The 57,671-nt window shown below is 59.4% G+C and carries 50 protein-coding genes and 2 tRNA genes (1 of these 52 running past the window's edge); 19 read left to right on the forward strand and 33 right to left on the reverse strand.

What is annotated here, in order from left to right; all coding sequences use genetic code 11:
- Window positions 1-81: 81 nt before the first annotated feature.
- The 9 genes from msrQ to mrcB all read right to left on the reverse strand — a co-directional run bounded on the left by msrQ (window position 82) and on the right by mrcB (window position 9,908).
- Window positions 82-702: a protein-methionine-sulfoxide reductase heme-binding subunit MsrQ gene (gene msrQ / locus ACW9I6_RS00005; protein ID WP_102368092.1), complete on the reverse strand. Its 621-nt coding sequence runs from the start codon at window positions 700-702 to the stop codon at window positions 82-84.
- The gene (gene msrP / locus ACW9I6_RS00010; protein ID WP_457338625.1) at window positions 702-1,715 is read right to left on the reverse strand and encodes a protein-methionine-sulfoxide reductase catalytic subunit MsrP; all 1,014 of its coding nucleotides are present in this window, start codon (window positions 1,713-1,715) and stop codon (window positions 702-704) included. Before msrP ends, msrQ begins: the two co-directional genes overlap by 1 nt.
- Window positions 1,716-1,778: 63 nt before the next feature.
- Window positions 1,779-2,636 (reverse strand): CDP-diacylglycerol--serine O-phosphatidyltransferase, encoded by an 858-nt coding sequence (pssA, locus tag ACW9I6_RS00015; RefSeq protein ID WP_003212123.1) that lies wholly within the window; start codon window positions 2,634-2,636, stop codon window positions 1,779-1,781.
- Between the two features lie 144 nt (window positions 2,637-2,780).
- Window positions 2,781-3,797, reverse strand: coding sequence for a ketol-acid reductoisomerase (ilvC, locus tag ACW9I6_RS00020; protein WP_003212125.1), 1,017 nt, complete (start codon window positions 3,795-3,797; stop codon window positions 2,781-2,783).
- Window positions 3,798-3,847: 50 nt separating this feature from the next.
- The gene (gene ilvN, locus ACW9I6_RS00025; RefSeq protein ID WP_003176102.1) at window positions 3,848-4,339 is read right to left on the reverse strand and encodes an acetolactate synthase small subunit; all 492 of its coding nucleotides are present in this window, start codon (window positions 4,337-4,339) and stop codon (window positions 3,848-3,850) included.
- A gap of 2 nt (window positions 4,340-4,341) precedes the next feature.
- A complete protein-coding gene (locus tag ACW9I6_RS00030) occupies window positions 4,342-6,066 on the reverse strand; it encodes an acetolactate synthase 3 large subunit (RefSeq protein WP_008436892.1) in 1,725 nt (574 codons plus the stop codon).
- Between the two features lie 431 nt (window positions 6,067-6,497).
- Complete coding sequence (locus ACW9I6_RS00035) at window positions 6,498-6,827, reverse strand: YqcC family protein (RefSeq protein WP_003212129.1); 330 nt, start codon at window positions 6,825-6,827, stop codon at window positions 6,498-6,500.
- On the reverse strand, window positions 6,827-7,567 hold the full coding sequence (locus tag ACW9I6_RS00040; RefSeq protein WP_008436887.1) for a tetratricopeptide repeat protein: 741 nt from the start codon (window positions 7,565-7,567) through the stop codon (window positions 6,827-6,829). Before ACW9I6_RS00040 ends, ACW9I6_RS00035 begins: the two co-directional genes overlap by 1 nt.
- 16 nt (window positions 7,568-7,583) lie before the next feature.
- Window positions 7,584-9,908, reverse strand: a complete 2,325-nt coding sequence (gene mrcB, locus ACW9I6_RS00045; RefSeq protein WP_457338626.1) for a penicillin-binding protein 1B — start codon at window positions 9,906-9,908, stop codon at window positions 7,584-7,586.
- Between the two features lie 118 nt (window positions 9,909-10,026).
- Here mrcB and ACW9I6_RS00050 point away from each other — a divergent pair, with 118 nt between their 5' ends.
- The 3 genes from ACW9I6_RS00050 to ACW9I6_RS00060 all read left to right on the forward strand — a co-directional run bounded on the left by ACW9I6_RS00050 (window position 10,027) and on the right by ACW9I6_RS00060 (window position 12,493).
- A complete protein-coding gene (locus tag ACW9I6_RS00050; protein ID WP_457338627.1) occupies window positions 10,027-11,583 on the forward strand; it encodes a bifunctional aminoglycoside phosphotransferase/ATP-binding protein in 1,557 nt (518 codons plus the stop codon).
- 94 nt (window positions 11,584-11,677) lie between these two features.
- Window positions 11,678-12,022, forward strand: coding sequence for a pentapeptide repeat-containing protein (locus ACW9I6_RS00055; RefSeq protein ID WP_008436884.1), 345 nt, complete (start codon window positions 11,678-11,680; stop codon window positions 12,020-12,022).
- A 198-nt stretch (window positions 12,023-12,220) separates the two neighbouring features.
- Window positions 12,221-12,493 carry a TfoX/Sxy family protein gene (locus tag ACW9I6_RS00060; RefSeq protein WP_003212140.1) on the forward strand — a complete coding sequence of 91 codons (273 nt, stop codon included), beginning with the start codon at window positions 12,221-12,223 and terminating at the stop codon, window positions 12,491-12,493.
- 249 nt (window positions 12,494-12,742) lie between these two features.
- On the opposite strand, the gene ACW9I6_RS00065 is transcribed toward ACW9I6_RS00060, so the two are convergent.
- Genes ACW9I6_RS00065 through ACW9I6_RS00075 form a run of 3 tightly spaced genes read right to left on the reverse strand, consistent with a single transcriptional unit; the run spans window position 12,743 to window position 15,422 of the window.
- Window positions 12,743-13,510 carry a heme ABC transporter ATP-binding protein gene (locus ACW9I6_RS00065; RefSeq protein WP_457338628.1) on the reverse strand — a complete coding sequence of 256 codons (768 nt, stop codon included), beginning with the start codon at window positions 13,508-13,510 and terminating at the stop codon, window positions 12,743-12,745.
- The gene (locus tag ACW9I6_RS00070; RefSeq protein ID WP_003212144.1) at window positions 13,510-14,547 is read right to left on the reverse strand and encodes a FecCD family ABC transporter permease; all 1,038 of its coding nucleotides are present in this window, start codon (window positions 14,545-14,547) and stop codon (window positions 13,510-13,512) included. The genes ACW9I6_RS00065 and ACW9I6_RS00070 overlap by 1 nt, the downstream gene beginning before the upstream one ends.
- Complete coding sequence (locus ACW9I6_RS00075) at window positions 14,544-15,422, reverse strand: heme/hemin ABC transporter substrate-binding protein (protein WP_177021517.1); 879 nt, start codon at window positions 15,420-15,422, stop codon at window positions 14,544-14,546. The genes ACW9I6_RS00070 and ACW9I6_RS00075 overlap by 4 nt, the downstream gene beginning before the upstream one ends.
- Before the next feature lie 207 nt (window positions 15,423-15,629).
- On the opposite strand from ACW9I6_RS00075, the gene ACW9I6_RS00080 reads away from it, so the two are divergent.
- Window positions 15,630-15,947 carry a Rieske (2Fe-2S) protein gene (locus ACW9I6_RS00080; protein WP_003212149.1) on the forward strand — a complete coding sequence of 106 codons (318 nt, stop codon included), beginning with the start codon at window positions 15,630-15,632 and terminating at the stop codon, window positions 15,945-15,947.
- Here ACW9I6_RS00080 and sfsA read toward each other — a convergent pair.
- Window positions 15,944-16,657 (reverse strand): DNA/RNA nuclease SfsA, encoded by a 714-nt coding sequence (gene sfsA / locus ACW9I6_RS00085; RefSeq protein ID WP_003212151.1) that lies wholly within the window; start codon window positions 16,655-16,657, stop codon window positions 15,944-15,946. The genes ACW9I6_RS00080 and sfsA overlap by 4 nt on opposite strands.
- Window positions 16,657-17,829 carry a pyridoxal phosphate-dependent aminotransferase gene (locus ACW9I6_RS00090; RefSeq protein ID WP_008436881.1) on the reverse strand — a complete coding sequence of 391 codons (1,173 nt, stop codon included), beginning with the start codon at window positions 17,827-17,829 and terminating at the stop codon, window positions 16,657-16,659. Before ACW9I6_RS00090 ends, sfsA begins: the two co-directional genes overlap by 1 nt.
- A 321-nt stretch (window positions 17,830-18,150) precedes the next feature.
- Between ACW9I6_RS00090 and dksA the strand changes: the two genes are divergently transcribed.
- The 14 genes from dksA (at window position 18,151) to ACW9I6_RS00160 (ending at window position 37,806) form a co-directional block, all read left to right on the forward strand.
- Window positions 18,151-18,585, forward strand: coding sequence for an RNA polymerase-binding protein DksA (gene dksA, locus ACW9I6_RS00095; RefSeq protein ID WP_003212154.1), 435 nt, complete (start codon window positions 18,151-18,153; stop codon window positions 18,583-18,585).
- Between the two features lie 84 nt (window positions 18,586-18,669).
- Window positions 18,670-19,557, forward strand: coding sequence for a tRNA glutamyl-Q(34) synthetase GluQRS (gene gluQRS, locus ACW9I6_RS00100; RefSeq protein WP_457338629.1), 888 nt, complete (start codon window positions 18,670-18,672; stop codon window positions 19,555-19,557).
- A gap of 62 nt (window positions 19,558-19,619) precedes the next feature.
- Entirely contained in the window at window positions 19,620-19,796 is a 177-nt protein-coding gene (locus ACW9I6_RS00105; RefSeq protein ID WP_003176118.1) for a hypothetical protein, read from the forward strand.
- Window positions 19,780-22,734 carry a sensor histidine kinase gene (locus ACW9I6_RS00110; RefSeq protein WP_023659379.1) on the forward strand — a complete coding sequence of 985 codons (2,955 nt, stop codon included), beginning with the start codon at window positions 19,780-19,782 and terminating at the stop codon, window positions 22,732-22,734. The genes ACW9I6_RS00105 and ACW9I6_RS00110 overlap by 17 nt, the downstream gene beginning before the upstream one ends.
- Before the next feature lie 22 nt (window positions 22,735-22,756).
- Entirely contained in the window at window positions 22,757-24,196 is a 1,440-nt protein-coding gene (locus ACW9I6_RS00115; protein WP_003212159.1) for a sigma-54-dependent transcriptional regulator, read from the forward strand.
- A gap of 711 nt (window positions 24,197-24,907) precedes the next feature.
- Window positions 24,908-26,314 (forward strand): polynucleotide adenylyltransferase PcnB, encoded by a 1,407-nt coding sequence (locus tag ACW9I6_RS00120; protein WP_003212161.1) that lies wholly within the window; start codon window positions 24,908-24,910, stop codon window positions 26,312-26,314.
- A gap of 4 nt (window positions 26,315-26,318) precedes the next feature.
- The gene (gene folK, locus ACW9I6_RS00125; RefSeq protein ID WP_087693395.1) at window positions 26,319-26,807 is read left to right on the forward strand and encodes a 2-amino-4-hydroxy-6-hydroxymethyldihydropteridine diphosphokinase; all 489 of its coding nucleotides are present in this window, start codon (window positions 26,319-26,321) and stop codon (window positions 26,805-26,807) included.
- A gap of 348 nt (window positions 26,808-27,155) precedes the next feature.
- Window positions 27,156-27,956, forward strand: coding sequence for a 3-methyl-2-oxobutanoate hydroxymethyltransferase (gene panB, locus ACW9I6_RS00130; RefSeq protein WP_457338630.1), 801 nt, complete (start codon window positions 27,156-27,158; stop codon window positions 27,954-27,956).
- On the forward strand, window positions 27,953-28,804 hold the full coding sequence (gene panC, locus ACW9I6_RS00135) for a pantoate--beta-alanine ligase (RefSeq protein WP_457338631.1): 852 nt from the start codon (window positions 27,953-27,955) through the stop codon (window positions 28,802-28,804). Before panB ends, panC begins: the two co-directional genes overlap by 4 nt.
- A 225-nt stretch (window positions 28,805-29,029) precedes the next feature.
- The gene (gene pgi / locus ACW9I6_RS00140) at window positions 29,030-30,694 is read left to right on the forward strand and encodes a glucose-6-phosphate isomerase (RefSeq protein ID WP_076013744.1); all 1,665 of its coding nucleotides are present in this window, start codon (window positions 29,030-29,032) and stop codon (window positions 30,692-30,694) included.
- Between the two features lie 184 nt (window positions 30,695-30,878).
- Complete coding sequence (gene acs / locus ACW9I6_RS00145) at window positions 30,879-32,816, forward strand: acetate--CoA ligase (protein ID WP_457338632.1); 1,938 nt, start codon at window positions 30,879-30,881, stop codon at window positions 32,814-32,816.
- Window positions 32,817-32,822: 6 nt separating this feature from the next.
- Complete coding sequence (locus ACW9I6_RS00150; RefSeq protein WP_177037060.1) at window positions 32,823-33,698, forward strand: oxygenase MpaB family protein; 876 nt, start codon at window positions 32,823-32,825, stop codon at window positions 33,696-33,698.
- A 43-nt stretch (window positions 33,699-33,741) separates the two neighbouring features.
- On the forward strand, window positions 33,742-34,758 hold the full coding sequence (locus ACW9I6_RS00155; protein ID WP_102368082.1) for a class I SAM-dependent rRNA methyltransferase: 1,017 nt from the start codon (window positions 33,742-33,744) through the stop codon (window positions 34,756-34,758).
- A 108-nt stretch (window positions 34,759-34,866) separates the two neighbouring features.
- Window positions 34,867-37,806, forward strand: coding sequence for a DUF748 domain-containing protein (locus ACW9I6_RS00160; protein ID WP_008436847.1), 2,940 nt, complete (start codon window positions 34,867-34,869; stop codon window positions 37,804-37,806).
- Between the two features lie 330 nt (window positions 37,807-38,136).
- Here the strand turns inward: ACW9I6_RS00160 and ACW9I6_RS00165 are convergent, their stop codons facing one another.
- From ACW9I6_RS00165 to rlmE, 16 genes are all read right to left on the reverse strand, one after another.
- Window positions 38,137-38,757 (reverse strand): BON domain-containing protein, encoded by a 621-nt coding sequence (locus tag ACW9I6_RS00165; protein WP_093201985.1) that lies wholly within the window; start codon window positions 38,755-38,757, stop codon window positions 38,137-38,139.
- 295 nt (window positions 38,758-39,052) lie between these two features.
- Window positions 39,053-41,158, reverse strand: a complete 2,106-nt coding sequence (pnp, locus tag ACW9I6_RS00170; RefSeq protein WP_003212180.1) for a polyribonucleotide nucleotidyltransferase — start codon at window positions 41,156-41,158, stop codon at window positions 39,053-39,055.
- Between the two features lie 194 nt (window positions 41,159-41,352).
- A complete protein-coding gene (gene rpsO, locus ACW9I6_RS00175; protein ID WP_003177875.1) occupies window positions 41,353-41,622 on the reverse strand; it encodes a 30S ribosomal protein S15 in 270 nt (89 codons plus the stop codon).
- Window positions 41,623-41,781: 159 nt separating this feature from the next.
- The gene (truB, locus tag ACW9I6_RS00180; RefSeq protein ID WP_003212182.1) at window positions 41,782-42,699 is read right to left on the reverse strand and encodes a tRNA pseudouridine(55) synthase TruB; all 918 of its coding nucleotides are present in this window, start codon (window positions 42,697-42,699) and stop codon (window positions 41,782-41,784) included.
- 3 nt (window positions 42,700-42,702) lie between these two features.
- Window positions 42,703-43,104 (reverse strand): 30S ribosome-binding factor RbfA, encoded by a 402-nt coding sequence (gene rbfA / locus ACW9I6_RS00185; protein ID WP_457338633.1) that lies wholly within the window; start codon window positions 43,102-43,104, stop codon window positions 42,703-42,705.
- Between the two features lie 159 nt (window positions 43,105-43,263).
- On the reverse strand, window positions 43,264-45,786 hold the full coding sequence (gene infB / locus ACW9I6_RS00190) for a translation initiation factor IF-2 (protein ID WP_003212186.1): 2,523 nt from the start codon (window positions 45,784-45,786) through the stop codon (window positions 43,264-43,266).
- A gap of 27 nt (window positions 45,787-45,813) precedes the next feature.
- Window positions 45,814-47,295, reverse strand: a complete 1,482-nt coding sequence (nusA, locus tag ACW9I6_RS00195; protein ID WP_003212187.1) for a transcription termination factor NusA — start codon at window positions 47,293-47,295, stop codon at window positions 45,814-45,816.
- 47 nt (window positions 47,296-47,342) lie between these two features.
- Window positions 47,343-47,801 (reverse strand): ribosome maturation factor RimP, encoded by a 459-nt coding sequence (gene rimP, locus ACW9I6_RS00200; RefSeq protein WP_003235029.1) that lies wholly within the window; start codon window positions 47,799-47,801, stop codon window positions 47,343-47,345.
- A gap of 140 nt (window positions 47,802-47,941) precedes the next feature.
- A tRNA-Met gene (locus ACW9I6_RS00205) sits at window positions 47,942-48,018 on the reverse strand.
- A 96-nt stretch (window positions 48,019-48,114) separates the two neighbouring features.
- Window positions 48,115-48,200, reverse strand: a tRNA-Leu gene (locus ACW9I6_RS00210).
- Window positions 48,201-48,221: 21 nt separating this feature from the next.
- Window positions 48,222-48,605 carry a preprotein translocase subunit SecG gene (secG, locus tag ACW9I6_RS00215; protein WP_026078118.1) on the reverse strand — a complete coding sequence of 128 codons (384 nt, stop codon included), beginning with the start codon at window positions 48,603-48,605 and terminating at the stop codon, window positions 48,222-48,224.
- A 4-nt stretch (window positions 48,606-48,609) separates the two neighbouring features.
- Entirely contained in the window at window positions 48,610-49,365 is a 756-nt protein-coding gene (gene tpiA / locus ACW9I6_RS00220) for a triose-phosphate isomerase (protein ID WP_008436843.1), read from the reverse strand.
- Between the two features lie 66 nt (window positions 49,366-49,431).
- Window positions 49,432-50,769, reverse strand: a complete 1,338-nt coding sequence (gene glmM / locus ACW9I6_RS00225; protein WP_457338634.1) for a phosphoglucosamine mutase — start codon at window positions 50,767-50,769, stop codon at window positions 49,432-49,434.
- 16 nt (window positions 50,770-50,785) lie between these two features.
- Window positions 50,786-51,637, reverse strand: coding sequence for a dihydropteroate synthase (folP, locus tag ACW9I6_RS00230; RefSeq protein ID WP_087693399.1), 852 nt, complete (start codon window positions 51,635-51,637; stop codon window positions 50,786-50,788).
- 8 nt (window positions 51,638-51,645) lie between these two features.
- Window positions 51,646-53,556 carry an ATP-dependent zinc metalloprotease FtsH gene (gene ftsH / locus ACW9I6_RS00235; protein ID WP_008436840.1) on the reverse strand — a complete coding sequence of 637 codons (1,911 nt, stop codon included), beginning with the start codon at window positions 53,554-53,556 and terminating at the stop codon, window positions 51,646-51,648.
- 200 nt (window positions 53,557-53,756) lie between these two features.
- Window positions 53,757-54,407, reverse strand: coding sequence for a 23S rRNA (uridine(2552)-2'-O)-methyltransferase RlmE (gene rlmE, locus ACW9I6_RS00240; protein WP_003212203.1), 651 nt, complete (start codon window positions 54,405-54,407; stop codon window positions 53,757-53,759).
- Between the two features lie 105 nt (window positions 54,408-54,512).
- Between rlmE and yhbY the strand changes: the two genes are divergently transcribed.
- Window positions 54,513-54,821: a ribosome assembly RNA-binding protein YhbY gene (yhbY, locus tag ACW9I6_RS00245; protein WP_003212205.1), complete on the forward strand. Its 309-nt coding sequence runs from the start codon at window positions 54,513-54,515 to the stop codon at window positions 54,819-54,821.
- Between the two features lie 8 nt (window positions 54,822-54,829).
- Here the strand turns inward: yhbY and ACW9I6_RS00250 are convergent, their stop codons facing one another.
- The 3 genes in view from ACW9I6_RS00250 to carB are tightly spaced (at most 28 nt apart) and all read right to left on the reverse strand, a layout consistent with a single transcriptional unit that may run on beyond the window.
- Complete coding sequence (locus tag ACW9I6_RS00250) at window positions 54,830-55,234, reverse strand: hypothetical protein (protein WP_003212207.1); 405 nt, start codon at window positions 55,232-55,234, stop codon at window positions 54,830-54,832.
- A gap of 28 nt (window positions 55,235-55,262) precedes the next feature.
- Window positions 55,263-55,739, reverse strand: coding sequence for a transcription elongation factor GreA (gene greA, locus ACW9I6_RS00255; protein WP_003212209.1), 477 nt, complete (start codon window positions 55,737-55,739; stop codon window positions 55,263-55,265).
- Window positions 55,736-57,671 carry the 3' portion of a carbamoyl-phosphate synthase large subunit gene (carB, locus tag ACW9I6_RS00260; RefSeq protein ID WP_003212212.1) on the reverse strand. The gene runs 1,286 nt beyond the window's last position, so the window shows 1,936 of its 3,222 coding nt (coding positions 1,287-3,222); its start codon lies off the right edge, out of view — the gene reads right to left on this strand; its stop codon occupies window positions 55,736-55,738. Before carB ends, greA begins: the two co-directional genes overlap by 4 nt.

A 57,671-nucleotide genomic window follows, 5' to 3' on the forward strand; every position in this document is an offset into this window, starting at 1 on the left:
GTTTACCAAGGAGTTTTCCGTTTCGACTGCGCCGGAAGTGGGGCGAATTATAGACTTCCAGAATCTGCCGTCAAGGGTTAATTACGCTTTTGTTGCAGAAGATGGTTTTTTAGCAATAAGACGGGGAATTCGGCGCATCACCGGCGGTATACGCAGGACCAGAAGCAGCGCCCCTATAGATGCATAGATAGCCCACTCCTTGAGATCTGCCCGCACGATCCACAGCATATGCAGCAAACCAAGCCCGAGAATCACGTAAACCAAACGATGCAGTTTCTTCCAGCGCACACCAAGGCGACGCTGGCTGTATCGGTTGGAGGTGACTGCCAGCACCAATAGAGAAAGGAATCCCAAGGTACCCACAATAATGTAAGGCCGCTTCCGTAGCTCAACCCCCAACTGCGACCAATCCAACCCAAGGATAAACACGCAGTAAGCAGCGAGATGCAAAACCACATAGGCAAAGCACCACAATCCCAGTTGCCGTCGCACGGCGATCCACCCCGCCCAACCACTGAGCTTCTGCAACGGTGTCATACCCAGGGTTATTAACAACAGAATCAAGGTGCCAAGCCCGAGCCGATCCATCAGCACCTTGCCCGGATCAGGTCCCAGCGCAAAGCTCCAGGCCTCGTACAGCCAGAACAGCGGCCACACCGCCGCTGCTATAAAGACGCCGATGCGCCAGATCGGATAGCGCATCAATAGTTCTTCCGCAGATCGAGGCCCGTATAAAGAGAGGCGACTTCATCGGCGTAGCCGTTGAACATTTGTGTCTCACGCACATTGGGACTGAACAGCCCACTGGGCAACCGCCGCTCCCGCGCCTGGGTCCAACGCGGATGGTCGACGGTAGGATTCACATTTGCGTAAAACCCATACTCACTCGCGGCAATACTTTGCCAGGTGGTTTTCGGCTGCTCGCTGACCAGGCTGATGCGCACGATCGACTTGACGCTCTTGAATCCGTACTTCCACGGCACCACCAACCGCAACGGCGCGCCGTTCTGGTTCGGCAGCTCCCGCCCATACATGCCCACCGCAAGGATCGCCAGGGGATTCATCGCCTCATCCAATCGCAGCCCTTCTACATAAGGCCAGTCGATCAAAGCGAAGTTGGACCGCTGCCCCGGCATGCTCTTGGGGTCCTGCAGGGTTTCAAAACGAATGTACTTGGCGTTCGAGGTCGGCTCGACGTGCTTGAGCAGTTCCGATATAGGGAACCCTATCCACGGAATGACCATCGACCAGGCCTCTACACAGCGCAGTCGATAGATTCGCTCTTCCAACTGATAGGGCTTCATGAAGTCTTCAAGCGCATAGCGCCCAGGTTTGGCGACCTCACCATCTATCACCACACTCCACGGCTCAGTCTTCAGAGACCCGGCATTGGCTGCAGGGTCGCCCTTATCCGTACCGAACTCATAGAAGTTGTTGTAGTGGGTTGCGTCCTTGAAAGGGGTGATGGCCTCGTCCTTGACGGTAATCGCCTGCCATTTGGTACCCGGGAGCTTTTCGGCAAACCAGCCAGGTGCATTGCCCGGATCGACATCGGCATAACGTGCCGCATCATCCGCACTGGCCCAACGCGGCAGGCTGCTGGCAGCCAGGCCGGCAAGCGCACCACCGAGCAAGCTGCGGCGAGAGAAATAGAGGGATTCAGGCGTGACATCCGATTCTTGGCAATCAGACGCTTTGGGAAACTTGATTAACATGGCAACTCCGCAGCTTTGGAGGACAGATGCACCAATAGACTGCGGAGTATGGGGGAAATTACATTAAGGCAACGTTTTGCGCTGACGAAGATGCAGCAAGTACTGCACCGGGCCGGACGCGGCATACACAAGGAAAGCCAGCAGCAGGATTCGCGGCGGATCACTGAAGACCACGGCAAACACCAGCACCACTGCCAGGATAGCCACAAACGGCACACGCCCTTTGAGATCCAGCTCCTTGAAGCTGTTGTACTTGATATTGCTGACCATCAGCATGCCGGCCGCCGCAACCATCAAGGCCACCAGGAACGACATCTTGGAACCCTGGATACCGTAGTCGCTGAATGCCCAGACAATACCGGCTACCACACCCGCCGCAGCCGGGCTGGCCAGGCCAATGAAGTAGCGCTTGTCGGCAGTCCCCACCTGGGTATTAAAGCGCGCCAGACGCAATGCCGCGCCCGCCACATAGATGAAGGCAACCATCCAGCCAACCTTGCCCATATCACCCAGCGCCCAGGCAAATGCGAGCAACGCCGGCGCCACACCGAAGGCAACCATGTCCGACAGCGAGTCATACTCGGCGCCAAAGGCACTCTGGGTGTTGGTCATCCGCGCAACCCGGCCATCCAGGCCATCAAGGACCATGGCGACGAAGATCGCTATCGCGGCAAAACCAAAGTACTTGCTGGCCCCGGCCGCATCGCCGGCCGCCAACGCACTCTGGGCACTCATGGAATTGATGATGGAGTAGAACCCCGCGAACAGGTTCGCAGTGGTGAACAGATTGGGCAGAAGATAGATGCCACGATGCCGGACTTTACGGCCTTCAGCATCGTGCCCTTCTTCGACATGTTCATCGATCGGTAGCAGGCTTTCGGCGTCAGAGGCCTGGTTTGGCTCTTCGGGACGTTCGCTCATGGACTTTACCTTGCAACGGTGTGAAAAATTTCGACAGAAACTTGCGGCGAGTGTTCGCCCGCAAACGATGCAGCTTTATACCAGAACCTGCCCCGCAAACGAAAAAACGCGGCCTAAGCCGCGTTTTCCCTTGATCCGTACGACTTAGTTTTTGGCTTTGTCGACGATCTTGTTGGCACCGATCCACGGCATCATGGAGCGCAGTTGCTCGCCGATGATCTCGATACCGTGAGCGGCGTTGTTACGACGCTTGGCGGTCATCGAAGGGTAGCCGGTTGCACCTTCGCTGATGAACATTTTGGCGTATTCGCCGTCCTGAATACGTTTCAGGGCGTTGCGCATGGCCTGACGGGACTCGGCGTTGATCACTTCCGGGCCAGTCACGTACTCGCCGTATTCGGCGTTGTTGGAGATCGAGTAGTTCATGTTGGCGATACCGCCTTCGTACATGAGGTCAACGATCAGCTTCAGTTCGTGCAGGCATTCGAAGTAGGCCATTTCTGGCGCGTAGCCAGCTTCAACCAGGGTTTCGAAACCGGCTTTGACCAGCTCAACGGTACCGCCGCACAGAACGGCTTGTTCGCCGAACAGGTCGGTTTCAGTCTCGTCCTTGAAGGTGGTTTCGATGATGCCGGTACGACCGCCACCCACGCCAGCAGCGTAGGACAGTGCGACGTTCTTGGCGTTGCCCGAGGCGTCCTGGTAGATCGCGATCAGGTCAGGGATACCGCCGCCTTTGACGAACTCGGAGCGCACGGTGTGGCCCGGTGCTTTCGGCGCGATCATGATCACGTCGAGGTCGGCGCGCGGCACAACCTGGTTGTAGTGGATCGCGAAGCCGTGGGAGAAGGCCAGGGTGGCGCCCTTCTTGATGTTCGGCTCGATCTCGTTCTTGTACAGCGCGGACTGGAACTCGTCCGGGGTCAGGATCATGACCAGGTCGGCAGCAGCAACAGCAGAAGCAACGTCAGTCACTTTCAGGCCGTGGGCTTCAGCCTTGGCAACAGTGGCCGAGCCTTTGCGCAGGCCAACGGTCACGTCAACGCCGGAATCTTTCAGGTTGCACGCTTGGGCGTGGCCCTGGGAACCGTAGCCGATGATGGCGACTTTTTTGCCCTGGATGATCGACAGGTCACAATCTTTATCGTAATAAACTTTCATGAGGTTCCTCTATATATCCAGGCCGTTTAAGGCCATTCGCTAAATTTGAGTTAGATGCTGAGTACTTTGTCGCCACGAGCAATCCCGGTGACGCCACTGCGTACAGTTTCCAGAATCGAGGCCGTCCCGATCGACTGGATGAAGCTGTCCAGCTTGTCGCTTGTACCGGTCAGTTGAACGGTATAAACGCTGGCGCTCACATCGACGATCTGCCCGCGATAAATGTCGGTAGTGCGCTTGATCTCGGCCCGTTGTGCACCCGTGGCCTTGACCTTGACCAGCATCAGCTCACGCTCGATGTGGGCACTTTCCGACAAGTCGACCAGCTTGACCACTTCGATCAGCTTGTTGAGGTTCTTGGTGATCTGCTCGATCACCTCATCATGGCCAACGGTGGTCAACGTCAGACGCGACAAGGTCGGGTCTTCGGTCGGCGCCACGGTCAGGCTTTCGATGTTGTAGTTGCGTTGCGAAAACAGTCCGACCACACGTGACAGAGCGCCCGGTTCGTTCTCCAGAAGCAGGGAGATAATGTGCCGCATGATTAGGTACGCTCCGTCTTGTTCAGCCACATATCGCGCATGGAGCCGTCTTTGATCTGCATCGGGTAGACGTGCTCGCTGGTGTCGACCTGAATATCGAGGAACACCAGGCGGTCCTTCATGGCGAACGCCTCTTCCATCATCGGCTTCAAATCCTTCAGATCGGTGATGCGCATGCCGACATGGCCATAGGCTTCAACCAATTTGACGAAGTCAGGCAGAGACTCCATGTAGGAATGGGAGTGACGGCTGCCGTAGCTCATGTCCTGCCACTGGCGAACCATGCCCAGTACACCGTTGTTCAGGCAGACGATCTTCACCGGCAAGCCATATTGCAGGCAGGTCGACAGTTCCTGGATGTTCATCTGGATACTGCCTTCGCCGGTGACGCACGCAACGTCAGTATCCGGAAAGCTCAGCTTCACACCCATGGCCGCAGGGAAACCAAAGCCCATCGTGCCCAGGCCACCGGAGTTGATCCAGCGGTTAGGCTTGTCGAACTTGTAGTACTGCGCCGCGAACATCTGGTGCTGGCCCACGTCGGAGGTCACAAAGGCATCGCCTTTGGTCACTTCGCACAGGGTTTCGATCACGGTCTGTGGCTTGATGACGCTGCCATCACCCTTGTCGTAAGGGAACAGGCCGCGATCACCGCGCCACTCGTCGATCTGCTTCCACCAGCTGGCAACGGAATCCTTGTTCGGGGCTTCGCCGATTTCCTTCAGCGCAGCGACCATTTCGGTCAGCACGCTTTCCACAGGACCAACGATAGGCACGTCGGCCTTGATGGTCTTGGAGATGGATGCCGGGTCGATATCGATGTGGATGATCTTGGCATTCGGGCAGAACTTGCTCGCGCCATTGATCACCCGGTCATCGAACCGCGCACCGACGGCGAGGATCACGTCAGCATGGTGCATGGCCAGGTTGGCGGTGTAGCTGCCGTGCATGCCGAGCATGCCGACGAACTGACGGTCCGAACCCGGGAACGCGCCAAGGCCCATCAAGGTGTTGGTGACTGGCAGGTTGAGCAGCTTGGCCAGTTCGGTCAGCGGTGCAGAACCGCCGCCCAGAATCACCCCACCACCCGAGTAGAGCACTGGACGCTTGGCCGCCAACAGCATTTCTGCCGCCTTGCGGATTTGCCCCGAGTGCCCGCGAACGGCCGGGCTGTAGGAGCGCAGCTTGGCTTTCTTAGGGAAGATGTATTCGAATTTTTCCGCAGGGTTGGTCATGTCTTTCGGGATATCGACCACTACAGGACCCGGGCGACCGGACTGTGCGAGGTAGAACGCCTTCTTCATGACTTCCGGGATTTCCGAGGCATGCTTGATCATGAAGCTGTGTTTCACGATCGGCCGGGAAATACCGATCATGTCGGTTTCCTGGAATGCATCGGTACCGACCATGGTGCTCGCCACCTGGCCAGAAATGATCACCATCGGGATGGAGTCCATATAGGCCGTCGCGATGCCGGTAATGGCATTGGTCGCGCCAGGGCCGGAAGTCACCAGTACCACACCGGCTTTACCGGTGGCACGGGCGTAACCGTCAGCCATATGGGTAGCAGCTTGTTCGTGGCGAACCAGGATGTGGGTAACAGCCGGTTCCTTGAACAGTGCGTCGTAGACATGCAGCAGAGCACCACCTGGGTACCCGTAGATATAGTCGACGCCTTCGTCACGCAAAAAGCGGACGAGCATCTCACCGCCAGATAAAAGCTCCACGTTGTTCACCTCTAAAACGCCAGAATACCGTCCGTTAAAAACCGACGGGTCTTAATAGGTTTACTTCTCAGCAGAGCATGAGCGACGGTGGTCGCCGACTACGTCAGCACTGACTGAGCAAGTATTGGGAGCGTCCCAAGTGTTGCGGGATTTTCCCACCCAGCGCGAGGTAACGCGTTGCGGGTGTAACAGGTCGGCGCGGGTGTGCGCCTCATGATCTGCTGAGTGGGTCTGCTTCTGGCAGTCCCTCTACAGCGGACTTTGGATTCTTCTGTTTCAGCCCCTCCAAGTCAAGCAATAATTGCGCTTTTTTCCAACTAAGCGCATGAGAACGTAGAAGAAAGGGGCTTGAGGAGGGATAAAACTCGCCTGAATGGCGCAAAGCGGTAGAAATATGCGCAAGACTGCCGGAAAAACCGGCAGCCAGGCAATTAACGAGCGTCGACAATCAGTTGATCGAACTTTTTCAGCGCAGTCCGCAGGCCAAGGCTCTCAAGTGGCCGATCGGCGTAAACCATCTCGGCCATCTCCAGAATCCCCGACGCATTGGGCAATGGCAGGTCCTGTTCGAGGATTTGCTTCATCCGTGTCAGGAAAATCCATTGCAGCCACTGGTGAAAGTCCAGTGTGTCGACGGAAAACGGCTCAACACTGCTCAAGGCTTCAGCACTGGGGGACACTTCGTCCCACCAGCCCTGCAAGCGCAGTTCGCGCTCGATCAACAACAACTGTTCGGCAATCGCCGGAAAGCGTGCATCCATCAGAGGCTTACCTTGGCTTTTTGCCGAGCCTGGGCGGCGCCGGCAGCATCGCCTTGCTTCTCGCGGGCATCACCGATCAAGCTCCACAGGCTGGCCTGCAGGTCTGGACGGCCATTGGCCAGGGTCAGGCCGCGGCGGGCAAATTGTTCAGCTTGTGGGGCATCGCCCTGGGCCATGCGAACCTGAGCCAGGCGGTATAGCACTTGCGGTTCACGCGGTGCCACGCGCTGGGCGCGCTCGAGGCTCGACGATGCGCCGTTCAAATCGCCACCCGACTGCTGCTGTTGGGCAGTGGTGAGCAACGCCAGCACCGGGCCATCCAACTGCTCATCGGCTGACAGACCGCCGGCACTGCTGGCGGAAGGAATTCCACTCGGCGTCGACGGCATGTTGTAGGTGCCCTGGTTGATCGGTGCCGTTTGAATCGGCGTGGCGTCGATCGGGCCCGATGTACTTGGGCCTGGGGTCCACGGCTGAGTACTGATCGGAGCCGAGGTGGCAGCACCGCCACCCGGGATCATCACCACTACACCAGAGTCCTGAGGCACGGCTTGCGCCTGGGGCCGGGCCTGGGCAGGACGGTTGGTAACGGTTTGGCGGAAGCCGCCGTTGGCCGAGATCCGGTCGTTGTTGGACACCGTTGTACTGGAGTCCACCACCGGAATAGAGCCCCGCTCCACGCTGGCGCAACCACCGAGCAATGCCAAAACTGTAATAGCTGGAATCAACAACTTGTTCACGTGAAACCCTCTTTGCTTAATTCATCCAGCCCTTGACCCAATCCATCACCGATTCAGCACTGGCGGGCGCACTGGCACCGCACGCTGCACCGGGTGGTGGCTCGCTGCCGCGAATATACGGCATCTGCACCGCGCCCGGACAGTCGGCATCGGAACCCTGGCCGGTGTGCGGATCGATCCAGGCCTGGACGATATTGTCCGGCTGCGGCATGTTCAGCGGCAGTGGATCGGCCTTTTTCATGAAACTGGTCCATACCTGCAACGCGCCGGTGGCACCGGTAAACGGCGTCTTGCCGTTGTCATCACGCCCCAGCCAAACCACTGCCAGCAGGTCCTGGCTGAACCCTGCGAACCAGCTGTCCCGCGAATCGTTACTGGTACCGCTCTTGCCAGCCAGTGTCAGGTTGGCCGGCAGCACGTTGTAGGCCGAGCGCCCGGTACCTTCGCGCATCACGCGCTGCATGGCGTTCTGGATGAGGTAGATCGAGGCCGGGTCAAAGCGTTGCTGAATCTGGAACGGATAACGCTTGAGCGGTTCGCCTTCGGCCGTCAACACGCTCCGGATCCCACGCATCGGCGTATTGAAGCCACCGTTGGCCAGGGTCTGGTACATGGTCGCCACTTCCATCGGGCTCATCGCACCCGCACCCAACAGCATCGATGGGAACGCCGGGAACTCACGAGTGATGCCCAACCGGCCGAGCGTCTTGAGCACGTTCGGCACGCCCAGTTCAAGGCCGAGGCGGGAAGTCGAGATGTTGTAGGAATGCGCCAAGCCCTGGTACAGGAAAATCGTACCGTGGGAGCGACGATCAAAGTTATGCGGCGTCCACATCTGGCCATCAGCCCCTTTGACCGACAGCGGGTCATCGGACAGCCAACTGGTCAGCGTGTACTTGCTCGGTTTTTCCAGCGCGGTCAGGTACACCGCCGGCTTGACCAGCGAGCCAATCGGCCGCACCGCGTCCAGCGCCCGGTTGAACCCGGCAAAGCTGGCCTGGCGACTGCCGATCATGGCCTGGACTTCGCCGGTTTCCGGGTTGGTCACCACCATCGCAGCCTCGACGTCGTCAGAGCCTTTACGACCTGTCAGGCGTTTGAAGGTGTCATTGACCGACGCTTCGGCCTTCATCTGCAGGATCGGGTCGAAACTGGTGAAGATCCGCAGGCCTTCTTCGGTCAAGTCTTCGTCGCGGTAGTCTTCACGCAGTTGGCGTTTGACCAGGTCGATAAAGCCCGGGAAGGAGCTGTCGGCGAGCTTGCCGCGGGTGGTTACACCCAGTGGCATTTTCTTCGCGGCGGCCACTTGTTCAGGGGTGGCGACACCTTGCTGCTCAAGTACATCCAGCACCAGGTTACGGCGCTCCAGCGCCCGCTCCGGGTTACGACGCGGGTTGTAGTAGGACGGCCCCTTGACCATGCCCACCAGCAGCGCCACCTGGTGCAACTTCAGCTCGGACAACGGCTGGCCGAAGAAGAACTGGCTGGCCAGACCAAAACCGTGGACGGCACGCTGACCGTCCTGGCCAACGAACACTTCATTGAGGTACGCCTCAAGAATTTCCTGCTTGCTGTAGTGCAGCTCCAGCAGCATCGCCATCATGGCTTCGGTCAGCTTGCGGGTCAGACTGCGCTCGTTGGTCAGGTAGAAGTTCTTGACCAATTGCTGTGTCAGCGTACTGCCGCCCTGGGTCATCTTGCCGCCAGAGGTGTTGACCCAGAGGGCGCGCGCGATGGACTTCGGTGATACGCCCCAGTGGCTGTAGAAATCCCGGTCTTCGACGGCGATCAGAGTATCCAGCAGGTAAGGCGGCACCTGATCGATCTTGATCAGGATGCGGTCTTCCAGGTTTTTCGGATAAATCCCACCGATCATTAAGGGTTCCAGGCGCACCACCGGCAACTTCGAGCCGTTGAGCGAGGACAGTTCGGCTACGTAGTCGCCAGAGAAACGCACGCGCACCGGCTGGGGTTTTTCCAGGCCTTCATAGAACTGGAAGCCGCGGGTGTTCAAGTCAACCGTGTTGCCGCTGACGGCAGCGGCGCCGGGGCCATTGCTCACGGGTTCGCGGCGATAGCCCAGGGCATCGAGCTCGGTGAGGAAGTCATCCTTGCTCAGCTTCTGGCCGCTGAACAGTTCCAGCGGGCGCGCGTAGACCTTGGCCGGAATGGTCCAGCGCTTGCCGGAGAACTTCTCTTGGACCACGGCATCGAGGTAAACCGCGAAGCCGGCGATCACGACAAGCCCTACCAGGCTGAGCTTAAGCGCCCAGCCCAGCCAAGGGCGCAGGCCGCGGGAAGGAGGTTTTTTACGGGAACGGGGAGATCGGGTACGAGTCATGGCGGCGGATTATACGCACTTTATTGATGACCAACATGAGCCGGACAGCGGTTTGCACGACCGCCTGTAGGAGCCATAATGCCCGCCATGAATTTTCCCAGACTCTGAAGGATCGCCCGTGAGCCAGTCCCTGATTGCTGCCCTGCAAAACCCGGCCCTGTTTCCCCATCCGGTGGATCAGTTCCAAGTCATCGAGACCCATATTTCCTGGGTCCTGCTCACTGGGCCCTATGCTTACAAGATGAAGAAGCCGGTGAATTTCGGTTTCCTCGATTTCACCACCCTGCAAGCCCGCGGACACTTCTGCAATGAAGAGCTGCGCCTCAACCAGCGCCTGACCGATGATTTGTATCTTGAAGTGTTGCCGATCACCGGCAGCGCCGAGGCACCGCAGTTGGGCGGCGACGGTCCGGTGGTCGACTACATCCTGAAAATGCGCCAGTTCCCGCAAAGCCAACTGCTCAGCACTCTGCAGGCCAACGGCGAACTGACCAGCGCGCACATCGACGAAATGGCCAGGCAGATCGCGCATTTTCACCTGAATGCCCCGAAAGTGCCGGCCACTAACTCTGCTGGCACGCCGCACGATGTCATGGCACCGGTGCTGCAGAACTTCGAGCAGATCCGTCCGTTCCTCAGCGACAAGGCCGACCTGGCACAACTGGACGCCTTGCAGGCCTGGGCCGAAAGCAGCTTCGAGCGCCTCAAGCCACTGTTCGAACAACGCAAGCTCAATGGCTTCACCCGTGAATGCCACGGTGATATCCACCTGGGCAACGCCACGATGATTGATGGCCACGTGGTGATCTTCGACTGCATCGAGTTCAACGAGCCGTTCCGCTTCACCGACGTGTATGCCGACACCGGCTTCCTGGCGATGGACCTGGAAGACCGCGGCCTCAAGAGCTTGGCACGACGCTTCATCAGCCAATACCTGGAGCTGACCGGCGACTATCAAGGCCTGGAAGTACTGAACTTCTATAAAGCCTACCGCGCTCTGGTACGCGCGAAGATCGCGCTGTTCAGCATGCCTTCCGAGGCGGACGCGGTGCAGCGCGCTACCACCCTGCGCCAGTACCGCAACTACGCCAACCTGGCAGAAAGCTACAGCACCATCCCATCGCGCTTCCTGGCCATCACCCATGGCGTATCGGCCGTTGGCAAAAGCCATGTATCCATGCGCCTCGTAGAAGCATTGGGGGCGATTCGCCTGCGTTCGGACGTAGAGCGCAAGCGCCTGTTCGGCGAGCAGAAGGTCGAGAACACGCCGCAGGCCGGGATCTACGCCGCAGACGCCAGCGCCGCGACCTACGCGCGCCTGAACGAAATCGCCGACACCGTACTGCGCGCCGGTTTCCCGGTGGTATTGGATGCGACCTTCCTCAAGCGAGAACAACGCGACGCGGCGGCCAAGATCGCCGAGGCCACCGGCGCGCCATTCCTGATCCTTGACTGCAATGCGCCACAGGCGGTAATCGCCGCTTGGCTGGCACAACGTCAGGCGGACAAGAACGACCCTTCCGACGCCACCCTGGCCATCATCGAAGAACAGCAGGCCACCCGTGACCCGCTCAGCGCCGAGGAGTTGCTGCTCAGCAAGCGCGTGGAGACCAATGAAAGCGGGACCCTGGACGCATTGGTGGCACATATTCGCCAGCGCCTGCCGGGGCTGTAAGAAATATTTCTTGGTCGTGCAGCCTTCCGGGGCTCACGGCCGAGAAATAGTGGCACTATAATGGCGCCATAATTCCAACACGGGAGTCGCCATTGTGAGCCAGCCGAAGCTACTTGATACCCCGCTGTACGCGCTTCTGCATAAAGATGATATCCGCGGCTTCAACCAGGAGCGTCCGAAAGACGGCACCATCGATATGCGCGGTGGCGACTTTCGCGGCCTGGACCTGCGCGACCTGAATGCCGAGGGCGTGGATTTCACCGACGCTTATTTCCGCTCCGCCGACTTGCGCGGCCTGGATTTGCGTGACTGCCCACTGGAAGGCGCGAGCCTGGCGCACGCCCAGATCTCCGGCACTTATTTCCCCCCTGAGTTAAGCGCCGACGAGATCCTGATGTCCGTCAATTTCGGCACACGCCTGCGCTACCGCACACGCTAAACCGCTGCATCGGCTCCCGGCTACGCACAAGGTACCGGGGGCTTCACCCTTTCCTACGCTAAAACCCCCGCCTGCCTTAGAAGCTTTTAGGTCGTTGCCGACCAAAGAACTACGCTTTTCCTACTGAGCGCTACACTCCTTTCAGGCTTGCCTGGTCACGATACCCACCGAACCATTCGGCCGTCGCAAGGAGGCTTGATGAATGATGAGCTGCAACACCTGAAAAACCTTGGCAAGACGTCGGCGCAATGGCTGCATGCGGTGGGCATCCACAGTGCGTCCGACCTACGCCGCCTGGGGGCAGTCGACGCGTACCGTGCCGTACGCACCCGCGGTTTCAGGGCATCCAAAGTGTTGTTGTATGCCATTGAAGGCGCGCTGATGGATGTGCACTGGAATGACATTCCCGTTGAACGCAAGGAAGCTTTAAATCGTCAATTGGACGCTCTGACGGCACGCCAAAAGAATTGAGACGCCAACTTGCACCCGCGTTTACGGGGATTCCAAGCAGAAGTTTGAGGAAATTCGAAGAGGCCGCAAAAACAAATGTTGACTCTCAAATGAGAATCGTTATGATTATCACAACTGGTCGCGAGATCAGCCGATAACTGAAAGACCATTGGTTCGGACTCTCAGATTATCTCCTCATCAGGCTAATCACGGTTATTTGACCCGGCTCTTGCCGGGTCTTTTTTTGCCCATAAAAAACTGCGGCGATTTTCAGCGGGCAATGATCAACGGATGGCCGCGCTCCGGATGCGGCTGCACCAACACATCCAGCCCGAATACCGCCCTCAGCGGCTCAGGCCGCAACACCTGTGCCGGTGTGTCCAACGCATGGGGCCGGCCATCTTCCAGCAACAGGATGCGATCACAGTAGCGCGCCGCCAGGTTCAGGTCGTGAAGGATCACCAGCACCGCCGCGCCACGGTCGGCAAAGCGGCGGATCGCCTGCAAGGTGGTGTGCTGGTGCAGCGGGTCAAGCATTGACGTCGGCTCATCCAGCAACAAGGTCTGCCCCGCCTCACCCGGCCATAGCTGCGCCAACACCCGTGCGAGATGCACACGCTGCCGCTCGCCGCCCGACAACGCCAGATAGCTGCGCCCGCTCAAATGGCTAACGTCGGCAGCCTGCAAGGCAGCATTGATGATTTCATCGTCACGCACCCGGCCCGTCTGATGAGGCAAGCGCCCCATGCCCACCACCTCTTCGACGCGAAAGGCAAAGTCCAGGGTCGAGGTCTGCGGCAACACCGCCAGCCGCTGGGCACGCTGCGCTCCGCCCCAGTCTTTCAACTCACGCTGATCCAGCCACACAAGGCCTTGGTCGGGCTGCAACTCGCCGCATAACGCACCGAGCAATGTACTTTTTCCCGCACCGTTGGGGCCCAATACGCCGAGCACTTCTCCTGGCAGCAGGTCCAGGGTGATGTCCGCCAGCACAGTTTTGCGCCCACGGCGGATCTGCAGGTCTTCTACTCGCAGCATCAGGCGCGCCCTCGTAACAACAGGTAGAGGAAAAACGGCGCACCGATAAACGCGGTAACAATGCCGATCGGTAATTCCGCCGGCGCCAAGGCCAGGCGCGCCACCAGATCGGCAAACAACAGCAAACTCGCCCCCGCCAGCACCGAGGCTGGCAGCAGCACCCGATGATCCGGCCCCGCCAGCAGGCGTACCAGATGCGGCACCACCAGCCCGACAAAGCCGATCATCCCCGCAGCCGCCACGGCCGCGCCCACGCCCAGCGCGGTGCAGAACACCAGTTCGCGCTTGAGGCCTTCAACATCAATGCCCAAGTGACTCGCTTCCGACTCACCCAGCAGGAGTGCATTCAGCGCCTTGGCCCGGCGCGGCAGCCACAGTGCTACGCCGGCGCTGACCAGCAGCAGCGGCCATAAGCGCGAGTAGCTGGCGCCATTCAGGCTGCCCAGGTTCCAGAACGTCAGGGTGCGCAAGGTAGCGTCATCTGCCAGGTAGGTGAACAGGCCCACCGCCGAACTGGCGAGCGCCGTCAGGGCGATACCCGCCAGCAACATGGTCGCGACGTTGGTTTGGCCGTTGCGCCGCCCCAGGCGATAGACCAGCGCTGTTACCCCCAAACCGCCGAGGAAGGCACACAACGACAGCAGATAAGGCCCGAGGGCATCCGGCAAACCGCCAAAAAACGAACCACCGACAATCGCAATCGCCGCGCCCAACGCTGCACCGCTGGAAACCCCGACCAACCCGGGATCAGCCAAGGGGTTGCGAAACAGCCCCTGCATTGCAACGCCGGAAAGTGCCAGAACCCCACCGACGGCCAATCCCAGCAACGTACGCGGCAGGCGAATCTGCCCGAGGATCAACTCCGCCTGCTCCAGGCCTTGGGCCTCGATTGGCACACCCATCAAGCGTAAGGCTGCCCGCAGTGTGTCCATTAACGGCAGACTCACCGGCCCCAGGGCCAATGACAACCAGATCGCCAGTACACACAGCAGACTCAAGCCGATAAACAGGGTTCGCGGTTTAACCAGAGTGGTCATGGGGCGGTATTAGCCTGAGACGGATAGAACCCGGCAGACAGCTTCACCAGGCTTTGCGGCAAGCGTGGCCCAAGCCCACCCACCAGCAGCGTCGGGTCCAGTTCATAGACGCGTCCATTCCTGGCCGCTGGCGTCGAAGCCAGGATCGGGTTTTCCTTGAACAACGCGGCGCGGGCCGCATCCCCGGTCAAAGCGCGATCGGCAAACACCAGCACCTCAGGATTGAGCCCCGCCAGCGACTCTACGGAAAACGGCTTGTAACCATCGTGGGTCGCCAGGTTATGGCCGCCGGCCTGCTGCAACATCCAGTCAGCCGCCGTGTCTTTGCCCGCAATCAGCGGTTTGCCGCCGGCATGTCCCAGCAGCAACAGCACTCCAGGCGCCTTTTGAGTGGCCTGGGCCTTGGCCACCCAGTTCTTTTGTTGGTCAAGTTGTTGCTGATAGTCACTGAACAGTTCTGCAGCCTTCGCTTCGTTACCCAGCAGCTTGCCCAAATGCTGAAGGTTGCCCTGCAGCGTCGGCAGATCCGGCTCGGCTGAAAACAGCTCCACTTTCACACCGGCATTGCGGATTTGCGCCAACACCGGTGGCGGCCCCATTTCCTCGGTGCCCACCAGGATTTGCGGGCGCAGGCTCAGAATGCCTTCCGCCGACAACTGACGCTGGTAACCAATGCTCGGCAACGCCTTGAGGGATTCCGGATGCTGGCTGGTGGTATCCACGCCCACCAGCTTTGACTCACCGCCCAGGGCCGTCACCCATTCCGACAACGCACCACCGGCGCTGACCCAGCGTTGTGGCAGTTCAGAGGCCTGGGCCCCAGCGTTGACCAGCAGTCCGACAACGAGCGCGATAGCACTGGCACTCAGGCGCATAAAAGGGTTTCCTTCCAAGGGGTGAGCCCGCTGAAACACTCGCAATGTGACAGATCAAGGCTGCCCGACATCGTACAGAGCGCCCAGTCAGCTTACGGGCGAAGCCGGCATTTGATAATTGTTTGCATTTGCACGTCAAGCACCGGGCTCTGCGGCAAAAACCAGGATAGCCTTACAGCCCGCAAACGGCGGCACTTAAGGATCGATATGAAGTTTCTCTGCGCCTCCAGCGAACTCGCACCCAACGCCAGCCTCGGTTTCGATATCGACGGCCGCAAGCTGTTTGCCGTGCGCCGCGAAGGCATTGCCTACTTCTATATCAACCGCTGCCCACATCGCGGGGTGCCGCTGGAATGGCAGCCGCACCAGTTTCTCGACCCCAGCGCCAGCCTGATCCAGTGCGCCACCCATGGCGCGCTGTTCCTGATCGAAAGCGGTGAGTGCGTCGCCGGCCCTTGCGCCGGCCAGAGCCTGACAGCCCTGCCCGGCCGCGAGGACGAACAAGGCCTGTGGGTACAACTCTAGTCGCCGAGCAATACTTCCAGCCGGCGATCGACGCAGATTTCCTCTGACGTCACTCGCACGCCATAGGCTAGCACCTCGACGCCCGCCGCCTTGGCCTCACGCAACGCCGCCGCATAACCGGCATCAATTTCTTCGGCAGGACGCACCGCATCGATCCCCGAGAGGTTGACGCAGTACAACTGCACTGCCCGTACACCCTCACGCGCCAGATGCGCCAGCTCACGCAGATGCTTGGCACCGCGCTGGGTCACGGCATCGGGAAACGCCGCCGTCGAGGTCCCGTCAAACCCGAGGGTGACGCTTTTGACTTCGACATATGCCGCGCCCGCCGGGTAGTCCAGGCGGAAATCGATCCGGCTGTTTTCCTGGCCGTAGGCGACTTCGCGTTTCAAGGCGGTAAAGCCATTGAGCTCGGTGATAACCCCCGCGCGCAGCGCTTCTTCAACCAACTGATTGGCCCGCGCCGTGTTCACACACGCCAGGCGCCCTTGTGGGGTTTCGCTGATTTCCCAGGTGCCTGGCAGCTTGCGCTTGGGGTCATTGGAGCGGCTGAACCAGACCTGGCCACCTTCCACCATGCAGTTGAACATCGAGCCGGTGTTCGGGCAGTGAATGGTCAACAACTCGCCGGTAACGGTTTCGATATCGGCGAGAAAACGCTTGTAGCGGCGGATCAGCCGGCCTTCTTCAAGGGGAGGATTAAAGCGCATCAGCCTTGCCAACTCCGCAGGCCGCGGGCAATCCGTTCAACGGCTTGCTGTAGGCGATCAAGGTTTTGCGTGTAGGCAAAACGCACATGGTGACCGGCTTGATAACGGCCGAAATCCAGGCCCGGCGTGAACGCAACGTGCTCGGTTTCGAGGAAGTGCCGGCAGAACGCGAAGGCATCGCCGCCGAATGCGCTGATATCGGCATACAGGTAGAACGCGCCTTCCGGCTCCACGGCAATACCGAAACCCAACTCGCGCAACGCTGGCAGCAGGAAGTCGCGACGCCGGCCAAACTCGGCCCGGCGATCTTCAAGAATGTTCAATGTTTGCGGGGTGAAGCAGGCCAGGGCCGCATGCTGGGCCATGCTCGGCGCGCTGATGTAGAGATTCTGCGCCAGTTTCTCCAGCTCACCCACCGCAGCAGGCGGCGCCACCAGCCAGCCCAGGCGCCAGCCGGTCATTCCGAAATACTTCGAAAAACTATTTAGAACGAAGGCTTCATCGTCGACTTCCAGCACGCTGGCGGCATCGGTGCCATAGGTCAGGCCGTGGTAGATCTCATCCACCACCAAATGCCCATTGCGCGCCTTGATGGCGCTCGACAACCCCGCCAACTCGTCCCGCGTCAGGATGGTGCCGGTAGGGTTGGCAGGCGACGCGACCAACGCGCCCACGCTGTCCTGATCCCAATGGCGCGCCACCAGGTCGGCGGTCAGTTGATAACGCACCTCGGGGCCGACCGGGACCAGTTGGGCCGCGCCCTCCACCAGCCGCAGGAAGTGGCGGTTGCAGGGGTAGCCTGGGTCTGCCAGCAGCCAGTGCTTGCCGGGGTCCACCAGCAGGCTGCTCGCCAGCAACAAGGCTCCCGAGCCGCCGGGTGTAATCAGAATTCGCTCGGGATCGATGCTCAACCCGTAGCGCTGCTGGTAGAAACCGCTGATGGCTTGCCGCAACTCCGGTAGCCCGCGGGCCGCGGTATAGCGGGTCTTGCCATTGGCCAGCGCCGCCTGCCCGGCCTTGATGATGGGTTCGGCGGTGGTGAAGTCCGGCTCGCCGATTTCCAGGTGAATCACGTCGTGACCGGCGGCCTGCAATTCATTGGCCCGCGCCAGCAACGCCATGACATGGAAAGGTTCGATAGCGCGGCTGCGCGCACTGTAGGGCTGAGCCATTAGCCTTCCTTAACTCTGAGGACAAACCCCGATTCTACCCAACCCGCCGCGCAAAACCTGCTCTATTGCCCCAAGACATGTAGCAAGCACGGCAAGCAACTACCTGCAAAACAGCTAAAATCAACATTCGAGACCGTACAAGCCCGCCCTGCTGGGGCCTGCGGCGGTTTGCAAGCCTCAGGAGACGGTGCCTCGACAACCGGGAGTGGCGCACCCCGAATCTATCTGGTAAGTTCGCCCGCTTGCAGCCGCAGGGCCGGCAGGTGTCGGTGATGTTGCAATCCTGCGCAATGGATTAGAAGAGTGAGAGGCGGTCCATTCATGCCCACCCAAGCAAAGCAACAGAGCATCAGCGGCTTCCAACCCTACGTCGAGGCGAAGGGTGAGGAATACATGGGCAAGCCCATGCGCGAACACTTCTCCAAGATCCTGAAGCAGTGGAAACAGGACTTGATGCAAGAGGTCGACCGTACCGTTGACCATATGAAGGACGAAGCGGCCAACTTCCCGGACCCGGCAGACCGTGCCAGCCAGGAAGAAGAGTTCGCCCTTGAACTGCGCGCCCGTGATCGCGAGCGCAAGCTGATCAAGAAGATCGACAAGACCCTGCAACTCATCGAAGACGAAGAGTACGGCTGGTGCGAGTCCTGCGGCGTCGAGATTGGTATTCGCCGCCTGGAAGCGCGTCCTACTGCCGACCTGTGCGTGGACTGCAAGACCTTGGCTGAAATCAAGGAAAAACAGGTCGGCAAGTAATCATTGCCGGGCTGAACAAATGGGGCGTGCGAACGCCCCATTTTTGTTTCTGGCGTTTGCTGGTTTTCCAGTAATATCCGGCCCATGACAGCCTCCTCCTATATCGGGCGTTTCGCCCCCACGCCCAGCGGACACCTGCACTTCGGTTCCCTGGTCGCCGCCCTCGCCTCCTACCTCGACGCCCGTGCCAACCAAGGCCGCTGGCTGATGCGCATGGAAGACCTCGACCCGCCACGGGAAGAGCCCGGCGCCCAGGCCGCAATCCTGAATGCCCTGGAACGCTATGGTTTTGAATGGGACGGGGAGTTGGTCCGACAAAGCGAGCGGCACGATGCCTACGCTGAAGTGCTCAACCGCCTGTTCAATCATGGCCTGGCCTACGCCTGCACCTGCTCGCGCAAGCAACTGGAGCCCTATGCCGGGATTTATCCGGGACTGTGCCGCAATGCCGGGCATGACCAGCAAGATGCCGCCATCCGCCTGCGAGTGCCGGAGTTGGAGTACCACTTTACCGACCGCGTACAAGGCAAATTCCGACAGCATCTGGGTCGCGACGTAGGCGACTTCATCATCCGCCGTCGCGACGGCCTGTATGCCTACCAACTGGCGGTAGTCCTCGATGATGCCTGGCAAGGTGTGACCGACATCGTGCGTGGCGCCGACCTGCTCGACTCCACGCCGCGCCAACTGTATCTGCAAGAATTGCTGGGCCTGCGCCAACCGCGTTACCTGCATGTGCCGCTGATCATCCAGCCGGACGGTAACAAGCTGGGCAAATCCTACCGCTCACCGCCCTTGACCACTGATCAGGCCACGCCTTTGCTGTTAAGAGCACTGCGCGCCCTGGGCCAGCCGGCGGGCGACGAACTGCACCACGCCAGCCCACGGGAACTGCTGGATTGGGGCATTGAACACTGGGATGCCACACAGATCCCGCGCACACTCACGCTGGCCGAAGCGCAATTGCGCTGAAGGCGCTTGCAGCTTGCGAGCCATCCGTTACCATCGCCGCAGTTTTTCAATCAGAGGCCAACATGTACATCTATCGATTGGTCCTGCTGCTGGTCGTCGGGATCTACCTGTTTTCTCCCGCCATCATGGATTGGTGGATCGACGCCACAGGCGCCTGGTACCGGCCCTATCTGCTTTGGCTGATTCTGATCGTCGTGACTTTCATCCTGCAGAGCCAAAAAGATGCCGATGAGCTTTAGCCTGACCGAGATGCTGCTGATCAGCGCCGCCTACCTGGCCGCGTTGTTCGGGGTAGCCTGGATCAGTGAACGTGGGATGATTCCGCGGGCGATCATTCGCCATCCGTTGACCTACACCTTGTCGTTGGGCGTGTACGCGAGTGCCTGGGCGTTTTATGGCACCGTGGGCCTGGCCTATCAGTATGGATACGGCTTTCTTTCGAGTTATCTCGGGGTGTCCGGCGCGTTCTTGCTGGCGCCGGTGCTGTTGTATCCGATCCTGAAAATCACCCGCACCTATCAGTTGTCGTCCCTGGCCGACCTGTTTGCGTTCCGTTTTCGCAGTACCTGGGCCGGTGCGCTGACCACGATTTTCATGCTGATTGGCGTGCTGCCGTTGCTGGCATTGCAGATCCAGGCCGTGGCCGACTCCATCAGCATCCTGACCCGCGAACCGGTGCAGCACCGCGTGGCATTGAGCTTCTGCGCGCTGATCACTCTGTTCACGATTTTCTTCGGCTCACGGCATATCGCCACCCGTGAAAAACATGAAGGACTGGTGTTTGCGATCGCGTTTGAATCGGTGATCAAGCTGATCGCCATCGGCGGTGTCGGTCTGTACGCGTTGTATGGCGTATTCGACGGCCCGCAACAGCTGGAACTGTGGCTGCTGCAAAACCAGACCGCCCTGGCCGCACTGCACACGCCGTTGCAGGAAGGCCCATGGCGCACGCTGCTATTGGTGTTCTTCGCCTCGGCGATTGTGATGCCGCACATGTACCACATGACCTTCACCGAAAACCTCAACCCGCGCTCGCTGGTCAGCGCCAGCTGGGGCTTGCCGCTGTTCCTGCTGTTGATGAGCCTGGCGGTGCCGCTGATCCTGTGGGCCGGCCTGAAACTTGGCGCCACCACCAATCCCGAATACTTCACGCTGGGCGTGGGTATTGCCGCCAACAGCAAATCCCTCGCATTGCTGGCCTATGTCGGCGGATTATCGGCCTCCAGCGGGCTGATCATCGTCAGTACCCTGGCGCTGTCGGGGATGGCGCTGAATCACCTGGTGCTGCCGCTCTACCAGCCGCCGGCCGAAGGCAATATCTACCGCTGGCTGAAATGGACCCGCCGGGCCCTGATCGTCGCGATCATCATGGCCGGCTATGGCTTCTACCTGTTGCTGGGTGCAGAACAGGACCTGGCCAACCTGGGCATCGTTGCCTTCGTTGCCACCTTGCAGTTCCTGCCGGGCGTGCTGTCGGTGCTGTACTGGCCGACCGCCAACCGCCGAGGCTTTATCGCCGGTTTGCTCGCCGGGATCCTGGTATGGACCGTGACCATGCTGCTGCCGCTGGTGGGCAACCTGCAGGGCTTCTACATCCCGCTGCTGAACATGATCTACGTGCTGGATGACACCAGTTGGCACATGGCGGCAATTGCCTCGCTGGCGGCCAACGTGCTGATGTTCACCCTGATCTCGCTGTTCACCAACGCCAGCCCCGAAGAAACCAGCGCTGCCGAAGCCTGCGCAGTGGACAACGTCCGTCGCCCGCAACGCCGCGAACTGCACGCCGCCTCACCCCAGGAATTCGCCACGCAACTGGCCAAGCCGCTGGGCGCCAAGGCCGCACAAAAGGAGGTCGAGCAGGCCCTGCGCGATCTCTACTTGCCGTTCGACGAGCGCCGGCCTTATGCCCTGCGCCGCCTTCGGGACCGTATCGAAGCCAACCTTTCCGGCCTGATGGGCCCGAGCGTGTCCCAGGACATGGTCGAGACCTTCCTGCCCTACAAGGCCGGCGGCGAAAACTACGTGACCGAAGACATCCACTTCATCGAGAGCCGGCTGGAGGATTACCACTCCCGCCTCACCGGCCTTGCCGCCGAACTCGACGCCCTGCGCCGCTATCACCGCCAGACGTTGCAGGAACTGCCGATGGGCGTCTGCTCCCTGGCCAAGGATCAAGAGATCCTGATGTGGAACAAGGCCATGGAAGAGCTCACCGGCATCGCCGCCCAACGTGTGGTGGGCTCGCGCCTGAACACCATTGGCGACCCGTGGAAAGAATTGCTCCAGGGCTTCATCAACCTGCCCGACGAACACTTGCACAAACAGCACCTGGCGCTGGATGGCCAGACCCGCTGGCTCAACCTGCACAAGGCCGCCATCGACGAGCCACTGGCGCCCGGCAACAGCGGCCTGGTGCTGCTGGTGGAAGACCTGACCGAAACCCAGATGCTCGAAGACAAGCTGGTGCACTCCGAGCGCCTGGCCAGCATCGGGCGCCTGGCCGCGGGTGTGGCCCATGAAATCGGCAATCCGATCACCGGTATCGCCTGCCTCGCGCAAAACCTGCGGGAAGAGCGCGAAGAAGACGGCGAAATCATCGAAATCAGCGGGCAGATTCTCGAGCAGACCAAGCGTGTTTCGCGCATCGTGCAGTCGCTGATGAGCTTTGCCCACGCGGGCGCCCATCAGAATCACGACGAAGCGGTGTGCCTGGCCGAAGTGGCCCAGGATGCCATTGGGCTGCTGGCCTTGAACCGGCGCAATTTCGAAGTACAGTTCTTCAACCTGTGCGACCCGGAACACTGGGTCGACGGTGATTCACAACGCCTGGCCCAAGTGCTGATCAACCTGCTGTCCAACGCCCGCGACGCATCGCCGGCCGGCAGCGCAGTACGGGTCAAGAGCGAGGCTTTCGAGCACACGGTCGATCTGATCGTCGAGGACGAAGGCAGCGGCATTCCACAGAACATCATGGATCGATTGTTCGAACCCTTCTTCACCACCAAGGATCCGGGTGAAGGTACCGGTCTGGGCCTTGCACTGGTCTATTCCATCGTTGAAGAGCATTATGGACAAATCACCATCGACAGCCCGGCTGACACCGAAAGCCAACGCGGCACCCGTATTCGGGTGACCTTGCCGCGTCATGTCGAAGCGACGTCCGCTGTGAACTGAGACCGTCGAGAGAGTTGAATCAATGCCGCACATTTTGATCGTCGAAGACGAAACCATTATCCGCTCTGCCTTGCGTCGCCTGCTTGAACGTAATCAGTACCAGGTCAGCGAAGCCGGCTCGGTGCAGGAAGCCCAAGAGCGTTTCAGCATTCCCACGTTCGACCTGATCGTCAGTGACCTGCGTTTGCCAGGCGCCCCCGGCACCGAGCTGATCAAGCTCGGCCAAGGCACTCCGGTGCTGATCATGACCAGCTACGCCAGCCTGCGCTCGGCCGTGGACTCCATGAAGATGGGCGCGGTGGACTACATCGCCAAGCCCTTCGACCACGACGAAATGCTCCAGGCCGTAGCGCGAATCCTGCGTGACCGTCAATCGGCCAGCAGCGCACCGGCTGAACGCCCGGCAGCGGGCAAGGCCGCCAATGGTTCTGAAAAACCCGGTATTGATAACAGTAACGGCGAAATCGGCATCATCGGCTCCTGCCCACCCATGCAGGACCTGTACAGCAAGATCCGCAAAGTGGCGCCAACCGACTCCAATGTACTGATCCAGGGCGAGTCCGGTACCGGTAAAGAACTGGTGGCCCGTGCCCTGCACAACCTGTCCAAGCGCGCCAAGGCACCGATGATCTCGGTGAACTGCGCGGCGATCCCCGAATCCCTGATCGAATCCGAATTGTTCGGCCATGAAAAAGGCGCCTTTACCGGCGCCAGTGCTGGCCGTGCGGGTTTGGTTGAAGCCGCCGACGGCGGCACGCTGTTCCTCGACGAGATTGGCGAGCTGCCGCTGGAAGCCCAGGCACGCTTGCTGCGGGTACTCCAGGAAGGCGAAATACGTCGCGTCGGTTCGGTACAGTCGCAAAAGGTCGACGTACGACTGATTGCGGCCACTCACCGTGACCTGAAGAGCCTGGCCAAGATTGGCCAGTTCCGTGAAGACCTTTATTACCGCCTGCACGTGATAGCTCTCAAACTGCCGGCCCTGCGTGAGCGCGGCGCCGACGTCAACGAAATCGCCACGGCCTTCCTGGCGCGCCAGAGTGCGCGCATCAACCGTACCGACCTGAAGTTTGCTGCCGATGCCGAGCAGGCGATTCGTCACTACTCCTGGCCGGGTAACGTGCGGGAGCTGGAAAACGCGGTAGAGCGTGCGGTGATTCTGTCGGAGAGCCCGGAAATTTCCGCCGAGCTGCTGGGGATCGATATCGAGCTCAGCGACCTGGATGATGATGACTTCATCGGTTTGCCACCGCAGCAAGGTGGCGGCAGTAACAACAGCCACGAGCCGACAGAAGATTTGTCACTGGAAGATTACTTCCAGCATTTCGTGCTGGAGCACCAGGACCACATGACCGAGACCGAACTGGCGCGCAAACTGGGCGTCAGCCGTAAATGCCTGTGGGAACGGCGCCAGCGCTTGGGTATCCCGCGGCGCAAGACCGGGGTTGCCAGCGAAAGCTGAGTGGGTTGCCCCCACAGGTAACACCCTCAGATGTGAAAAAACTGTTACCGCTGATTTTTCACGTAACAAAAGCCGGGGCTTACGGTAACGAAGCCCCGGCTTTTTTTCGCCTTCAACAAACCCGAAAACGCCCCGAACCCCTTATTTTGCTGGGCCTCGCAAAAGTTGGCACGCACCCTGCTATATGCTTAGTACAAAAACAATAACAAGCAAATGTACAAGACAATAAAAATAAGACGAATCGACTCACGCATAACAAAAACAACACGGCGGAGGCGCAGCTAACTGATTCTTTTGGAGAGGCGTTGCATTTGGGGCTTGCCCCGCAACCAGGCCGAGAACAACAAAAACTGCCCTAAGGCAGAGCCTGAACTGGTTGGATCGTAGATCAGCAACACAGCGACCAAAGCAATCCGTTTGCTCTTGGCTCCCGATTGGGAGTGTCATGAAGGTGAAGCTTCATGGCGAGGGCGATCAACAAAAACAAGAAGCCCGAAACCAATAATAAAAATAGAGCACGCAACTACTTCTGGGGGAGCTTCGGCTCCCCTTGTAGTTTCCGCGATTTGGCACCTGCCACCCTTCTTTTAAGCTTCTGGCTCAAGCCTTGCAGCTAGTTCCTACACCATCCCCTGACTAAATGCTAGAATCCCGGCCCATCATGCGGTCATTCTTCGTTATGGCCGAACATTCCTTCAAACAGTGCATCCCATGCTGAAGAAGTTGTTCCAGTCATTCCGTTCTCCCTTGCGTCGTACGCAACACAAACGCAGCACGCCTGAAGTGCTCAATAGCAGCCAGCATTCGCTGCAACGCGCCCAGTTCAGCCGTTATGCGGTGAACATCGTCGAACGTTTGCAGAACGCCGGCTACCAGGCCTACCTGGTTGGCGGTTGCGTGCGCGACATGTTGCTCAATATCACTCCCAAGGATTTCGACGTCGCCACCAGCGCCACGCCGGAACAAGTGCGTGCCGAATTCCGCAATGCGCGGATCATCGGCCGGCGCTTCAAGTTGGTGCACATCCACTTTGGTCGCGAGATCATCGAGGTCGCGACCTTCCGCGCCAACCATCCGCAAAACGATGAAGAAGAAGACACTAACCAGTCTTCCCGCAACGAAAGCGGGCGCATCCTGCGGGACAACGTCTACGGCACCCTGGAAGAAGACGCGCAACGCCGCGACTTCACCATCAATGCCCTGTATTACGACCCGGTCAGCGAGCGCATTCTCGATTACGCCAATGGCGTACACGACATCCGCAACAACCTGCTGCGCCTGATCGGCGACCCGACGCAACGCTACCAGGAAGACCCGGTGCGCATGCTGCGGGCCGTGCGTTTCGCCGCCAAGCTGAACTTCGGCATCGAGAAGCACACGGCCGCGCCGATTCGCGACCTGGCGCCGATGCTGCGGGAAATCCCGTCGGCACGCCTGTTCGAAGAGGTGCTCAAGCTGTTCCTCTCCGGCTATGCTGCCGACACCTTCGAAATGCTGGTTGACCTGCAGTTGTTCGACCCACTGTTCCCGGCCAGCGCCGAAGCACTGGAGTACAACCCGACCTACACCCACACGCTGATCAGCGAAGCCTTGATCAACACCGACCTGCGCATCAAGCAGAACAAACCGGTAACCCCGGCGTTCCTGTTTGCCGCCCTGTTGTGGCCAGCGCTTCCAAAACGCGTCATGCGCTTGCAAGACCGTGGCATGCCGGCAATTCCGGCCATGCAGGAAGCCGCTCACGAGCTGATCGCCGAGCAATGCCAGCGCATCGCTATCCCGAAACGCTTCACCATGCCGATCCGCGAGATCTGGGACATGCAGGAGCGCCTGCCACGCCGCAGCGGCAAACGCGCCGATCTGCTGCTGGACAACCCGCGCTTCCGTGCCGGCTATGACTTCCTGCTGCTGCGCGAAAGCGCCGGCGAGCAGACCGACGGCCTGGGCGAATGGTGGACCGACTACCAGGACGCCAACGACAGCCAGCGCCGCGAGATGATCAAAGAGCTCAGCAGCAAAGGCGAAGCCACCGGCGATGGCCCGAAAAAACGTCGCCGCAGCAGTGGCAGCAAGCGCAAACGCAGCGCTGGCGATTCATCGAGCGCGTCGGGCGAGTAAGCACGTGGAACGTATCTACGTCGGCATGGGCAGCAACCTGGCTGCCCCTGAACAACAATTGCGCGACGCCATCGAGGCCCTCGCGCAATTGCCGGACACCACGCTGGCGGGCGTCTCCGCCTTCTATCAAAGTGATTCCCTGCTCCCGGGCCAGCCGCGCTATACCAATGCGGTCGCGGCCCTGGACAGCGCGCTTGCACCACTGGAACTGCTCGATGCGCTGCAAGCCATCGAGAATGACCAGGGCCGCGAGCGTCTTGAGCGTTGGGGCCCGCGCACCCTGGACCTGGATGTCCTGGTGTTTGGCGACCGACTGATCGATGAGCCGCGCCTGAAGGTGCCGCACTATCAAATGCACCTGCGGGCGTTCGTGCTTTACCCGCTGGCAGAACTGGCCCCGGCCAGCCTGCAACTGGCCGATGGCCGCCTGCTCGGCGACCTGCTGGATGCCTGCCCGTTTGTCGGCCTGGAACGCCTGCCTTCAAACCTGTAGGAGCGAGCTTGCTCGCGAAGAACCTGAGAACACCGATGGGCGCCAGGCTTCCCGCGTCATCATTGACGACCTTCGCGAGCAAGCTCGCTCCTGCATTTACTACGCATCATTTACTGCTGAATCGCATCAGTAACAGCGGTAACACCACCGCCGTAACAATGCGGTAACACATCCAATTGACTTCCAGAGTCCTCCTCACGACTATAGGCGTCCCGCTGCCGCCTACCCGGCGCTAAAGGGCGCAATCCAGGCCTTATAAGCACTGATCCTTAAGAAAGTGCGCCTGTATAAACGAAGACTCACGCGCGTTACTCGCTGTTTCCAAGCGCCTGAATGAGGACCCTTTTCATGCCAAACGTTACCCTGAGCACCTTGCAGAGCCTCAAGCTCAAAGGTGAAAAGATCACCATGCTGACCTGCTACGACGCCACTTTTGCCCAGGCCAGCAGCCAGGCAGGAGTTGAAGTGTTGCTGGTGGGGGACTCCCTGGGCATGGTTCTACAAGGGAATGACAGCACCCTGCCCGTCACCAATGATGAAATCGCTTACCACACGGCCTGCGTCAAGCGCGGCAACGAAGGCGCCTTCATCATTGCCGACCTGCCCTTCATGGCCGATGCCACCATCGAACAGACCCTGACCAACAGTGCTCAACTGATGCGTGCCGGTGCACACATGATCAAGGTTGAAGGTGCCGCCTGGCTCGCCGAGTCGATTCGTTTGCTGGCTGAACGCGGCGTACCGGTTTGCGCGCACATGGGCCTGACGCCACAGTCAGTGAATATCCTCGGCGGCTACAAGGTGCAAGGCCGCGGCGAAGCCCAGGCGCGCCAGATGCGGGCCGATGCCATCGCCCTTGAACAGGCCGGTGCGTGCATGATTCTGCTCGAATGCGTGCCAAGCGAGCTGGCAGCGGAAATCACCCAGGCCGTTAAAGTACCGGTGATCGGTATCGGCGCCGGTTCTGCCACAGACGGCCAGGTATTGGTACTGCATGACATGCTGGGCCTGTCCCTTACCGGCCGCGCACCCAAGTTCGTGAAGAACTTCATGGCGGGCCAGGACAGCATCCAATCAGCCCTCGCCGCCTATGTCAGCGAAGTCAAAGCCATCACCTTCCCGGGCGCCGAACACGGATTCTCCGCATGAACACCGTCAAGACCGTGCGCGAACTGCGCGCCGCCGTCACCCATGCCCGCAGCGCGGGCAAACGCATCGGCTTCGTGCCCACCATGGGCAACCTGCACAGCGGCCATGCCACGCTGGTCACCAAGGCTGCGCAACAAGCCGATTTCGTGGTGGCGAGCATTTTCGTCAACCCGCTGCAATTTGGCGCCGGCGAAGACCTGGACAAATACCCGCGCACCCTGGCGGCCGACCAGGAGAAGCTCTTGCAAGCCGGTTGCAACCTGCTGTTCGCCCCGACCGTCGACGAAATGTACCCCGACGGCATGGCCGGCCAGACTCGCGTCAGCGTGCCGCAACTGTCCGAAGGCCTGTGCGGCGCCAGCCGGCCCGGGCATTTTGAAGGCGTGGCCACGGTGGTCAGCAAGCTGTTCAACATGGTCCAGCCGGACCTGGCGATCTTTGGCCAGAAGGACTACCAGCAACTGGCGGTGATTCGCGCCATGGTCCATGACCTGAACATGCCGATCCAGATTATCGGCGAGCCGACCGTGCGCGCCGACGACGGCCTCGCGCTGTCGTCGCGCAATGGTTACCTCACCGACGAGCAGCGCGCGATCGCACCGATGCTGTACCGCAGCCTCAGCCAGATCGCCGCCGCCATTGAAGCGGGCGACCGCGACTTCGCCAAACTGCGCGCCGCACAGGTCCAGCAGATCGAAGCGGCAGGTTTTCGCATGGACTACCTGGAGGTTCGCCAGGGCCTGCACCTGCGTCCGGCCACCGCCGAAGACAAGGACCTGGTGATCCTGGTCGCCGCCTACCTGGGCGCCACCCGGCTGATCGACAACCTGCATCTGCACCTGAACTGACCCCGCCGCACACCCCGCCTGTTGCACTGCCTGATCGGCCGGTATAAAAAAGTACCGGCCACAGCGCAGACAAAGCCAAGACAGATCGACACGCTAGGTTTAATGTATTCGCCCTACGCTCTTCGTTGGCGTTGACCGGAGCCTGTCATCTTCACAAAGACAGGACATTCCCGGCTTTCAAGTGTCCTAAAAGCAGTCCCAGCAATAAAAAGGAAACCCGCAGCGATGGCGTACTACCGCACTCCTCATGACGTTACCGCTCTGCCCGCCTGGCAAGCGCTCAATCAACATCGCCAAGCCATGCAGGATTTCAGCATGCGCGAAGCCTTTAATGCCGATCCCCAGCGCTTTACCCAGTTCACCTTGAGCAGCTGCGGACTTTTCCTCGATTACTCGAAAAACCTGATCACCAGCGAAACCCGCGACCTGCTGGTAGGCCTGGCCAAGGAAGTCGACCTTCAGGGCGCGATCAAGTCGCTGTTCAACGGCGAGCCGGTCAACTCTTCCGAAGGCCGCCCGGCGCTGCACACCGCACTGCGTCGCCCGGTGGGTGACAAGCTGTCGGTCAACGGCGTGAACATCATGCCGGACGTGCACAAGGTGCTGAACCAGATCACTGACCTGGTCGGCCGCATCCACGACGGCCTGTGGCGTGGCTACACCGAGAAGCCAATCACCGACGTGGTGAACATCGGTATCGGTGGCTCGTTCCTCGGCCCGGAGCTGGTGTCTGAAGCGCTGTTGTCCTACGCCCACAAAGGCGTGCGCTGCCATTACCTGGCGAACATCGACGGCAGTGAGTTCCACGAGCTGACCATGAAGCTGCGCGCCGAGACCACGCTGTTCATCGTCTCGTCAAAATCCTTCAACACCCTCGAAACCCTGAAAAACGCCCAGGCCGCCCGCGCCTGGTACCTGGCCCAGGGTGGCTCGGAAGCCGAGCTGTATCGCCACTTCATCGCCGTATCGAGCAACAACGCGGCGGCCGTGGCCTTCGGTATCCGCGAAGAGAACATTTTCCCGATGTGGGACTGGGTGGGCGGTCGTTACTCGCTGTGGTCGGCCATCGGCCTGCCCATCGCGCTGGCCATCGGCATGTCCAACTTCAAGGAACTGCTGTCCGGCGCCTACACCATGGACCAGCATTTCCAGACCGCTCCATTCGAGGCGAACATGCCGGTGCTGCTCGGCCTGCTGGGCGTGTGGTACGGCAACTTCTGGGGCGCGCAGAGCCACGCAATCCTGCCGTACGATCACTACCTGCGTAACATCACCAAGCACCTGCAACAGCTGGACATGGAATCCAACGGCAAGAGCGTGCGCCAGGACGGTACGCCGGTTTCCACCGACACCGGCCCGGTTATCTGGGGCGGCGTAGGCTGCAACGGCCAGCATGCTTACCACCAGCTGCTGCACCAGGGCACCCAACTGATCCCGGCCGACTTCATCGTGCCGATCGTCAGCTTCAACCCGGTCTCCGACCACCATCAGTGGCTGTACGCCAACTGCCTGTCCCAGAGCCAGGCCCTGATGCTCGGCAAGACCCGCAGCGAAGCTGAAGCCGAGCTGCGCGACAAAGGCATGGACGAGGCCGAAGTGCAGAAGCTGGCACCGCACAAGGTGATCCCGGGCAACCGTCCGAGCAACACCATTGTGGTTGAACGCATCAGCCCTCGCCGTCTTGGTGCACTGGTGGCGATGTATGAGCATAAAGTGTTCGTGCAGAGCGTCATCTGGGGCATCAACGCGTTCGACCAGTGGGGCGTGGAGCTGGGCAAGGAGCTGGGCAAAGGCGTCTACAACCGCCTGACCGGCACCGAAGAACAGCCTGCGGACGATGCGTCCACCCAGGGGTTGATCAACTACTTCCGCGGCCGTCACCGCGGTTGATGGTATCAGCACTACAATGAGGGTCTGAACCTGCGGGAGCGGACCCTTGTAGGAGCTGGCTTGCCAGCGATGCAAACACCTCGGTGAAACTCAATACCGAGGTGATGCAATCGCTGGCAATCCAGCTCCTACGAGGGTCGCAAAGCTCCCCTCTTGTCGCAAAAAACAAGAATAAGGATCCCTCATGTTCGATATCAGCACGTTCCCCGCCGCCGATGCCGTCCGCCGGGCTGCGCAACTCAGTCAAGAGGACTACCAGCGCCTCTACCGCCAATCCGTCGAGCAACCCGATACGTTCTGGGCCGAACAGGCCAAGCGTTTTCTCGACTGGACCACGCCCTGGCAGACCGTCCAGAAATCCGACATCAAGACCGGCGCCGCGCAATGGTTTGCCGGAGGCCAACTGAACGTCAGTTACAACTGCATCGACCGTCACCTCGCGCAACGCGCTGATCAGCCGGCCTTCATCTGGGAGGGCGGTGATCCTGCGACGTCTTCCAAAATTACCTACCGCCAGCTCCACCAAAACGTCAGCCGCCTGGCCAACGTGCTGAAAAGCCGTGGCGTAAAGAAAGGCGACCGCGTGTGTATCTACATGCCGATGATTCCCGAGGCGGCCTACGCGATGCTGGCCTGTACGCGGATTGGTGCGGTGCATTCGGTGGTGTTTGGCGGATTCTCGCCGGACGCCCTGCGCGACCGCATTCTCGACGCCGATTGCCACACGGTGATCACCGCCGATGAAGGCGTGCGCGGCGGCAAGCCGGTGGCGCTGAAACAGAATGTCGACAAGGCTCTGGCCAGTTGCCCGGGTGTCAGCACGGTACTGGTGGTGCAGCGCACTGGCGCGGCAGTCAATTGGACTGAAGGGCGCGACCTCAAGTATCAACAGGCCCTGGATGCAGCCAGCGACGACTGCCCGCCCGAGCCGATGGATGCGGAAGACCCGCTGTTTATCCTCTACACCTCCGGCAGCACCGGCAAACCCAAAGGTGTGTTGCACACCACCGGCGGTTACCTGCTGCAGGCGGCGATGACCTTCAAGTACGTGCTCGATTACCGCGAAGGCGAAGTGTTCTGGTGCACCGCCGATGTCGGCTGGGTCACCGGCCACAGCTATATCGTGTACGGGCCACTGGCCAATGGTGCGACCTCGCTGATGTTCGAAGGCGTGCCGAGCTACCCGGACAGCTCGCGGTTCTGGCAGGTGATCGACAAACACAAGGTCAACATCTTCTACACAGCGCCGACCGCGTTACGCGCGCTGATGCGGGAAGGCCACGGCCCACTGGAAAACACTTCCCGCGCCAGCCTGCGCCTGCTGGGCAGTGTCGGCGAGCCAATCAACCCGGAAGCCTGGGACTGGTACTTCAATGCCGTGGGCGAACAACGCTGCCCGATTGTCGACACCTGGTGGCAGACCGAAACCGGCGGCATCATGCTCAGCCCGCTGGTCAGCGCCCAGCGGATCAAGCCCGGCTGCGCCACCCAGCCGATGTTTGGCGTGGTGCCGGTGCTGCTCGACGAGCAAGGCAAGGAAATCAGTGGCGCCGGCAGCGGCGTGCTGGCGATCAAATCCAGCTGGCCAGGGCAGATCCGCAGCGTGTACGGCGACCCGCAGCGGATGATCGACACCTATTTCAAACCCTACCCCGGCTACTACTTTACCGGCGACGGCGCGCGGCGCGACGAGGACGGTGACTACTGGATCACCGGCCGCATCGACGACGTGATCAACGTTTCCGGGCACCGCATCGGCACCGCCGAAGTCGAAAGCGCCCTGGTGCTGCATGATCAGGTCGCAGAAGCCGCGGTGGTCGGTTATCCACACGACGTAAAAGGCCAGGGCATCTATGCCTTCGTCACGCCCATGAATGGCGTCGAGCCCGACGACGCGCTGAAAAAGCACCTGTTGGACCTGGTCAGCAAGGAAATCGGCAGCTTCGCCAAGCCCGAGCTGATTCAATGGGCGCCGGCCTTGCCGAAAACCCGCTCAGGCAAGATCATGCGGCGGATCCTGCGCAAGATTGCCTGCAACGAGCTGGACAGCCTGGGGGATACGTCCACCCTCGCCGACCCGAGCGTGGTGGATGGCCTGATCGACAAGCGCCTCAACCGCTAGGAACCCATGGAATTCATTCGCAGCCGCATCGAAAACCAGCTGATGAGCCTGACCGGCTTGTCGCTGGGCCAACTCGACCTGGAGAACCCCAAGGGCGATCCGGGTCTCTTTGGGCCGAACTCGGTGAGCTGGAAGGTCCATGGCGACTTCAGCAGCATGTTGATCGGCGGCATCAGCGCGTTGATGTTGCAGGCATTGCACCCGCTGGCGTTGGCCGGCGTGTGGGACCACTCGAACTTTCGGCAGGACATGCTGGGGCGGTTACGACGCACCTCGCAGTTCATTTCCGGCACCACGTTTGGTTCGCGGCGTGACGCCGAATGGCTGATCGAGAAAGTGCGCACCATTCACCTGCAAGTGGTCGGCCATGCACCGGACGGCCGACCGTATGCCGCCAGTGATCCCGAGTTGCTGACCTGGGTGCATGTGGCGGAGGTCAGCAACTTTCTCGCGGCCCACCTGCGTTATCGCAACCCGGATTTATCTGCGAGGGATCAAGACCGGTACTACAGCGAAATCGCCCTGGTGGCCGAGCAATTGGGCGCGCGCCATGTGCCGCGTTCGCGCCAGGAAGTTTCCGATTACCTTGAGCGTATCCGCCCGCAACTGCTGTGTGACCAGCGCAGCCACGAAGTCCTGCGCCTGCTGCTCAATGCGCCGTCTCCCAGCACCCTGGCCAAGCCGTTTGGCTCGCTGATGATGCAGGCCGGTATCGACCTGCTGCCGGACTGGGCCAGCGACATGCTCGGGCAGAAGCAAAGCCCGATCCAGCGCCAGATGATTCGTGCCGGGGTCAGGCGCAGCGCGCCGTTGTTGCGCTGGGCCATGCGCAATGGTTCGGTGCAGCGGGCCCACAGGCGAATGGGCCTGCTGGAGCCATAACTGTTAAACTCCCGCGCCCCAATTACTCTGCAAGGCGCGCACTATGTCTTCCTTGAATCAGGCGCTGCGCGCCGCCCTCGATCATCGCCAGGACCTGCTCGCCGAGTTGCATGCACAAGGTACCGATTGCTATCGCCTGTTCCACGGCAGCCAGGAAGGCGCCGGCGGCCTGACGATCGACCGCTACGGCCCGCAACTGCTGGTGCAGAGTTTTCACCAGTCGCTGGAAAGCGACGACCTGTTGCACCTGCATCAAGCAATCAACCAGCACCTGGGGCTTGAACTGCTGCTGGTCTACAACGACCGCTCCCGGGGCAACTCGCGCATCGACCGTGAAGACACGGTGTACCGCGCCGAGCCCGCAGCCCTGGAAGACCTGGTCGGCCACGAATGGGGCCTCAATTACCGCGTGCGCGGCCGCCATGCCGGGCAAGACCCGCTGTTGTTCCTGGACCTGCGCAACACCCGTGGCTGGGTCAAGGCACACAGCGCCGGCAAAAGCGTGCTGAACCTGTTTGCCTACACCTGCGGCGTAGGCCTGAGTGCTGCTGCCGGTGGCGCTCGTGAGGTGTGCAACCTGGACTTTGCCGAGGGCAACCTGGCGGTCGGTCGCGAAAACGGTCAACTCAACCCGCAATTGCCGACGATGGAATTCATCCAGTCCGACTACTTCCCGGCAATCCGCCAGCTGGCCGGCCTGCCCATCAGCCAGCGTCGGGGGCAGAAGCTGCCGAGTTACCCGCGCCTGGAGCAGCGTCAATACGATCTGGTACTGCTCGACCCGCCCGCCTGGGCCAAGAGCGCCTTCGGCACCGTCGACCTGCTGCGCGACTACCAGAGCCTGCTCAAGCCGGCGCTGCTGGCCACGGCCGACAACGGCGTGCTGATCTGCTGCAACAACCTGGCGAAAGTCGGCATGGACGACTGGCGTGACCAGGTCCTGCGCTGCGCGGAAAAGGCCGGGCGCCCGGTGCGCGACTGGCAGGTCATGACACCCGGCGCAGACTTCCCGTCCCACGACCAGCAACCACCGCTGAAGACCCTGATCCTGCAACTGTAGGACTTGTCCCAAAAGGGTCAGGGCGCAGTAATAAAGGCCCGGCTCTTCGGAACCGTAAACCCGTGCCATACTCCAAGGCACTCTTGATTGACATAGATGGCGTCACATATGCCCAAAGGATTGATTCGCGCCGCTGGCGCCTTGCTGACCGCCCTTGCCCTGTACAGTTTGCTGGGCTTCCTGATTCTCCCCGGTATTGCCCTTCGCGTGGCCAACCAACAGTTGGCCAACTACGCCACGGTGCCGGCGCGTGTCGAGCGTATCGAGCTCAACCCGTTCAGCCTCGAACTGACCGTGTGGGGCCTGAATATCGGTGAGCCGGGCAAGGAGCAAGTGGCCTTTGAACGCCTCTATGCCAACCTGCAGATCGACAGCCTGTGGACCCGCGCCCTGCACCTGGCCGACGTACAACTCGACAAGCCCAAGACCGAGCTGCTGTTCGACAAATCCGGCCAGCTCAACCTGGCGCAGTTGTTCAAACTCCCGGCCAGCGAACCGACACCAACCGATCCGAACGCCAAGCCATTCCCGCTGCGCATCGATAACATCAAGCTGGCAGGCGGCTATGTGCACTTCCAGGATTTGCGCCCGAGCGAGCCGATCGAGTTTCTCTACGACAAACTCGATTTCGAGCTGAAAAACCTCAGCACGCTGCCCGATGACAACGCCGACATGACCCTGGTAGCAGCCGGCCCTGAAGGCGGCCAGATCGACTGGACCGGTAACTTCAGCCTGATCCCGATCGCCTCCGAGGGCAAACTCAAGGTTACCGACGGCAAGATGAAAGTCTGGTGGCCGTATGTGCGTGACGCGGTGCCGCTGGTTCTGGAAGACGGCATCCTCAACTTCAGCACCGACTACAAGCTGAGCCTGGCCAAGGAAACCGAGCTGAACCTGACCAACGTCGCCCTGAGTGTCGCGCCGTTTGCGATCAAGGCACCGGATGGCCGGCCGCTCGCGCGCCTGCAGAAGCTGGACGTCAGCGAAACCACCGTGGACCTGGCCAAACAGCAAGTGATCGTCGGCAAGATCCGCAGTAATAAACTCGAAACCTGGGCCGCCCTTGAAGCCGACGGCCAGCTGGACTGGCAGAAGCTGTTTGCCAGCCAACCGAGCAAACCTGCAACTGCACCCGCAGCCGAGCCAGCCACCGCACCCGCTACCGCCGACTCGCCAAAACCTGCACCGGCAGCGCCGAGCAAGCCTTGGCAAGTGCTGCTCAAGGACGTGCAACTGCGCGACTATCAAGTGCATCTGGCTGACCGCTCGGCCAAACCGGCAGTCGCCCTGGAAGTCGGGCCGCTGAACCTTGACCTGCAGGGTTTCGACAGCCTTAACCAGAGCCCTTTTACCCTCAAGCTCGATACCGGCGTAGGCAAACAAGGCAAGCTCGAGGCGACCGGCCAGGTCAACCTGAGCCCGGTCAGCGCCAAGCTGAAAGTGGACACCAAAGACATCGACCTGCGCGTCGCCCAGTCCTATATCAGCCCGTTTATCCGCCTGGAACTGCGTAGCGGCATGCTCGGCAGCAACCTCGACGTGAACCTGAAAAGCACCGACCCCCTGGCATTCCAGGTGACCGGCCGGGCCCAGGTCGACCAGTTGCACACCCTGGACACCATGAAGACCCGCGACTTCCTCAAGTGGCAGCGCCTGGTGCTGGAAGGCGTGAATTATCAACACGGCGACAGCCTGTCGATCGACAAGGTCAACCTGTTGCAGCCCTATGCGCGCTTCATGATCAACGATGACCGCACCACCAACATCGATGACCTGCTGATCCCGCAGCCGGCCAACAGCCCCGGCAAGTCCGCGGCGAAACCTGCGGCCAGCAAAGAAAAGCCTCTGGGCATTCATATTGGTCAAATTGCGATCAACGACGGCTCGGCCAACTTCGCCGACTTCAGCCTGACCCCGAACTTCGCCACGGCCATCCAGCAGCTCAACGGCCAGATCGGCACCATTGACAGTCGCCAGGCCAAACCGGCCAGCGTCGACGTCAAGGGCAAGGTTGACCGTTATGCACCGGTCACCATCAAGGGCAGCGTGAATCCGTTTGACCCGATGGCCGCACTGGATATCGCCACCAGCTTCAAACGCGTCGAACTGACCACCCTGACGCCATACTCGGGCAAGTTTGCCGGGTTCCGCATCCGCAAGGGTCGGCTCAACCTGGACCTGCATTACGTCATCACCAAGGGCCAGTTGAAGGCCGAAAACAAGGTGGTGGTCGAGCAACTGCAACTGGGTGAGAAGGTCGACAGCGCCGACGCCGTGGACCTGCCGATTCGCCTTGCGATAGCCCTGCTCAAGGACTCCGACGGCAAGATCTCGATCGAACTGCCGGTGACCGGCGACTTGAACAACCCGCAGTTCAGCGTCATGCCGATTGTCTGGCAGACCCTGCGCAACCTGGTAGTACGTGCGGCCACGGCGCCATTCAAGTTCATTGGCGGCCTGATCAGCGGTGGTGGTGCCCAAGACCTTGGCAACGTGTCGTTTGCCGCAGGCTCGAGCGAGCTGAGCAAGGATTCCCAGTCGGCCCTCGACAGCCTGGCCAAAGCCCTCAAGGAGCGCCCTGCGCTGCGCCTGGAGATCGAAGGCACCGCCGCTGCCAGCAGTGACGGCCCGCTTTTGGCCGCACAACGGCTGGAACGCGAATACCAGTACAACTACTACAAGATCCTCCAGCGCCGTGGCGACAAGGTGCCGGCCCAAGCGTCGCTGCTTGAAGTACCGGAAAAGGAAAAGGCGCCGCTGCTGGAAGGCATCTACCGCACCCGCCTGAAACAACAGCCTCCGGCCGAATGGAAAGACCTGAGCAATGACGAGCGCACCGCCAAGCTGCGGGACGGTGTAATCAAGTTCTGGAGCGGCAGTGACGTGTTGCTGCGCCAACTGGGCCAGGACCGCGCCAGCGCGATCAAGGACTACCTGGTAGACAAGGCGCAGCTGGAAGATGAGCGGGTTTACTTTATCGATGCAAACCTTGGGGAAGCAGAGAAAGATGGTCGGGTGGTAACACCGATGCATCTGGATGCCGAATAAACCGGCACCCGCTGAGTACCTGTGGCGAGGGGGCTTGTCCCCCGTTGGGCTGCGTAGCGGCCCCAATGAGGGCGTCGCGGTCATTCAGGCGGATCACCGTCGTCATACCAAGGGGCCGCTACGCAGCCCAACGGGGGCAAGCTCCCTCGCCACAAGAGCCACGCTGACCTCCCCACTTTTCTACCCACAATAGAACAGGCCCCGACACAAGTGCCGGGGCCTGTAATGACCACATCCGTGTGGTCGGTCGCATGAACCTGTGAGGTGCATTGAGCGGATATCTAACTCGCTCGTGGCCGCCTCCGCCTAGCTCAGGCGATTCGTTAAGCGTTACTCTGCTTTCAGGCCGTCGGCCGATACAGCTTTAACGCCTTTGATTTTCTTGGTGATGTTCACCGCGGTGGTTTTCTGCGCTTCAGTCACTGCGACGGTCGACGACAGGGAAACTACACCTTTGTTGGTTTCGACTTTGATGTCGGTGCCAGGAATACCTTTCTCGGTTACCAGGTCAGCTTTCACTTTGGTGGTGATCCAAGTGTCCGAGGTGGACTCTTTGGCACCAGCAGCTGCGCTTTTGGTTTTGTCGACGTTATCAGCCTTGGTAGCGCCGCCAGCCATCAGGCCGTCAGCCGAAACTGCGGTTACGCCTTTGATTTTCTTGGTGATCGCTACAGCAGTAGCTTTCTGAGCGTCGGAGATAGCAACTGTCGAGGACAGGGAAACCACACCGTTGTTGGTCTCAACCTTGATGTCCGAACCTGGAATGCCTTTCTCGGTCAGCAGGTCGGATTTAACTTTGGTGGTGATCCAGGTATCCGAGGTAGCCTCTTTAGCCTTGGTGACTTCACCGGCCGCCAGCGTCATAGGGGCTTGGGAAGTCTGAGCAAAGGCTACGTTAGCACCCATGGCCAGGGTCAGAGCGGTAGCAGTAGCGAGAGCGAACTTCTTCATACGAGTAACTCCTGTTTTATTAAAAGTCTGCAGTACGTAAACCTTGATGCTGCAGCGTTAACAGGGATATTGCAGGCAGTGTGCCAACTCGAGTCGACCGATTAAATGCTTATAAAACAACACGTTATGAAAACAGGTGATTTTCGGAATCGTGCAACTTGCATGAAGGCGAACGTGCCTGCATGCAAGTTGCGGTTTTTGGGGTATGGCTAAACGCCTGATTTCGCGACAGTTTCCCGCAGGCATAAAAAAAGGACTCCGAAGAGTCCTTTTTCAGCTTGCAGCGACGGGGTGATTAAACGCCCGAAGCCTTGGCTGCTGCTACGTCCTTGATGGACAGCTTGATACGGCCGCGGTTGTCCACGTCCAGTACCAGCACTTCCACTTCCTGGCCTTCTTTCAGGATGTCGGTCACTTTCTCAACGCGAGCATCGCTCAGCATGGAGATGTGAACCAGACCGTCCTTGCCCGGCAGGATGTTGACGAATGCGCCGAAGTCGACGATGCGCTCAACCTTACCGACGTAGATCTTGCCGATCTCGGCTTCAGCAGTGATACCCAGGACGCGCTGACGTGCCGCTTCAGCCGCTTCCTTGGTTTCGCCGAAGATCTTGATCGAGCCGTCGTCTTCGATGTCGATCGAAGCCTTGGTCTCTTCACAGATCGCACGAATGGTCGCGCCGCCTTTACCGATAACATCACGGATTTTGTCGGTGTCGATTTTCATCGCGATCATGGTCGGAGCATTTTCCGACAGTTCGGTACGGGACTGGCCAATGATCTGGTTCATCTGACCGAGGATGTTCAGGCGCGCTTCCAGGGCTTGGCCCAGAGCGATTTCCATGATTTCTTCGGTGATGCCCTTGATCTTGATGTCCATCTGCAGCGCGGTAACACCTTTGGCGGTACCGGCTACTTTGAAGTCCATGTCGCCCAGGTGGTCTTCGTCGCCCAGGATGTCGGTCAGGATGGCGAACTTCTCGCCTTCTTTAACCAGGCCCATGGCGATACCGGCAACCGGTGCCTTCATCGGAACGCCGGCATCCATCAGAGCCAGGGAAGCGCCGCAGACCGAAGCCATGGAGCTGGAACCGTTGGACTCGGTGATTTCCGACACAACGCGAATGGTGTACGGGAACACGTCGGCGGCAGGCAACATGGCTGCAATCGAACGACGGGCCAGACGGCCGTGACCGATTTCGCGACGACCAGCGCCACCCATGCGACCACACTCACCTACCGAGAACGGAGGGAAGTTGTAGTGCAGCATGAACGGGTCTTTTTTCTCGCCTTCCAGGGTGTCCAGCAGCTGTGCGTCACGGGCAGTACCCAGTGTTGCAACAACCAGGGCCTGGGTTTCGCCACGGGTGAACAGGGCCGAACCGTGGGTTTTTGGCAGAACGCCGACTTCGATGTTCAGCGGACGTACGGTGCGGGTGTCGCGGCCGTCGATACGTGGCTTGCCGTTAACGATGTTTTCGCGAACGGTGCGGTATTCGATTTCGCCGAAGGCTGCTTTGACTTCGCTGGAAGAAGGCTGGCCTTCTTCACCGGAAAGCTTGGCAACAACCTGGTCCTTCAGTTCACCCAGGCGAGCGTAACGGTCGGCCTTGATGGTGATGGTGTAGGCGTCAGAGATAGCGGTGCCGAACTCGGAGCGGATAGCGCCCAGCAGTGCGGTAGCTTCTGGCTGAGGAGCCCAGGTCCAGGTTGGCTTGGCAGCTTCAGCGGCCAGTTCCTTGACAGCGTTGATCACAACCTGGAACTCGTCGTGAGCAAACAGTACAGCGCCCAGCATCTGGTCTTCGGTCAGCTCTTTGGCTTCCGATTCAACCATCAACACGGCTTCCGAAGTACCGGCAACGACCATGTCCAGGCTCGAAGCTTTCTGTTGTTCGTAAGTCGGGTTCAGCAGGTAGCCGGTGCTTTCGTGGAATGCAACACGGGCAGCGCCGATCGGGCCATCGAAAGGAATACCGGAGATGGCCAGGGCCGCCGAGGTACCGATCATCGCAGCGATGTCCGGATCGGTCTTCTTGCTGGTGGAAACGACGGTGCAGACAACCTGCACTTCGTTCATAAAGCCTTCTGGGAACAGCGGACGGATCGGACGGTCGATCAGTCGGGAAGTCAGGGTTTCTTTCTCGGAAGGACGGCCTTCACGCTTGAAGAAACCACCAGGGATCTTACCTGCAGCGTAAGTCTTTTCCTGGTAGTGAACGGAAAGAGGGAAGAAGCCTTTGCTTGGGTCAGCGGTCTTGGCGCCTACAACGGTCACCAATACGGTGACGTCGTCGTCAACGGTAACCAGCACTGCGCCGGAGGCTTGACGGGCGATACGGCCTGTCTCGAGGGTAACGGTCGACTGACCGAACTGGAATTTTTTGATAACCGGGTTCACGGTGTCCTACCTTCTTTGTGGCTCTTGGGGAACTTGTCTTCTTGCGAAATTCTTGGGCAATGTCGGGAATCGGCCCAACGCCTGTCCAGGGTAAAACGTGTATCCAGATAAAACTTGAGGCTGGAAGCCTGCCATGGGCCAGCGGGAAACCCACTGACACACGACAGCCAACCAACCTCTAGCGCAATCGCTTATTAGCGACGCAGACCCAGGCGACCGATCAGAGTCTGATAACGACCCAGATCCTTGCCTTTCAGGTAGTCCAGCAGCTTACGGCGCTGGTTTACCATGCGGATCAGACCACGACGGGAGTGGTGATCTTTACCGTTGGCCTTGAAGTGACCTTGCAGCTTGTTGATGTTGTGGGTCAGCAGTGCAACTTGCACTTCTGGCGAACCAGTGTCACCAACAGCTTGCTGATAGTCAGCAACGATTTGTGCTTTTTCTTGAACGTCGAGAGCCATGAGGCAATCCTTTTTTCAGGAAACCACCCAAAGGGCAGTTTCAACAGGCCAGGGACAAATCCCTGTATCTAAAAATGAGTAGTGACCATGCCTGCTAACAGCCACCCTCGTTCCAGTTTGAGTAAAAGCTACTGCGCTTTTACCACAAACTGGTTTCGGTCATTCTGACCGAATCAGTCGACGCGGCGCGATGCGCCCGTCTTCGCTCACTTCACCGATACCGATAAAGCGACCGTTGTGATCTTGTACCCGTACCATGCCGAACTTCGGGGCATCCGGTGCACGTACCGGCTGGCCGTTAAGCCAGTAGAACGCGCTGTGCTCCGAGAAGTGCAGCAATGGCCAATCCAGCAAACCGCTGTCCGATGGCATCAGGAAGCGATCAACCGCTTCGTTGCCGCCTTCGGCATGTACCGCTTCCAGCTCTTCCAGCGTGACCGTCTGGGCCAGGGTGAAAGGGCCTGCCTGGGTGCGTCGCAGTTCTGCAACGTATGCGCCACAGCCTAGTTGCTCACCGATATCTTCCACGAGGGTACGGATATAGGTGCCTTTGCTGCAGTCCACCGCCAACCGGGCGGTGTCGCCTTCAGCGGCGAGCAATTCCAAGCGCGCAATAGTAACAGAACGCGGTTCGCGCTCCACCACTTCCCCTGCACGTGCCAGCTTGTATAGAGGCTGGCCATCACGCTTGAGAGCCGAGTACATCGGCGGTATCTGACTGATTTGCCCACGAAAAGCAGGTAAGGCAGCTTCGATATCAGCACGACCAACGGTCACCTCGCGAACCTGCAAAACATCACCTTCGGCGTCTGCCGTGGTGGTGGTCTTGCCCAGTTGCATCAGGGTCTCGTAGCCCTTGTCGGAATCGAGCAGGTATTGCGAAAACTTGGTGGCCTCGCCGAAGCACAACGGCAACACGCCGGTGGCCAAGGGGTCGAGGCTGCCGGTGTGCCCTGCCTTCTCGGCATTGAGCAGCCAGCGAACCTTCTGCAACGCCGCATTGGAGGTAAAACCAATGGGCTTGTCGAGCAGAATGATGCCGCTGACATTACGACGGATACGTTTGACCTGAGCCACCGATTACTCCTTGGCGTCTTCAGGCGTGGCGGATTCCGGGTGCTGATTGTCTTCAGCCACGGCCCGCTCGATCAGTGCCGACAGGTGCGCGCCACGCACGACGCTTTCGTCGTAGTGGAAGTGCAACTGAGGAACGCTGCGCAGCTTCATTTCACGGGCCAACTGCATACGCAGGAAACCTGCGGCGGAGTTGAGCACCTTGACGCTTTGCGCGATTTCTTCGCTGTTGTCCTGGCCCATCACGGTGATGAAGATCTTGGCGTGACCAACGTCACGGCTGACTTCAACGGCGGTGATGGTGACCAGGCCAACACGTGGGTCTTTTACTTCACGACGGATCAGCTGTGCCAGCTCACGCTGCATCTGATCGCCGATACGTTGGGTACGGCTGTATTCTTTTGCCATGTCTTGTTACCTGTTGCTGCCACACGGTGAAACCCGTGGGGTCTGAAAGCGGCAAACGCCCGGCCTGACAAAAGCCAGACCGGGCGTTGCGTTTAGAGTCCGGACACAGCGCCAGGCATTTGCATGCCCGGGCGCTGCGTGGCCCTTGAAGTACGCGAGTTAGAGGCTGCGAGCAACCTGGACCTTCTCGTAGACTTCGATCTTGTCACCCGCCTTGACGTCGTTGTAGCTCTTGACGCCAATACCGCATTCCATGCCGGCACGTACTTCGGAAGCGTCATCCTTGAAGCGGCGCAGGGATTCCAGCTCGCCTTCGAAGATAACGATGTCTTCACGCAGTACACGGATTGGACGGTTACGGTGCACAACACCTTCGATAACCATGCAACCGGCGATCGCGCCGAATTTCGGCGAGCGGAACACGTCACGCACCTCGGCCACACCCAGGATGTTCTCCCGGACGTCGCTGCCAAGCATGCCGGTGAGGGCTTTCTTGACGTCTTCGATGATGTCGTAGATGACGTTGTAGTAACGCATGTCCAGGCCTTCCTGCTCGACGATCTTCCGTGCGCCAGCATCGGCACGCACGTTGAAGCCGAACAGTACAGCGTTGGAAGCCAGTGCCAGGTTGGCGTCGGATTCGGTGATACCACCGACGCCGCCACCGACAACACGCACTTGCACTTCGTCGTTACCCAGGCCGTTCAAGGCGCCGTTCAACGCTTCGAGGGAACCACGAACGTCAGATTTGAGGACGATGTTAAGCGTCTTCTTCTCTGCCTGGCCCATGTTCTCGAAGATGTTTTCCAGCTTGCCGGCGTGAGCACGGGCCAGCTTGACTTCGCGGAACTTGCCTTGACGGAACAGAGCCACTTCACGGGCTTTCTTCTCGTCCGACAGCACGCTCATCTCGTCGCCAGCGTCCGGGGTACCGTCCAGGCCGAGGATCTCGACAGGGATGGAAGGACCGGCTTCCTTGATTGGCTTGCCGTTCTCGTCGAGCATGGCACGTACACGGCCATAGTTCGAACCGACCAGTACCATGTCGCCTTGGCGCAGGGTACCGTCTTGAACCAGAACGGTTGCAACCGGGCCACGACCCTTGTCGAGACGCGATTCGACCACAACACCACGACCCGGGGCCGATGGAGTTGCTTTCAGTTCAAGAACTTCGGCTTGCAGCAGGACAGCTTCAAGCAGTTCGTCTACACCGGTACCGACTTTTGCCGAAACCGAAACGAATGGCGTATCACCGCCCCACTCTTCGGAAGTCACGCCGTGAACCGACAGTTCGCTACGGATGCGATCGAGATCGGCGCCCGGCTTGTCGATTTTGTTCACTGCAACAACCAGAGGAACGCCAGCGGCTTTAGCGTGCTGGACAGCTTCAATGGTCTGCGGCATTACGCCGTCGTCCGCTGCAACTACCAGGATCACGATGTCAGTCGCCTTGGCACCACGGGCACGCATGGCGGTAAACGCGGCGTGACCAGGGGTGTCGAGGAAGGTGACCATGCCGCGTTCGGTTTCAACGTGGTATGCACCGATGTGCTGGGTGATGCCGCCGGCTTCGCCTGCAGCTACCTTGGCACGACGGATATAGTCGAGCAGCGAGGTCTTACCATGGTCAACGTGGCCCATTACGGTCACGACTGGCGCACGGGAGAACGTCTCGCCTTCAAACTTCAGGGACTCGGCCAGGGAATCTTCCAGGGCGGTGTCGCTGACCAGGGTCACTTTGTGGCCCAGCTCTTCAGCAACCAGTTGGGCAGTTTCCTGGTCCAGTACCTGGTTGATGGTCGCTGGGGTACCCAGTTTGAACATGAACTTGATGATTTCAGCAGCCTTGACCGACATCTGATTGGCGAGGTCGCCAACAGTGATGGTCTCGCCGATCTGCACATCACGCACGACAGGGCCGGTTGGGCTCTGGAAACCGTGGGCGTTGCGCTTCTTCAGCTTGGCCTTGCCGCGACCACCGCGACGGAAGCTGTCGCTTTCTTCGTCGGTAGTACGTGGGGCAACACGTGGCGCTGGCGCCTTCTCTTTGACCGAAGCACGATGTGGAGCGTTTTTGCGCTCACCATCGCCACTGCCACGACGATTGTTATCGTCGGCACGTGGTTTGTCCGGACGACGAGGTTCTTCGCGTTTGCGAGCGTCGGCTGCAGGAGCTGGCGCGGCGGCAACCGGAGCGGCCTCACGAACAGCTTCAACAGGCGCGCTAGGCGCGGCAACGGCCTCAGTGTTAGCAGGTTGCGCAGCAGCAGGCTGGCGACGCGCTTCTTCTTCGGCGCGACGCTTGGCTTCTTCTTCAGCCTTCTGACGAGCAGCATTTTCTACTGCGCGACGTTCTTCCAGTTCGCGTTTGCGCTCGGCTTCGATTTCTTCCGGGCTGCGCTGTACGAAGACTTTCTTCTTGCGTACTTCAACGCTGATGCTCTTGCTGCCAGCAACACGCAGGGTGCTGGTGGTTTTGCGCTGCAATGTAATCTTGCGCGGTTCTTCCACTTTCGCCTTGTGGCTGCTCTTCAAGTGAGTCAGCAAAGACTGCTTCTCACTATCGCTCACACCTTCATCGGCGGCGGTGTGCGGCAGACCTGCCTCACGCATCTGCTGCAACAGGCGCTCTACCGGTGTTTTGACCTCATCGGCCAGTTGTTTCACCGTGACTTGCGTCATGCACTTCTCTCCTCAGGCCGCGCCTAATTACTCGAACCAATGGGCTCGGGCGGCCATGATCAACTTGCCGGCACGATCATCGTCAATGCCGTCGATGTCGAGCAGGTCGTCAATAGACTGCTCGGCCAGGTCTTCGCGGGTAATTACGCCGCGCACCGCCAGTTCCATCGCCAAATCCTTGTCCATACCCTCAAGCGAGAGCAGGTCTTCGGCCGGATGGGCGTCTGCCAGCTTTTCCTCAGTAGCGATGGCTTTAGTCAACAAACGATCCTTGGCCCGAGCGCGAAGCTCGTTGACGGTGTCTTCGTCAAAGCCGTCGATGTTGAGCATTTCTTCCAACGGTACGTAGGCAATCTCTTCCAGGCTGGTGAAGCCTTCATCTACCAGCACCTGTGCCAGGTCTTCGTCGACTTCCAGCTCGTCGATGAAGTTGCGCAGGATGTCACCGGTTTCTGCTTGCTGCTTAGCCTGGATGTCCGATTCGGTCATCACGTTCAGGGTCCAGCCGGTCAACTGGCTGGCCAAACGTACGTTCTGACCACCGCGACCGATGGCCTGAGCCAGATTGTCTGCGCCAACGGCGATGTCCATTGCATGGGCATCCTCGTCAACGATAATTGCCGCCACTTCAGCAGGCGACATTGCGTTGATCACGAACTGCGCAGGGTTATCGTCCCACAGGACGATGTCCACACGCTCACCGCCCAATTCGCCCGACACTGCCTGGACGCGCGAACCGCGCATACCAATGCAAGCGCCTTGCGGGTCGATGCGTTTGTCCTTGGAGCGGACCGCGATCTTGGCGCGTGAACCCGGATCGCGGGACGCAGCCATGACTTCGATCAGGCCTTCGGCAATTTCCGGCACTTCGATGCGGAACAGCTCGATCAGCATTTCCGGCGCGGTACGCGACAGGATCAACTGAGGGCCGCGGTTCTCGGTGCGGATTTCCTTGAGCAGCGCACGCAAGCGCACGCCAACCCGGAAAGTTTCGCGGGAAATGATGTCTTCGCGGGCCAGCAACGCTTCAGCGTTGTTACCCAGGTCGACGATCACGTTGTCGCGGGTGACTTTTTTCACGGTGCCGGAGATGATTTCCCCCAGGCGCTCGCGGTAAGCGTCAACGACTTGAGCGCGCTCGGCTTCGCGGACCTTCTGCACGATGACTTGCTTGGCAGTCTGTGCAGCGATGCGGCCGAACTCGATGGATTCGATCTTTTCTTCGACGACATCACCGACCTGGGCGCCCGGATGCGTTTCAGCAACCTTGCTTGGCCAGGTTTCGATGGCCGGATCATCAAGATCGGCTTCTTCGACGACCGTCCAGCGACGGAAAGTCTCGTAGGCACCGGTGTGGCGGTTGATTTCCACACGCAGATCAACTTCGTCTTCAAAACGCTTTTTGGTAGCAGTGGCCAGGGCCAGCTCCAGCGCTTCAAAAATCACGTTTGCCGGTACGCCCTTTTCATTGGATACCGACTCAACAACCAGCAGTACTTCTTTGCTCATCGTACGCCTCGCCTTTCGCAAGCCATTGGATCCGCGGGATCCGCGTCTCAGTCAAAACTGGGAATAATGTTGGCCTTGTCGATCATATCGATCGGCAACAGGAACTCATGGTCTTCTACCTGCACCACGACGTCCTGCTCTTCTACACCGCGCAGAAGGCCCTGAAAGTTGCGTCGCCCTTCAAAGGGAGAGCGCAGCTTGATCTTCACTTGTTCACCGGCAAATTTTGCAAACTGATCAATAGTGAACAGTGGGCGTTCCATGCCAGGCGAGGAAACTTCGAGGGTGTATTCAACGGAGATCGGATCTTCAACATCCAGGACACCGCTGATCTGACGGCTGACAATGGCACAATCGTCCACCAGCACGCCGCCCTCTTTATCGATATAAACGCGCAACATTGAGTGGCGACCTTGAGCCGAAAACTCAATACCCCAGCATTCATAGCCTAGGGCCACGACCACCGGGGCCAACAAGGCCTGCAACTCTTCTAGCTTGCTCGACACCTGAACCCCCTCGTGCATGTATGTGCATGCTGTGCAAAATAAAAAAATGGGCGAAACGCCCATCCTTGAAACGCCGTCGAACAGCGGCGTTGAAAGTGTCCAGCTAACAAAAAGCCCCTTAAAAGGGGCTCCGCTAAAACTGGTTGCGGGGGCCGGATTTGAACCGACGACCTTCGGGTTATGAGCCCGACGAGCTACCAGACTGCTCCACCCCGCGACAAAGCTGGGGCGGAAGTATACGACCGATCCCTTACAGGGTCAATGTAACCTTCCACCTACAAGAAAGCCCGCAACAGCGGGCTCTCCTGATAATTGGTACCGAGAAGGGGACTCGAACCCCTACACCCTATGGGCACAACCACCTCAAGGTTGCGTGTCTACCAATTCCACCACCTCGGCAATACAGCTTTTACAATCTTCTTACTTCTGCTCTTGAGCTGGAGGTACGTCAGTCGCTGGAGTAGCCGACTTTTGCTCTTGAAGCACCGGGACATCATCAGAAGCCGGTTTTGCTTTTGGTACTTCCAACACTGCTGGGTTTGGGAGACCTACTTGAGTCAGCACATGAGCTTTCTCTTTAGCAAAGTAACCTAACCCCAAGCTGGTTATGAAGAAACCGGCGGCAAGTATAGCAGTAAACTTACTAAGAAAGGTAGAGGAACCTTGGCTTCCGAACACAGTATTTGAAGCACCTGCCCCGAAAGACGCACCAGCGTCCGCACCTTTACCCTGCTGCAGCAAAACCAGAGCAACTACGCCCAGTGCACCCAGCAGATGAAAAACAACGATGACTGTTTCCAGCATTTTTTCAGTTTCCCGCGGCGCGACAAATCGCACCGAACTCATCTGCATTCAGGGAAGCTCCACCAATGAGCCCCCCATCGATATCCGGCATGCCGAACAGTTCGACCGCATTGGCCGCCTTCACGCTGCCGCCGTATAGAAGCCGCACACCTCGTGCGACCTCAGAATTCTCTGCCGCCAACTGCGCGCGGATGGCTGCGTGCACATCCTGCGCCTGTTGCGGCGAAGCAGTCAGCCCGGTGCCAATGGCCCAGACCGGCTCGTAAGCAATTACTGCATTTGCAAAGGCACCGACTCCCAGCTCCTCGATGATGCTGCCCAGCTGACGCCCGACAACCTCAAGAGTTTTACCGGACTCACGCTGCTCAAGGGTCTCCCCTATGCACAACACCGGAACCAAGCCGCAAGCCTGTGCCGCCGCGAATTTGCGATTGAGTGTCCCATCACGCTCGCCCATGATCTGGCGGCGCTCGGAGTGCCCAACAAGCACCAGGGAACAACCCGCATCAACCAGCTGACTCGGTGCAATCTCACCGGTCAACGCACCTTGCATGGATTCCACCGCAGAGTTCTGCGCACCGACCTGGATCGACTTGCCTTTCAAGCCATCAATCACTTGATTGATATACAAGCAAGGCGGGAATACCGCGACATCAACACCGCCAGGCAAGGCCAAATGACGAAGGCCATTGATCAGCTCAGCGACACTGGCGCGGGTACCGTGCATCTTCCAGTTACCAGCTACCATAGTGCGACGCATGCTGTACCTCGTCGGTCAAAGTGGGCGCAGATGTTACCCAACCACATCATCACTGGCAAGCCGAATTCAGGCGCAAACTTCAGTTACCAGTTTTGCCAGCTCTTCGGCATAGCCGCGAACCTGTGTTTCGTCCTCGCCCTCGACCATTACACGCACCAAAGGCTCGGTACCCGACTTGCGCAGCAAGACCCGGCCACGCCCCGCCATGGCGGCAGTCACGCGCTCACTGGCCTCTTTGACAGCTGGATGCTCGATAGGGTTGTCACCGCCTGCAAAGCGCACGTTGAGCAGCACTTGCGGGCACTTGCGCAACGCCTGCCGCGCCTGGGCCAGGCTTTCTTCACGGCGACGCAGCGCCAGCAGCACCTGCAGCGCCGCAATGATCGCATCCCCGGTAGTCGTGTGCTGGAAGCAGACGATATGACCGGAATTTTCGCCACCCACCTGCCAATTACGCTCCAGCAGGTCGGCAATCACGTAGCGGTCACCGACATTGGCGCGCACAAACGGGATCCCCAGATCTGCCAGGGCCAGCTCCAGGCCAAGATTGCTCATCAAGGTACCGACGACGCCGCCTTGCAGCTTGTCACGCTCATGCAGGTCACGGGCGATGATGAACAACAGGTCGTCGCCATCGACGATCGCGCCAGTGTGGTCGACCATCAATACGCGGTCGCCATCACCATCGAACGCGATGCCCAAGTCGGCATGCTCAGCCAGGACAGCCGCCTGCAACTGCCCCATGTGGGTTGAGCCGCAGTTGGCGTTGATGTTCAGGCCGTTCGGCTGCGCCGACAGTACAGTAACGTCTGCGCCAAGCTCCTTGAACACACTCGGTGCGACTTTGTACGTCGCGCCGTGGGCGCAGTCGATGACGACCTTCAACCCGGCAAAATTGGTGCTGCTAGGCACGCTGCTTTTGCAGAATTCGATGTAACGGCCGGAAGCGTCGTTAATCCGCGATACCTTGCCCAGCTTGCTCGATTCGACGACGGTCATCGGCGCATCCAGCAACTCTTCGATCATGTGCTCGATCTCATCCGGCAGCTTGGTGCCCTGGCCCGAGAAGAACTTGATGCCATTGTCATCGTGGGGATTGTGCGAAGCGCTGATCACGATACCGGCTTCAGCATGAAAGGTACGCGTCAGGTAAGCGATCGCCGGCGTAGGCATCGGCCCCAACAGCATCACATCAGCGCCGGCAGCAGACAGACCTGCCTCCAGCGCAGACTCAAACATATAACCCGAGATACGCGTGTCCTTACCCACCAGGATACGGCAGGCCCCCATGCTGCGGAACGCCATGCCGGCGGCCCAGCCCAGCTTGAGCATGAAATCGGGAGTAATCGGGAATTCGCCGACCCGACCGCGAATGCCATCGGTGCCAAAATACTTTTTAGTCATAAGTGCTCCATCATTCTTATTCGGCTGATTCAACCGCTGCGATCATCCGCACTACATCTATCGTCTCGGCCACGTCATGCACGCGCAAGATGCGCGCACCCTTGACCACGGCAAGTGCCGCAAGTGCCAGGCCGCCATGCAGCCGCTCACCCACGGGACGATTCAACGCCAGACCTATCATGCTCTTGCGCGAAACCCCGACCAACAAGGGGCGACCAAGGGCATGCAGGGATTCCATATGCTTGAACAGGCTTAAATTGTGCTGCAAGGTCTTGGCAAAGCCAAATCCCGGGTCGAGGATTATCCGCTCGGGAGCAATCCCCACCGCCGCGCATTGAGCCATGCGCTCGGCAAGGAAGCCTTTCACTTCACCGACCAGATTGTCGTAATGCGGGTCGTCCTGCATCGTGCCCGGCTCGCCAAGCATATGCATCAGGCAAACCGGCAGCCCCGTCGCGGCGGCCGCATCCAGAGCGCCATCGCGCTGCAAAGAGCGCACATCGTTGATCAACCCTGCACCCAGCCGCGCAGTTTCGCGCATAACGGCAGGGGTCGAGGTGTCGACAGAGATGATGACGTCCAGCTCTTGATGGATGCGCTCGACAATCGGAGCAACCCGTTCCAGTTCCTCCAGGGGAGAAACTGCGCGCGCGCCGGGCCGGGTTGATTCGCCACCGACGTCAATCAGAGTCGCACCGGCAGCCACCATCGCTTCCGCATGGCGCAACGCAGCATCAAGCTGACTGAAGCGACCACCATCGGAAAAGGAATCAGGGGTTACATTAAGAATGCCCATAACGTGTGTATGGGCCAAATCAAGAACCCGGCTGCCGCAAGGCAACCGGGTCGAGGACAACGCAGAAGTCATTTCAAACCTTAATGGTCAGCAGCCGGGCCGCCGATCGGGGCTTCAGGGCGTTCGTTCTGTACCACTGGCGGCGTGCCGGAAGTACCCGAACCACCTTCCCAATCGCGAGGCTCGCGAGGCGTACGACCAGCCATGATGTCGTCAATCTGCTCGGCATCAATGGTCTCGTACTTCATCAGGGCATCAGCCATGGCGTCGAGCTTGTCGCGGTTATCGGTGAGGATCTGCTTGGCCGTGCCGTAGCACTGGTCAATGATGCTGCGCACTTCGGAGTCGATCAGCTTGGCTGTCTCGCCGGAGAAGCTGGCAGCTTGACCACCACCACCGCGACCCAGGAATACTTCGCCTTCTTCCTCGGCATACATCAAAGGACCGAGTTTCTCCGACAGACCCCACTTGGTCACCATGTTCCGTGCAATCTGGCTGGCACGCATGATGTCGTTGGAGGCACCGGTGGTAACACCATCGAAGCCCAGGGTCATCTCTTCGGCGATCCGGCCGCCATACAGCGAGCAGATCTGGCTGATCAAGGCACGCTTGGAGAGGCTGTAGCGATCCTCTTCCGGCAGGAACATGGTGACGCCCAGCGCCCGGCCACGAGGAATGATCGATACCTTGTAGACCGGGTCATGCTCAGGCACAACGCGACCAACAATGGCGTGACCGGCTTCATGATAAGCGGTGTTCTGCTTCTCTTTCTCGGACATGACCATGGATTTGCGCTCGGCGCCCATCATGATCTTGTCTTTCGCCAGCTCGAACTCCTTCATTTCAACGATGCGCTTGCCGGTACGGGCGGCAAACAGCGACGCCTCGTTCACCAGGTTGGCAAGGTCGGCACCGGAGAAGCCTGGAGTACCACGGGCAATCACGGCCGGAGCCACGTCGTCGCCCATTGGCACTTTGCGCATGTGCACTTTCAGGATCTGCTCACGACCACGGATGTCTGGCAACCCGACAACGACCTGACGGTCAAAACGGCCCGGACGCAGCAAAGCGGGGTCGAGTACGTCTGGACGGTTGGTTGCAGCGATCACGATGATGCCGTCGTTCATTTCAAAGCCGTCCATCTCAACCAGCAACTGGTTAAGCGTCTGCTCACGCTCATCATGACCGCCGCCCATGCCGGCGCCACGATGACGACCAACGGCGTCGATTTCATCGATGAAGATGATGCACGGAGCGTGCTTCTTGGCCTGTTCGAACATATCGCGAACACGGCTGGCACCTACACCGACGAACATTTCGACGAAGTCGGAACCGGAAATGGTGAAGAAAGGTACTTTAGCTTCGCCGGCAATGGCCTTGGCCAACAGGGTTTTACCGGTACCTGGCGGGCCAACCATCAGCACACCGCGAGGAATACGGCCACCCAGGCGCTGGAACTTGCCCGGATCGCGCAGGAATTCAACCAGTTCGCCCACTTCTTCCTTGGCTTCGTCGCAACCGGCAACGTCAGCCAGGGTGGTTTTCACCTGATCTTCGGAAAGCAGGCGTGCCTTGCTCTTGCCGAAGCTCATCGGCCCGCCCTTGCCTCCCGCACCACCTTGCATCTGGCGCATGAAGAACATGAACACGGCGATAATCACCAGTATCGGGAAGCTGGCCACCAGGAGCTGGGTCCAGATGCTCTGCTGCTCAGGCTGCTTGCCTTCAACAACCACGTGGTTATCCACCAGGTCGCCGATCAGGCCATTGTCCTGGATTGCCGGACGGATGGTCTTGAAGCTGTCGCCATCGTTGCGCTTGCCGGTAATCACGTAGCCATCAACCGCTACGCGCTCGACCTTGCCATCCTTAACTTGCTGGATGAAGTCGGAATAGTTGAGGGTCTGCGGCTCGTTAGGGCTGGAGAAGTTGTTCATCACCGTCACGAGGACAGCCGCGATGATCAACCACAGGATCAGATTCTTTGCCATATCGTTCAATTAACTACCCTCTGAAGCAAGCTCCGCTACTGGCGCGTGCTTCGCATGATATTCACCGGCCTAACTTACTACATTACCTACAACTCTGGCAGGCGCCGTCTGTAACCCTTTGTGAAACTTTGACTACACAATATTCGTAAAGCTTCGTGACGAAAGCGATATAAAAAAACCTATCGCCTCCGTCAAATTTCTCAAAAACGCTCTTCACTGGCAGCGCCTTCAATGCCACGGAAGCCGCGACCCAGCAAATACTGCTCGCGAGACCTGTCCCGGGAAGAGTCAGGCTTGCGTGTCTGTACCTTGTCGAACAGTTTGCGGATGTTCTTGTGATACTCGTCGAAGCCTTCACCCTGGAAGACCTTGACCAGGAAGTCACCACCCGGACGCAGTACCCGTCCTGCCAGGTCCAGTGCCAATTCGCACAGGAACATGGCTCGCGGCATATCAACAGCCGGTAATCCACTCATATTGGGGGCCATATCGGAAATCACAAGGTCTACCTGCGAATTTCCGACGGCCTCAAGGATCTGTGCCAGCACTTCATCCTGGGTAAAATCGCCGTGAACAAAGGTCACGTCAGGGATGCTGTCCATTTCCAGGATGTCGGAAGCGATCAAACGGCCTTGTCCACCAATCAGACGACTGGTCACCTGGGACCAGCCACCCGGGGCGGCACCCAGGTCGATAACGCTCATGCCAGGACGGATCAACTTGTCCTTTTCCTGGATCTCCAGCAGTTTGTAGCTGGCCCGGGAACGGTAGCCATCCTTTTGCGCCATTTTGACGTAAGGGTCGTTGAAATGCTCTTGCAGCCACTTAAGGCTAGTTTTGGAACGGGCCACGGGCCACCTCGAAAATAAAACGGGTCGTGATTAACTGGGCGGTCCCGGACTCGCTCGGGTAAACTGGCCGCCGCTTTTTACAAGATCAGACGCAGGGGTCAGATTATGCCGCTCACTCAAGAGCAGAAGAAACAGTACAAATCCATTGGCCACCATCTGAAACCAGTTTTGATTGTGGCTGACAACGGTTTGACTGAAGGTGTGTTAGCCGAACTTGAACGCGCATTGGGCGATCACGAGCTAATCAAGATCAAGGTCAGCATCCTTGATCGCGAGGCGCGCCTGGCAGCTATTGCAGAACTGTGCAAGGCTGGCAAAGCGGACCTGGTTCAGGTCATCGGCAAGATGGCGCTGCTGTATCGCAAGAACTTCAGCGCCAACAAGCAACTGTCGAACGTACACCGCTTCAAGTGAAACAAGGGTCACGGGCGTGCTTCGCACGCCCTGCCACTCCATCCTGGCGCCGGCTGTACAACCAGCACCAACCCGGAAAACCCTAGCACAAGATAGCTGAACAGCTGCCAGCGCAACGCCTCCGGCAGAAAGATGCGCACCACGCAAAACATTGCGCACGCATACAGCGCCATCAACAGCAGTTGCCCGCGAATATCCCGCCACAGACTCCCCAAGCCTTCGGCCTTGATCAGCACCAGCGCCTGAAGCGTCACGCACGCCGCTGCAAAACCTACCAGCAACGCGCTTAATAATCCGCTGACCTCATCGATCAGCAACGGTGCCAGGCCAATCAGGCCCAGCGCCGGCAGCACACCAATATGTAACAGCCATAGGCCGCCAACCCAAAGCATCTGGGCAAACTGCCAAAGCATGGCGCCCGCACGAAGCGGGCGCCGTCTTTCAGATGTGACGAACTTCGACAATCTCGTACTCGATCACGCCACCTGGCGTCTTGACGGCCACCACGTCACCCTCTTCCTTGGCAATCAAGGCGCGGGCCAGCGGCGAACCGACGGAGATCTTGCCGAGTTTGAAGTCGGCCTCGTCTTCACCCACGATGTGGTAAACCACGCTTTCGTCAGTCTCGACGTTGGCGATTTCCACGGTGGTGCCGAAAATCACCTTGCCGGTATGCGGGATGGTCGTGACGTCGATAACCACCGAATTCTGCAGGCGGCCTTCGATGTCACGGATCCGCGCCTCGACCATACCTTGCTGCTCGCGGGCAGCATGGTATTCAGCGTTTTCCTTCAGGTCACCCAATTCCCGGGCCGTACCGATGTCCTGGCTCAGCTTTGGACGGACGACCTTGGTCAGGTGGGCGTGCTCTTCTTCCAGGGCTTTTGCGCCCTGGACGGTCATTGGGTATTTGATCATGCCTTCAATCCTGCGTGTAGATCCTGCAAGCGACGCACGGTTTTTTCAGGACCGAACTTCAGCGCTTCGCAGATAGCTTCGCCAGCAGCAATGGTGGTGGTGCAGTAGATCTTGTGCTGCAAGGCGTTACGACGAATGGAGTAGGAGTCCGCGATCGACTGGCGACCTTCGGTGGTGTTGATGATCAGGGTGACTTCGTCATTCTTGATCATGTCGACCACGTGTGGACGGCCTTCCGTTACCTTGTTCACGCGACGCACTTTCAGGCCGGCAGCCTCGATCAGCTTGGCGGTCCCGGCAGTGGCCACGACTTCGAAGCCCAAGTTGATCAGATCACGGGCCACGCCTGCAACCAGCGGCTTGTCATCATCGCGCACGCTGATGAACGCAGTACCGCCGGTAGGCAGCACTTCGCTGGCGCCCATCTGGGCTTTGGCGAATGCTTCACCGAAGGTATCGCCCACGCCCATCACTTCACCGGTGGACTTCATCTCCGGGCCCAGGATCGGGTCCACACCAGGGAATTTGGCGAATGGGAACACCGCCTCTTTCACACTGTAGAAGTTCGGAATGATTTCCTTGGTGAAGCCGATTTCCTTCAAGGTCTTACCGGCCATCACACGGGCAGCAATCATTGCCAGGGAAACACCGATGCACTTGGAAACAAACGGCACGGTACGCGAGGCGCGCGGGTTGACTTCGATGACGTAGATGTCTTCGCCTTGCAGCGCCAACTGTACGTTCATCAGGCCGACCACGCCCAACTCCAGGGCCATTTTCTTGACCTGTTCGCGCATCTCGTCCTGGATGTGTGCAGGCAGCGAGTATGGCGGCAGCGAGCAAGCGGAGTCACCGGAGTGAACGCCAGCCTGTTCGATGTGCTGCATGATCGCGCCGATCACCACGTCGGTGCCGTCGCAGACCGCATCCACGTCCATCTCGATGGCGCAGTTGAGGAAGTGGTCCAGCAGCACCGGGCTGTCGTTGGACACTTTCACCGCATCACGCAGGTAACGCTTGAGTTCGTCTTCTTCGTAGACGATTTCCATCGCCCGGCCGCCCAGCACGTAGGACGGACGCACCACCAGCGGGTAACCAATCTTGCTGGCCGCGCGGATCGCTTCGTCTTCGCTGCGCACAGTGGCGTTTGGCGGCTGACGCAGGTTCAGGCGCTCAACCATCTGCTGGAAGCGCTCACGGTCTTCGGCGCGGTCGATAGCGTCAGGGCTGGTACCGATGATCGGCACGCCAGCAGCTTCAAGTGCGCGCGCCAGTTTCAACGGGGTTTGGCCGCCGTACTGGACGATCACGCCTTTTGGCTTCTCGACACGGCAGATTTCCAGTACGTCTTCCAGCGTTACCGGCTCGAAGTACAGACGGTCGGAAGTGTCGTAGTCAGTAGAAACAGTTTCCGGGTTGCAGTTGACCATGATGGTCTCGTACCCGTCTTCGCGCAGGGCGAGAGCGGCGTGTACGCAGCAATAATCGAACTCGATGCCTTGGCCGATACGGTTTGGACCGCCGCCCAGGATCATGATCTTGTCGCGGCCCGACGGCGCGGCTTCGCACTCTTCCTCGTAGGTGGAGTACATGTATGCGGTGTCGGTGGCGAACTCGGCCGCACAGGTATCAACGCGCTTGTAGACCGGGAAGATGTCCAGCTTGTGGCGATGGGTGCGCAGGTTCTTCTCGGTCACGCCCAGCAGCTTGGCCAAACGCATGTCGGAGAAACCTTTGCGCTTGAGGCGGAACATCAGGTCGCGGTCGATGGAGGACAGACCGAGGGTCTTGACCTTCTCTTCTTCCTTGATCAGATCTTCGATCTGCACCAGGAACCACGGGTCGATCATGTTCATGCCGAAGATGTCTTCGACGGTCATGCCGGCGCGGAAAGCATCGGCCACGTACCAGATACGCTCGGCACCCGGCACG

It is taken from the genome of Pseudomonas sp. SDO5522_S412 (genome assembly GCF_054071215.1).

Excerpts from the sequence above, each read along its gene's own strand:
- secG (WP_026078118.1), bottom strand. The coding sequence starts at position 48,605 with ATGCTGGAAACAGTCATCGTTGTTTTTCATCTGCTGGGTGCACTGGGC.
- ACW9I6_RS00105 (WP_003176118.1), top strand. The coding sequence starts at position 19,620 with ATGTACATCTATCGATTGGTCCTGCTGCTGGTCGTCGGGATCTACCTG.
- ACW9I6_RS00070 (WP_003212144.1), bottom strand. The coding sequence starts at position 14,547 with ATGACCACTCTGGTTAAACCGCGAACCCTGTTTATCGGCTTGAGTCTG.
- ACW9I6_RS00110 (WP_023659379.1), top strand. The coding sequence starts at position 19,780 with ATGCCGATGAGCTTTAGCCTGACCGAGATGCTGCTGATCAGCGCCGCC.
- gluQRS (WP_457338629.1), top strand. The coding sequence starts at position 18,670 with ATGACAGCCTCCTCCTATATCGGGCGTTTCGCCCCCACGCCCAGCGGA.
- ACW9I6_RS00060 (WP_003212140.1), top strand. The coding sequence starts at position 12,221 with ATGAATGATGAGCTGCAACACCTGAAAAACCTTGGCAAGACGTCGGCG.
- ilvC (WP_003212125.1), bottom strand. The coding sequence starts at position 3,797 with ATGAAAGTTTATTACGATAAAGATTGTGACCTGTCGATCATCCAGGGC.
- infB (WP_003212186.1), bottom strand. The coding sequence starts at position 45,786 with ATGACGCAAGTCACGGTGAAACAACTGGCCGATGAGGTCAAAACACCG.
- ACW9I6_RS00150 (WP_177037060.1), top strand. The coding sequence starts at position 32,823 with ATGGAATTCATTCGCAGCCGCATCGAAAACCAGCTGATGAGCCTGACC.
- acs (WP_457338632.1), top strand. The coding sequence starts at position 30,879 with ATGTTCGATATCAGCACGTTCCCCGCCGCCGATGCCGTCCGCCGGGCT.
- ilvN (WP_003176102.1), bottom strand. The coding sequence starts at position 4,339 with ATGCGGCACATTATCTCCCTGCTTCTGGAGAACGAACCGGGCGCTCTG.
- ACW9I6_RS00065 (WP_457338628.1), bottom strand. The coding sequence starts at position 13,510 with ATGCTGCGAGTAGAAGACCTGCAGATCCGCCGTGGGCGCAAAACTGTG.
- rpsO (WP_003177875.1), bottom strand. The coding sequence starts at position 41,622 with ATGGCTCTCGACGTTCAAGAAAAAGCACAAATCGTTGCTGACTATCAG.
- glmM (WP_457338634.1), bottom strand. The coding sequence starts at position 50,769 with ATGACTAAAAAGTATTTTGGCACCGATGGCATTCGCGGTCGGGTCGGC.
- panC (WP_457338631.1), top strand. The coding sequence starts at position 27,953 with ATGAACACCGTCAAGACCGTGCGCGAACTGCGCGCCGCCGTCACCCAT.
- ACW9I6_RS00090 (WP_008436881.1), bottom strand. The coding sequence starts at position 17,829 with ATGGCTCAGCCCTACAGTGCGCGCAGCCGCGCTATCGAACCTTTCCAT.
- rbfA (WP_457338633.1), bottom strand. The coding sequence starts at position 43,104 with ATGGCAAAAGAATACAGCCGTACCCAACGTATCGGCGATCAGATGCAG.
- nusA (WP_003212187.1), bottom strand. The coding sequence starts at position 47,295 with ATGAGCAAAGAAGTACTGCTGGTTGTTGAGTCGGTATCCAATGAAAAG.
- ACW9I6_RS00155 (WP_102368082.1), top strand. The coding sequence starts at position 33,742 with ATGTCTTCCTTGAATCAGGCGCTGCGCGCCGCCCTCGATCATCGCCAG.
- ACW9I6_RS00120 (WP_003212161.1), top strand. The coding sequence starts at position 24,908 with ATGCTGAAGAAGTTGTTCCAGTCATTCCGTTCTCCCTTGCGTCGTACG.
- greA (WP_003212209.1), bottom strand. The coding sequence starts at position 55,739 with ATGATCAAATACCCAATGACCGTCCAGGGCGCAAAAGCCCTGGAAGAA.
- ACW9I6_RS00165 (WP_093201985.1), bottom strand. The coding sequence starts at position 38,757 with ATGAAGAAGTTCGCTCTCGCTACTGCTACCGCTCTGACCCTGGCCATG.
- panB (WP_457338630.1), top strand. The coding sequence starts at position 27,156 with ATGCCAAACGTTACCCTGAGCACCTTGCAGAGCCTCAAGCTCAAAGGT.
- ACW9I6_RS00080 (WP_003212149.1), top strand. The coding sequence starts at position 15,630 with ATGAAGTTTCTCTGCGCCTCCAGCGAACTCGCACCCAACGCCAGCCTC.
- yhbY (WP_003212205.1), top strand. The coding sequence starts at position 54,513 with ATGCCGCTCACTCAAGAGCAGAAGAAACAGTACAAATCCATTGGCCAC.
- tpiA (WP_008436843.1), bottom strand. The coding sequence starts at position 49,365 with ATGCGTCGCACTATGGTAGCTGGTAACTGGAAGATGCACGGTACCCGC.
- ACW9I6_RS00075 (WP_177021517.1), bottom strand. The coding sequence starts at position 15,422 with ATGCGCCTGAGTGCCAGTGCTATCGCGCTCGTTGTCGGACTGCTGGTC.
- msrP (WP_457338625.1), bottom strand. The coding sequence starts at position 1,715 with ATGTTAATCAAGTTTCCCAAAGCGTCTGATTGCCAAGAATCGGATGTC.
- ACW9I6_RS00160 (WP_008436847.1), top strand. The coding sequence starts at position 34,867 with ATGCCCAAAGGATTGATTCGCGCCGCTGGCGCCTTGCTGACCGCCCTT.
- sfsA (WP_003212151.1), bottom strand. The coding sequence starts at position 16,657 with ATGCGCTTTAATCCTCCCCTTGAAGAAGGCCGGCTGATCCGCCGCTAC.
- pgi (WP_076013744.1), top strand. The coding sequence starts at position 29,030 with ATGGCGTACTACCGCACTCCTCATGACGTTACCGCTCTGCCCGCCTGG.
- mrcB (WP_457338626.1), bottom strand. The coding sequence starts at position 9,908 with ATGACTCGTACCCGATCTCCCCGTTCCCGTAAAAAACCTCCTTCCCGC.
- dksA (WP_003212154.1), top strand. The coding sequence starts at position 18,151 with ATGCCCACCCAAGCAAAGCAACAGAGCATCAGCGGCTTCCAACCCTAC.
- ACW9I6_RS00250 (WP_003212207.1), bottom strand. The coding sequence starts at position 55,234 with ATGCTTTGGCAGTTTGCCCAGATGCTTTGGGTTGGCGGCCTATGGCTG.
- ACW9I6_RS00035 (WP_003212129.1), bottom strand. The coding sequence starts at position 6,827 with ATGGATGCACGCTTTCCGGCGATTGCCGAACAGTTGTTGTTGATCGAG.
- folP (WP_087693399.1), bottom strand. The coding sequence starts at position 51,637 with ATGACTTCTGCGTTGTCCTCGACCCGGTTGCCTTGCGGCAGCCGGGTT.
- msrQ (WP_102368092.1), bottom strand. The coding sequence starts at position 702 with ATGCGCTATCCGATCTGGCGCATCGGCGTCTTTATAGCAGCGGCGGTG.
- ftsH (WP_008436840.1), bottom strand. The coding sequence starts at position 53,556 with ATGGCAAAGAATCTGATCCTGTGGTTGATCATCGCGGCTGTCCTCGTG.
- ACW9I6_RS00115 (WP_003212159.1), top strand. The coding sequence starts at position 22,757 with ATGCCGCACATTTTGATCGTCGAAGACGAAACCATTATCCGCTCTGCC.
- pssA (WP_003212123.1), bottom strand. The coding sequence starts at position 2,636 with ATGAGCGAACGTCCCGAAGAGCCAAACCAGGCCTCTGACGCCGAAAGC.